We start from the raw sequence: 57342 nt of genomic DNA on the forward strand, positions 1-57342 counted from the left end.
GTTTGAAGCCGTTCAATTCAGTCGTGAGGTCAATAAGCAGCTCTCGGAGCTAAGACCCGACAATATCACGGGAGCGGCGTACATCGCGAAAGATTATGCTGTCATCGCAGCGTGCACGCTCGCGACCGTCTCCGTCTCGTGGTGGCTGTACCCGCTGGCCGTTCTTCTGATCGGCGCCTATCAGCGCGGTTTGACCACCATTGCGCACGATGCAGCTCACCGCACGCTCGCGAAGAACACCACTTGGAATTATATGCTCGGCATTCTGTTCGCCTCCTATCCCTTGTTCCAGCGCCACTGGGCCTATCGGATCTCGCATGTCTACCTGCATCATCCGTATCTCGGCGATCCCGACAAGGACCCTGATCTGAAGTTCTTCCTGGCCAGCGGCGTTTATGACGTGCAGCCTCCGGAGCGATACGCGTTCAACATCATCTGGAAGCCGATCTTTGGCGGCGCGACATTGGCCTATCTGAAGTACCTTTGGACCAATCGTTTTTCTATCGAAGATGCCGGGGATCAGAGCCGGACAGCCATACTTGTCGACAGGTATTGCTTCTATCTCTTCTGGATCAGCATCCTCGTCGGCTCATATCTGCTTGGGCTACTCCATGTCGTCGTTTTGTTCTGGATTGTGCCCTATCTCACCACATTTCAGGTCCTCGGCTGGTTCATCGAACTCGCAGAGCACTCACCGATGTGCGAAACTGAGACGCAGAACGTCTATCTCACCAGAAACCGGAAAGGGAGCTTTCTCGAGCGAGCCATCCTCGGGCAGAATCTGGATGAGTACCACCTGGAGCACCACCTTTCACCGGGTATCCCGTTTTGGCTCTTGCGCAAAGCGCAGAAAATCCGGATGCAGGATCCGAACTACGCGAAGGTCGCTGCGACTTGGGGCGGACTCTTTGTCAAGGGACCTCAAGGTCAACCTAGCGTCATAGCTCAGTTGAAAGAGCGGAATAGACGGTTGTATGAGCAGTCTATTGCCGGCGTTCGCACGGGAGGTCAGCTCGCGTGAGGTTGCAGCAGTCCGAGCGCGCCCGAGCCGTTGTCGCCGTCACATCGAACCGTCTTCTGGTCGAGGATGTGCATCGCGACTGGTTACGTCGCAAGTACGTGCATGCACTCCATCGTCATGCGGGAGTTGCTTGCATCATACTGCCGACCCTCGATCCGGAGGATGCTAGCGAGGAGGTCGCCATGGCCATCATGGGTCGGGTCGACGGCCTGGTGTTGACGGGTGATGAATCAAACATCGACCCGGCCGTCCTTACAGCGCCTGCGTCATTTACAGATGCTGATCGGCAGGACGTCGAGCCTGGAGTCCTGGACCGTCCACGGGATCGGCTTTCTGCCTTGAGCATAAAGAGTGCCATCGCGTTCGGAATGCCGATTCTGGGTATCTGCCGTGGGCTTCAGGAACTCAACGTCTATTTTGGCGGCACGCTCCGCCCATCGCTCGCAGTTTGGAGGCCAGAAAGCGGCGCTATGCACGCCGAGAAGCCAGATCGTCCCAGAGACCGCCAGTACGATGCCGCGCATAGCGTCAGCATATCGTCGGATGGCGTACTCTTTCCTGTCGCGCGGACAATGGAGGCGCAGGTCAACTCGCTGCACAATCAGGGCATCGAGGCGCTTGCCCCAGCGCTGAGGCGGGAGGCGTGGTCGCCTGACGGTCTCGTCGAAGCAGCTTCGGTGATTGGCGCTCCGACGCTGCAGATCGGTGTTCAATGGCACCCAGAATGGCACGTCTCGACCGACCTCCTTAGCAAGCAATTGTTCAAAGCATTTGGGGAGGCGTGTGTTGGGTACTGCAGGAGTAAGAAGGGCTAGAGGCAGAGCGCGATAATGCAAATGAACCGTGGCCCCAGTGAGCCGAAAAGCCAGTCATCGAGAACCGGCCGCGTCTCACGCCACAGGCTCCAAAATGGTGAACGCTCGACGAGCGGCTTCGCGTTAGGAGTGCTCTTTGTGGCCCTTTATGTCGTTCTGAGCGCGGCAGGCGAGGTTTATGCTGCATCCTATTTTCAGCAAGGAGATGCGTTTGTTGCGCTCCTGCTGTCATTCGCGGTGGTTTGTCTGACGTTCAACTTCTTGGCCCGCCACGAGGGAGGCGAAGCAAGAGTAGGAAGTCGATCGGTTTTAGCCTTCATCGTACTCAATGTCGTGACAGCAATCAGTTGGGTGGGCCTATTCATCGGATTGAAATACGTCGAGCCTGCGATCGTTGTTTCGTTCATGGTCGCGCTGGGACCGGCCGCAACAATCTGGCTAAACGCAGTGATCAGGCGCCGGGGTTCTCCTCCAGCATCCGAGATAGTCGTCAGTGCTGCGATCGCAGCGATCGGAAGTTACATGATTTGGATCTCAGCCAGCGGCAACGCGGGTGTGGAGTGGGGAGCTCGCTCATCCTTTGGCATTGTCTTGGCCATCGTGGCCGGCCTATCGATCGCCATCACAAATATACTCGTGAAATTACTGTTCGACCGGGGTTTTTCGGGCCGACAAGTGCTGGCTCATCGGTTCTATGGAACGATTCTCTTGCTGCTGGGACTGGTGGACCATTCATCCGTCGGACCCGAAATTGCACAGCATTGGTTGGCGATTGCTACAATTGGCCTGTCGACGATCGTCTTACCTTTGCTCTTGATCCAGCAGGGCATCCGCCGGGTAGAGCCCTTCACGGTCAACATGGTCCTGTCAACGGCCCCCGTCATCACCTTCCTGTTCCAGTACTTCGATGCTCGCATCGTGCCCTCATCACATACGTTCGTTGGTAACGTCCTCATAACGGCTATCGCTGTCACCAACATCTACTTGCAATATAGGAGATCCGTATGAAAGAACGGAAATGCGTCGTCGTGGACGCATACTCTACCGGCCGATACTTACCGGAAGAATTCAAACGATATGGCATCGGAACATTGCATGCGATGTCGGCGGCCCGGATTCCACCCATATTTGAATCGCACTTCGATGCGAATCTATACGAAGAAGTCGTTCGCCCCAGCGAGCGCATGGGGTTTGACGACATCGTTGAATATCATCTTCAGGCTCTCCATGGTCGGGAATTAGAGTTCGTTATCGCGGGCTGCGAGACCGGGGTTGAACTGGCCGATTCTTTGTCGGAACGGCTTGGATTGCCTTCCAATGGCACCGCACTATCGGCTGCTAGGCGCGACAAAGCGCGATTGTCCTGCGCGTTGACCTATGCTGGTGTGCGATCGATCAGACAAGTTGTCTCCGACAATGCGGCAGAGATCGCAAGCTGGAAGCTAGAAGCGAAGTTCGATGAGATCGTGATCAAGCCCCTGAACAGTACGGGCACGGAGGACGTGTTCTTCTGCTCGACGGATGCTGATATTCAGCGGGCGCTAAGCACAATCATCGGGAAGACAAATCGTGTCGGCGCTTTTAATCATTTTGCCCTCGCGCAAGAAAAAATAAATGGACAGCAATATACCGTAAACGCCATCTCGATTGGCGGTGAAGCCTTCGTTACGGAGGCCTGGACGTATGACACTGTGCCTATCGAGGGAGCGTCGTCGGTTTGCTCACTGGAGAGATTGTTGGAGGGCGGCGAACCAATCGTTCATGAGTTGGCCGAGTACCTGGAGCGTGCGTTGCAGGCGCTTCAAATTGTCGAAGGGCCGGCTCACGCCGAGATCATTGTCGATCATCGAGGGCCGGTTCTGGTGGACTTCGGGGCGAGACTTCAAGGGACTATGTCGGCAAAGGCGCGAACGATGGCGCTGGGGCATAACCATATGACGCTAACGGCCTGGCGCTACGCAGATCCTAAGGGCTTTCGTGAGTACATGAGGCTACGGGGGCCCTACAAGCGGAAGTCGCATGCGCTATGCGTCTCGCTGATCTCGGACAGGAGCGGTGTCGTTACAGGTCATCCGGGCCTCGAAATGATACGCAAGCTCCCGAGCTACGCGGATGCCATTGCATTCGTTCCGATTGGTGGGCAGCTAGTTCCAACCACTGACTTGGCTTCGACGCCGGGCATCGTTTATCTGGTGAATAGCGAATTGATTCAGCTTGAGGATGACTATCGAAAGTTACGAGCAATGCGGATGGATCAGGTATTCGACTTAGTGATGCAGGATCGCGACTAATGCCGACTGATGCCAGGTTGACTAGAGCGAATCCAGCCCGCGCGGCGATGGTCGGCGTGAGCGACTTCGATGGCGTTCTGCGAGGCAAACACCTCTTAGGTGAAGATTTCAAGGGTGGAGATAAAGTTATCAAGTTCTCTGAAGCGGTGCTGGCGTGGGATTGTGAAGACCGGCTCATTTCGGCTAGTTTCACGCAGAATCCGCTATCAGCGTTCGGAGATGCTGACCTGCGTATTCTGTCAGGCACCGGCCGTTCGGTGTCTCATCTCAGCGATCAATATCTCTACCTCGCGGAATTCACGGGCGCGCATGAGAACATCTGCCCGCGCGGAGTTCTGCGTAGGGTCCTGCGCAGGGCTTCTGACCACGGATACGACTGCACTGTCGGGTTCGAGTTTGAGTTTATGCTGTTTAAGGAGAACGCAGACACGATTGAAGAAAAGCCCTTCGGGGAGTGGGCGCCTTTAACGCGCGGCCCGTTCGGCTACTCGATTGCGCGATCTGTCGCGCACCATGAGCTGTTCGATGAGATCTTAGCGCTTTGTGAAAAAGCTAGAATACCTCTCAGCGGACTACACTTTGAGACGGGACCTGGCGTGGTTGAAGCGTCAATTCGTCATTGTGATGCGCTGGAAGCTGCCGATCGGGCAACCATATTCAAGTCGATGATAAAAGGCTGGGCGCAAACCCGAGGGATGATGGCTACATTCATGGCCAAGGTTTCCGAGCAATGGCCCGGCCAGTCCGGCCATATTCACATCTCCATGTCCTCGGATGGCCGAAATGCGTTTTATGACAGTGATGCGTCCGGTAACGTCTCGAAGCTGATGAAGAAATTCATCGCCGGACAACTAGACTACATGAATGAGTTCTGCGTGCTCGCGGCGCCAAACTTCAATAGCTACAAAAGATTGGTTCCTGGCTGCTGGGCGCCAATCTATCCAAGCTGGGGAGTTGACAACCGCTCCTGCGCGGTTCGCTCCATTCCCGGAGAGCCATCAGCCCATCGGCTGGAGTATAGGCTGCCTGGCGCAGACATGAACCCATATCTCGCGCTCGCGGCTGCGATTGGTTCCGGCATATTGGGCGTCGAGACAGGATCGTCACTGCCGGCTTCGATCGTCGGTGAAGCAGGCGTGGAGATGTGCCTTCCGTGCGCGAGACTGCCTCAAAGCCTATCAGAGGCAACTGATCGCTTTGCCCAATCTGCAGCGGCCAGTGATGTGTTCGGAGAAAGGTTTGTTGAAATGTTTTCTTGCTCGCGCCGTTGGGAGTGGGAGGTCGTGCAACATCGGGTCACCGACTTTGAACGTCGGAGATACTTCGAGATCATTTAGCTTGAGCCCTTCGGCGGAAGGTGCATTGCCTACCAAGGCGGCGGCGCAGATCGTGGGCATGAGCGGTGTCACTAATTGCGTCCCGATATTGATAAAGCGCGTCAAGTCATTCGGAGCAAGATGCTTGCGTTACGGCACATTGACGGGAGGCATGGGCGCCCTCTGACGTGGGTCGAAGCCATTCTGGTGCTGGCTGCGTGCGGTCAAGATGATCGTAAACGCCACGAGGAGAATCAGAAGACTGCGCATGCATTATTACTCAAGTTAATCTATCGCAATTATGAAGCGGCTCACATCTGGTGCCTTGGAGAAGGGGAGGCCTTTCGCATCCCATGGATCCCAGCGTATTCGCAGCCAAAAGCTAATAACCGACTGTTCTTGCCGGAGGTTGGCTATCGGGGCGATCATTCCGCCTAAAAAATGCGTTTTTGCAAGGAGGCCGCAGGAATGGTGCAGCGAATTCGAGTAGTAATTTAGGGGGACTTTAACACCGCAAGACAGCCCGCGCTGCTGCCTCCGCGAGCTGTGGAGGACGGTTGATGCGTAATCATGACATTATGTCCGGTAGCCTGTTGGCGCTCACCGCCGCTGGCGTTGCGCTGCTTTGCTCCAGCCTGCTCGCACTTGCTTTCATTTAGATCCCGCGCTCGACAGTCGACGCGCTGGGATTTCTGCGAGGCCTCTCGCAAAGGCGGTGCGCAGCCGGACAGGACGCTGCTATGGCTGTAATGGAGGCCCGGCGATCGACATGATCTGCTCAGGTTTCCATAGGGATCCACGTCTTCGAATCGTTCCGTTACGCATGTTGTGCTCGTGTTTCTGAACGGCCGACCTGATCTCCGGGCCGACGCTCGCCAGGCGTACCGTCTTTATTGGCCATTCGCCGAACGGCCTAAGACAGATGGTCGAGCCGATACGACGAGCAGTGATGTCTATCGTTTGGGCAGACGTCGAACATGTGTGCCCTTCTGAAATCTTGGGTATGCCAACATGGCATGATCAGCCAGCGAAAAGACGCGTGCGGTTTGATTCGCCTCTGGTTCCGCGTGCCCGGGATCGTCGAAAGTAGCTCGCAAAGCAAAAACTCCGATGCGGGAGACAACATTGCTGAGAACGTTGCGGCGGCTGTTACGGCGCGCGGCAGCTCTTGACCATCGTCTTTTGTCGCGGCAACGAGAACCACCAAAGCATATCGAAATGAACAGAGCGGGTAAGGCTGTGACGGATCAATCCCAAGCATCGGAGTTGCCACCGGTCTTGCAGAGACCATCGAAAGGCTTTCGTTGGAGTTTTGCTCTTGTAGCCGTCTTGCTCGTTTTTGGCGCAGGAGGAGCCTACTATTGGACTGATATCGAGACGTTTGCCGAGGCGCCACCGGCGCACGGAATCGTGGCTCCCACTCGCGACTTGTCACCTGAGGATAAGGACGTCCTTTTAGGGATCCAATCGGGGCAGCAGAAGACAGCCGATGAAATTGTCGAGCTCAATCGCAACCTCGATGCTCAGCAAGCCGAGCTAAAGCGGATCTCGGGCCAGATCGAAGCCCTGACCCAAAGAATCCACGAGCTGCAGAAGCCGGCGCCTGTCGTTTCACCTGCTCCTGCTGCTTCTCCGCCGCCCGTGCGCACCACATCCAAGCCGGCCAAGAGAGACGTCCGGCCATCAAAACCGCAAGGTGCAGTCTCTGTCGGAGGCGCGCCGCTGACCGCGGAGCCGAGCACGGAATAGCGCTGATTACCACAAAATGCCTGTCGTATAACGCTGGCCTTCCAACCCCGTCGGAAAGTAACGGTCCACCATCTTGATCGGTAGGCCGAGCCTTTCATTGCTTGGCCTGCTTTCGGAAGTTCTCTGTGAGTCGCAAGAAGTCCATAAGCAGGACGTGGCCCTGTGGGGTAAGGATCGACTCGGGATGGAACTGGACGCCATAGGTGGGATGATAACCGTGCGTGAGGGCCATGATCTCGCCTTCCTCCGAACGCGCGGTCACTATGAGGTTCTGCGCACGTGATTGATCAAACTCGACGACAAGAGAATGGTAGCGACCGACTTCAAGCGGGGTTGGCAGCCCCCTGAATAACCCTCGGCCGTCATGCGCGACGTATGAGCGCCGACCGTGCATGGGCCGATGCGCTCGCGCCACCCGTCCTCCAAAAACGCTCGCAATACACTGATGTCCAAGGCAAACGCCCAGAATTGGTACGCGTCCAGAAAGCTCCCGGACCACTGCTGTGATATTCCCGCCTCGGTTGGGGTGCAGGGGCCGGGCGATATGACCACCGCGCGCGGATCGAGACGAACGAGCTCGCTGATGCTGATAGCGTCGTTTCGGATCACTTCCGTTGCTTCACTGAGCTTGTGGAAATAGCGGGCAATGTTGAAGACGAAGGAGTCGTAACTATCGATGATGGCAATCAAAATCCACCAGATGGTTGAAAATGAAATGCATCAAAGATTCGCTCTGCTTTAGCGAGCGTTTCCTCGTATTCGGCCTGGGGCTCCGACATGGCCGTTATACCGCCGCCCGCATGAAACACAGCCAGGTCGCCGTCGATCGTGACAGTGCGGATCGCAACACTTGTGTCCATGTGCCCGTTGAAGCCGATGAAGCCGATTGCCCCGCAATAGACCTCTCGCGCTATGCGCTCGATTTCTGTAATAATTTCCATCGACCGTAGCTTTGGCGCTCCTGTAATGGACCCGCCGGGAAAGCAAGCCCGGAGCAGGCTAACGGCGTCTTCCTCTCCGGCAAGTTCCCCCGTAACGATCGACACGAGGTGGTGCACCGAGGCATAAGACTCGAGATTGCACAGAGCCGGAACCTGTACCGAATGCGCAGTGCAAACGCGCGACAGATCGTTTCGCAAAAGATCGACAATCATCGTGTTCTCGGCGCGATCCTTCTCGGAAGCGAGGAGAACAGACGCACGGCGGTGGTCTTCCTTCGAATCCGGCGAACGCGCGATCGTGCCCTTGATGGGGCGTGTCTCGACTTGTCGCCCGTCAAGTTTCAGGAATCGTTCCGGCGAACTTGATGCGATGGTCAGCTTTCCCCATCGTAGCAGGGCGGCAAACGGCGCCGGATTCAATACTCGTAGTTGGCAATAGAAGGCGAGCGGATCAAATGGGGTCGACAACCGGGTGCCGAAACCCTGCGCAATATTCGTCTGGAACACGTCACCCGCCAACAAGTCAATCAGGCGTTGTACCGCCGCAATGTAGCCCTCGCGGCTGAAGTTCGAGCGCCACGCGCCCGCTCTCATAGGACTACCATTCTGAGGCGGCTTTCGACCGGCAAGCAGTGCTGCAAACTCGTTGGCTCGACGACGCGCTCGTTCGCTCCGTCCCGCGCGATTTTGCTCCGGCTATCCGGTCGAGACGATCCAACATTTATTAGCCCGGTGGTCGAAGCTGATGACAAGGTCATAGAAATGCAGGATGGATTGGGCAAGCCCAGACCGGCAATTGTCGGCGCAGACAATCGCTCCAATGTCCTGTTCATGTCGTAGGCAAGGTAGCCTGCCGCTCCTCCCTGGAAGGGCGGGAGTTCGGGACGATGCTCTTGCGGGTACTTCGCGAGTAGAACGCGAAGGACCTTCCATGGATCGGCCTTAAGAGATAGTCCGTTCCAACTGGCTTGGCCGTTTGCGACGGTGTAGGTGCTGAACGGATCGCACCTTAGATATGAGTAGCGCCCGAGCAGCTCGCGCCTTGCTGCGCTATCGAGAAACGTGAGTTGCGATCGATGCCCGAGACGTCGCATCGCTGTGACGGGTTCAATCCACTGCAACTCGCGAACGTACATCGGGTTGTCGGTCACCGGTGGCTGACGTCGTGAAAGTGCCGTTCCCTCGGTTGGCCGACCCGATGAGAATGAGGCTTCTCTGCTATGGGCCGAAACTTGAGGTCCACTACCAGGCTAACCTGACAGTGTTTTTTGCTGCGACAGCACCTGGATCATCCTGCCGTGGAGGTGGAAGGGGCATCTGTCGATACATCATAGTCGGCCGCGAACCGCAGCTCGCGGAGCGGTCGGACCCGTTTAATCGACTGTTGGTAGAGGTCGTGCGCTTTGTACGCCGCGAGCTCCATTTCGCTGTCGAACTCACCATAAACCACGATGTCGATATCGTTGCCGACCTGATCGGTCTTGCGGTTGCGGGCAACCTCAAGCCGGCGCGCATGGGGTATCGTGGTGAGAAGCGAAAGACCTTCGATGATCTGGTCGATGCGCGCCTCTTCCTTGGCGCTGAAGAAGACGATGTGGCGAATCATGGCCATCCCTGGAGATGTCGCTAGCTGGACCATAACTATATGGGAATAGAGGCCGTTGCAATGAGGCTAGTCAGTTGCCACATCATCGTCGCTTGCGATCGTCGGCGATCCGTAATGAAATTTGCCAGTGTTGCTCAGGACGCCGGAAGGGCAAGGCGCTCAATGGTTTGAATGTGCCGCGTGAGCAGGTTACAGGCTTGATCTAAGTTGCGCGTTCGCAAGGCTTGCAGGATCAGGCGGTGATCTTGATTGGAGCGCGGTCGCCAGCCCACTGATCGCGCCATCGCGAACACCAATCTCGAATTGGCAAGCTGCAGTCCATCGAGGCTCGCGAGCAGACGCGGCATTCCGCACGGCGCGACCAAGGCTTGGTGAAAGGCGCGGTTGGCCATCTCAAACTCCTCGACCGTCTTTGCATTATCTCCTTCGGTCAGGGCGAGCTCGATCTGAGTCAAATGACCTGTTGTGAGCCTTGGCCCCGAATGGCGCAAAGCCACCACCTCAAGCGCAGCTCGCATTTCGGCGATCTCTTTCACTGAACGGGTATCGAGCGGAGCGACCCGAACACCGCGACGTGGCACAGCGACAACAAGATGTTGTGCCTGCAGCTGCCGAAAGGCTTCGCGCACGGGGACGTGGCTCGAATTGAATTCTCGTGCAACGTGATCCTGGCGAAGTGGCGTCCCTGGCTCTAAGGCGCCGCTGATAATGCGCTCAGCGATTGAATCCGCGATGCGCGCGACTGTCGTCATGTTGTCAGCAGTGATCATAGATTATCTACCGCAATAACCGATGCATTTGCGAGGCAGCTCGATTAGCATCTCTTCGAGAGCAATGACTATAGATAATTGACGCGATTATCTACAATTGAGCAGGATGGTTATGGATGATGCCGCGGAACTCCAGCGCAAAGAAACAGGCATCGATGCGCAGGTTCGTTGTCATTGGAGAGTCGAAGAGACCAAGGCGCTCTACGACCTCCCTTTTGCCGACCTGATGCTTCAGGCGCAGTGCGCCCATCGCAAGAATTTTGATCCAAATCACGTTGAAACTGCGAGCCTGCTCAGCATCAAGACCGGCGGCTGTCCGGAGGACTGCGGCTACTGCTCGCAAAGCGCGCATTACGAGACCGGCCTGAAAGCCACTCGTCTAATGCGTTGCGCGGATGTGGTTGCGACCGCGCAGTGCGCGAAGGATGCAGGCGCCACGCGCTTCTGCATGGCGGCGGCCTGGCGCACGCCAAAAGATAGCGATGTTGATTCCGTCTGCGACATGGTCAAGGCGGTCAAGGAACTAGGCATGGAAACGTGCGTCACGCTCGGCATGCTGACGCCGAAGCAGGCCGCACGTCTCGCGGAGGCCGGCCTTGACTTCTACAATCACAACGTCGACACATCGCCCGAGTTCTACAGCAAGATAATTACCACCCGTAGCCTGCAGGACCGCATCGATACGCTAGCGCGGGTGCGCGATGCCGGCATCAAGATCTGCTCCGGCGGGATTATCGGCATGGGCGAGCGCGTGGAGGACCGCCTAGGTATGCTTGTGCTGTTGGCCAATCTTCCAAACCATCCCGAAAGCGTGCCAATCAACCTGTGGAGCAGGATCGAGGGCGTGCCGGTGGAAGACACCGCGGAGCCTCCCGATCCGATAGCGTTGGTTCGGCTGGTGGCGACCGCGCGGATCATGATGCCGAGGAGTGTGGTTCGCTTATCCGCTGGGCGGCAATATATGACCGATGAATTGCAGGCGCTTTGCTTCTTGGCCGGCGCAAATTCGATCTTCATCGGCGACGTCCTCTTGACCACCAATAATCCGAAAGTTGATCGCGACGCGGATCTGCTGGGTCGGCTCGGCATCACGTCCGGGCTCGCTCGACGGACGCAGTGCGCGCAGTCTGTTGCTCCTATATCCAGCCTAGGTGAGAAATGCAGATAACTTTGATGAAGGGAAAAATCCATCGCGCATCAGTCACCGAAGCTGATCTGCACTATGAAGGCTCGATCTCGATGGATCGTTCGCTGCTGGAGGCTGCCGGAATGGTGATCAATGAGCGCGTCGAAATCTATAATGTTGAAACAGGAGCGCGCTTTGCCACCTACGTGATTGAGGCGCCGCCGAGGTCCGGCACGATAAGCCTGAACGGTGCGGCCGCCCGACTGGCGATGCCTGGAGACAAGATCATTATCGTTGCATATGCCTCATTCGATGAGGCCGAAGCAAAGATATTTATGCCACGCATTGTGCGTGTGGATCAAGACAATCGCATCCTGCCAAGTTGAACCTAACGGCCCCTTCCTTCCTTCTTCCAAAGCATCTTTTGCTTGCTTGAGCGTTCCTCGGGAATGATGAATGCGGTCCATCCAAACAGCTAGACTTAGTCCGTATGTCGCAGCGTTGAATGTCTTGAACGAAGATAAACGGCTGCGATGCCTCAAGCCGCGCGTAGGGATCGATTTCGCATCGAACGACTATCTGGCGCTTGGTAGTGCCCCGCGCATCAAAAACGCGATGGTCGCCGCGCTCGAGGCAGGAACTCCGGTTGGAGCCGGCGGGTCGCGGCTTCTGCGAGGCAATTGCGAGGAGCACGAACAACTCGAAACCGAAGCGGCTCAGTTCTTTGGCGCGGAGGCAGCGCTTTTCTTTGGAGGCGGCTACATCGCAAATTTTGCCCTCCTAACAACCTTGCCGCAACACGGTGATCTGCTCGTTCTCGATTCGCTCGTGCACGCCAGTATTCACGAAGGGGCGCGAGCCGGCCGAGCAGAGTACCGAATTCACGCGCACAATGACCCCCAGTCAGCCGAAGATGCAATTCGCGACTGGCGAAACAAAGGTGGAGCGGGCCGGGTCTGGATTGTAGCCGAAAGTCTCTACAGTATGGATGGCGACTTCGCTCCACTTGAGGAGCTGGTTGCAATCGCTGATCGCCAAGACGCATTTCTGATCGTGGATGAGGCTCATGCCACAGGCGCTTACGGGCATGAGGGACGAGGGCTCACGGCCCCTTATGACGGGCGCGAAAATCTCATCGTCGTTCACACCTGCGGCAAAGCGCTCGGTGCGGCGGGTGCACTTGTTACAGCCCCCCGCATCTTGCGCGATTTCATGGTTAACCGCTGCCGTCCGTTTATTTTTGCCACCGCGCCATCACCATTGATCGCCGTTGCCGTTCGAGAGGCACTGCGCATCCTGCAGAAAGAGCCGGAGAGGCAGCAAAGGCTGGCCAAACTCGTTGCGTTCGCGCATCGGCGCATCACCTCTCTCGGTTTGCGTACACCATCGACCTCTCAGATCGTGCCGTACATCGTAGGTAACAATGATCATGCCATGCGACTTGCCTCCGCTCTCCAGGAGCGCGGCTTCGATATCCGCGCAATTCGGCCGCCAACCGTTCCTGCGGGCACCGCCCGCTTGCGAATTGCGTTGACGCTCAATGTTGGGGAGGCGGACGTGCGCGCAATGCTCGATGCGCTGGTTGATGTGACGAGGGGCTCGGTTTGATGAATAAGCGGATCGTCGTGACTGGTACGGACACCGGCGTCGGCAAAACGGTGTTTTCCGCAGGGCTCGCCGGCCTTCTAGGCGCGAATTACTGGAAGCCAGTCCAGGCTGGGCTCGAACAAGAGACCGACTCCGAGTGCGTCCGCCGCCTCGGTGGCCTCTCGTCCGATCGGATTGTCCCGGAGCTCTACCGACTTCGGACGCCTGCGTCGCCGCATTACTCCGCGGAGATCGACGGCATTCGCATAGATACAGAGAGGCTTCGACTGCCTGACAGCGGCGAGCGGCGACTTGTGATCGAAGGCGCCGGCGGGCTCATGGTACCGCTGACAGCTCGCACCCTTTACATCGACATCTTCGAGCGCTGGCAGCTTCCTGTCGTGATTTGCTCAGGGACGGGACTGGGCACGATCAATCACTCGCTGCTCTCCATAGAGGCTCTGCGTAAGCGTCAGATTCGAATCCTTGGAATTGCCTTTATCGGCGAGAGAAACGCCGAAACTGAAAGTGCGATTTGCGAGATCGGGAGGGTACGTTGGTTGGGACGGCTCCCGTGGCTTGCTCCCCTCACGGACGATAGGCTGCAGGCTGCTTTCAAACACTCTTTCGTTGGCAGTGATTTCGTGAACCTATGAAAATGGCCAAGAGGTCGCCGATCTGGCACCCTTTCACGCAGCATGCTCTACAGTGCGACATGACGAAGGTGCTGCGGGGAGAGGGGGCTTATCTCTATACTGAAGATGGTCGACGCCTTATCGATGCAATCTCCTCCTGGTGGGTCGTGACTCACGGCCATTGCCATCCATGCATTGTGAACGCGATCCGAGAGCAGGCAGACAAGCTCAACCAGGTCATCTTCGCCGGATACACTCACGAACCGGCTGAGCAACTTGCGACAGAACTATTGAAGGTCACCTCCCCGGCGCTCGAGCATGTGTTCTTCTCCGATAGCGGGTCGACCAGCGTCGAGGTCGCACTGAAAATGGCGCTCGGCTACTGGCGCAATACCGGAAAAGAGCGAACCCGAATTGTGGTGATGCAGCACTCGTACCATGGCGACACGATCGGTGCGATGTCAGTAGGTAGCCGAGGCGTGTTCAACGCGGCCTACGGCCCGCTGATGTTCGAGGTGACCTCGATTCCATTTCCGACAAGAGATCTTGAGCAAACAACGCTCGATGCGCTTGAAGCCGCTTGTCTAAACGAACATCCCGCAGCCTTCATCGTGGAGCCGCTGATATTGGGCGCAGGCGGAATGCTGATGTATTCTCCCTCGGTGCTAAGAGAAATGAAGCGGATCTGCGAAGGCTTGGACGTCCTGTTCATTGCGGACGAGGTCATGACCGGCTGGGGCCGGACGGGTACATTGTTTGCGTGTGAGCAGGCCGATGTCACGCCCGATATTGCCTGCTATTCGAAGGGCCTCACGGGCGGGGCGCTCCCGCTCGCCGTCACACTCTGTCGTGCCGATATTTTCGATGCGCATTATTCGCAAGACCGCACGCGTACGTTTTTTCATTCGAGCTCATATACCGCCAATCCAGTGGCCTGTGCCGCCGCCAAGGCTAATCTGGATCTATGGCGGGATCAGGAATATCGCTTGCGGCTAGCATCCCTGGCCAAGATGCAAGAACAGGCACTCGCGCCATTCCGCACCGATTCACGATTCGAAAACGTCCGACGCACAGGAACAGTGACAGCGCTAGAACTCAACACGAGCGATGCCGGCTATCTGGCGGACATCGGTCCGAGACTTCTGGCGTTCTTCCAAGCGCGGAATCTGCTGTTACGCCCACTCGGTAACACGATCTACGTGATGCCGCCTTACTGCGTTACGGCGGCCGACCTCGATGAAATCTATGCTGCCATTCGTGACGCTGCTGACTTGCTGATGTGAGATGCATCTGACCGTGCAATCGTCTGCTGTGACAGCTGCAAGGCGAAAGTGTCCGTATTGCTTCCGTTTGAGTGTCCCACGAGGGTGCACGCACACAAGGTCGCAGGCTCGTGCTCTTTAAGCGGTCCTGATCCGAGCGCCGCAGCAATCCTGCGGGCTGACCGATGAAGGCGCAGCAATTGGTCGAAATGTCGAGCGAATTGCGCTAAGCACGATTAGAGAAATCCATTATCTTGAGCGAATTCTTGGCGAGGCTTTCTGCGGAAAGTACTGCTTCGCGAGGCAATCGCACTTCAGTCACTTGATGGCTGCAAGAACCGGGTGGACAGCCCGCCGGGCGAGCGGACCTTTGCTCCGCGCGGTGCTGTGGTCAGGGGGCTGTGGGGTTTCCCAACTAAATGTCTCACAGGAGATGAGAATGCACATTAGCTTGCGTAATTCTCTCTATCACTCAGCCACATGTTGCGCGATCTGCGGCGGAAAGTTTGGGCTGATCCGCCATTACTGCTGGCGAACGGCCCTTTGCTCCAAGAAATGCGTCAACCGCTTCAAGGCGCGACGGGAGGCCGATCAGAAATGGCTTCGATGGCGGCGAGCGGCTTAGGAATGGACTGAGTTACGGCCCTGGTCAGAGAATTCGAATGGCCGTCTAGAGCGGGTGGAGGTCAAGTGACAGAAACATCGGCAAAAATCATCGACTTCAGGACCTACAGAGCCAACAGGCTGGCCCGATCCAAGCGGCTTCGCGACGACATCTATTCGACCGCGATTCTTGCAGCGCTTGCAGCGGCCTGTCACCTTTGGACATTCCTGGCCTGCCATCCCGTCGCTTTGCTCGGTGCGCCGGCGCCAAAGCAGGAGCCTCACGAGTTCCCCTAAGGGCCAGGCGCGGAGATAGTCCTGAAGACGAAGTTTTTCGCTGCGTGTAGCTCCAACGAGGCCCGGTCGAGCCCCCGTTTCACGGGGGTATCCTCCGGTGCCTGCGGTCGCGACAGCAAGGTCGTTTTTTTTACGCGTGCAAGATCAAGAGCCTCCTTGAGGATCTCAATCTCCATGGTCTTGCGGCCCAGCAAGCGTTCGAGGTCTCGAACCCGTTCCTCCGGCCGCCGGACCTCGGACGCGGCGACCACATTCTCGTCGGCCGGCACCGCTTCCTCGCCCCCTTCACTCATCAGCCGTCTCCATCGGAAGACCAGGCTCGGGGAGAGCCCATGGCGAGCAGCAACATAGCTGATCGACATGCCCGGTTGCAGCGTCTCGTTGACGAGCAAGAGCTTCTGCCCCGTCGTAAATCGCCGCCGCCGGGCAACGCCGGTGATGACTTCCATCGTCGAAAACGTGTCAGACATAGGCGTATGCCTCTAGGACTAGGCCTAGCTCCTCCGGCTAACGCCGGTGTCCGGTCGAAAAGGGGGGCAGTTCACTTCGGCGGCTCGCTCAGATACTCAGGCACATTCCGACTGCTTTGCGCGCTTGTTACGACGTGGCGTAAAACAATTTCAGAAAGTCGTACGACCGGCTGTCTGAGACGCGCAATCTCTTGCTTGCAGCACTCCAGCTCTTGCTGTTCGTCTGTCATCACAGACGTTGTGCGACGACGGCTACTGCCGAGATGATTCATGTAACTCCCGTTCCGTTTCAAAAAATCGTGATACGAGCCGGTCACTTTCTTTGTCTGAGCTCGTGGCCTCGGCGTCGGATCGCAGCAGTTTCAGCAGCAGGCCGCGGCGACCTGGTTTGCTAGCTCACTCGCTGCAGAGGGCTCGCGCCCATCTCGCAGGTTTTGGCGACGCCAGCCCGCTCACAACTCATGCTCAGTTCCAGAATGGCCGACGATCCAACGATCGCGGAGATAACCTGGCCACTAAATATGCCGCGCTCCGGCTGAATGTGATTACTGGGCGCGCGGAGACTGTAACAAAATGGCAATATCGATTAATGCAATGCGCCGTGCTGTCGCGCTCAAATCCTGCACTACGGCAGCGCCTCTGATGAATTTTCACGCGACGTTCGCGTATCCGCGCAGGGTGCTTCTGCTACACCAGCTTAAATGTCCAAAACCCAAAGTCGCAGCGAGGTCATCGATCTGATGTACTTGAGTTGTGGTCCAACAAATGCCCATTATCTTCCTTGATGGGGTGAGGGAGATCTCCCAATGCTGGACGGTGCCACGACCGCGCTTCTGCGCACGATCCTGGATGAGGTTTGCGAGAGCATTTCACCGCATGACGTTGGCGTCCGCGTCTACGTCGCCTCCAAAATCCTGGAGGCCGCCACCAGAGGTGAGACGCGCCCCGATCTGCTTAAACAGATTGGTCAGGAAGCTCTTTCCAAAGCACCAACGATGTGGCGATAGATCTAGTACATGGCTTGTTATTGAGGTGAATTTCAAGGGCTCAGTGGTGAAGATCCTGGCCTGTTATCCAGGTTCGCGCTTCGCGGCGTCCCCTGCGGCATAGCGATCCGGCCAGCTCGCAGAGGTGTATCGTCCTCGCAGATCGATAGCGATTGCACGTCACCCAAATGCGGCGTTATCCGATGGAGCATTGTCATGGCGTATCTTTTTGCGCGCAGCGGACGCGAAAAGCTCCGCGCATCGAAGTTCATTGTGCGTTTCGTTGGCGACATTCACCAGCGCGGGGCGGTGGTCGGTATGCCGATTGAGAAGCGGTACGCGGTGTTCGTCGACTGCGCGTCAAATGGGACGCTTGCGCGATGTCGGCCGTCCAAGTGTCGTATCAATGCGCTGAGGTTCTTGGTGGCACCCCATCGCACGCGCAGGCTCGCCCGATCACACAATGTCCGGCATCTCGATGCTCTGCTCAAAATGACACGTTTTTGTCCTGCGGAGCGGTGACAAGCTTTGTCGATTCGGCCTCTTCAATGGTTAGATTACTCCCAAGCTGGTCACAATCAGCGCTGGTCTCTTACGATCTCGATCATAAACCACCCGACCGTTCCCGCCCTTCCGAACGAAGAATCTGTTTTACGTGGAAGCGCCGTCAGCCAATATCTTGTCCCCCCAGCTGAGAGCGGCCGATCACTGAAACAAGAGAGTAGCTCGCACAAAAGGCTGCGCATCTAGGCCTTGGCCACGCCTTGCGCTGCGATGCCAATCACGTGTCGCGCCAATAAGCTTCGTCCAAAAAAGCGGCCGAACTCAATGTTCGGCGCCGGAACGCCGTCCACTCACGCGAGCCGGTGCGTCGTTCCCGTTTACTCCCGTGCGAGCGCCGCAAGTGCCCTTTCGATGACTGCGATTTCTTGAGTGACCTGAGCGATCGCTTGCTTCGGATCAGTGCCGGTAACGCAGGTCAACTGCTGCAGCAGCTTCCGCCGATGCGCTAGAAGGCTCTCCAGCGCGCTACGGTTGTTTAGTTTCATATAACCGTCGACAATCAATTCGATCGAAAGAGACATCGAAACTCTCAAACAAAGCTATTCTCAACGAGAGCGTATAGCACTGGCAAATGATGTTCAGTTCTTTCAGAGAGAGTACTGAGGGGCGAGCTTGTTAGCAACAAGCGGTCGGCGAGGGGAAGGGTGATCGCGCATTCCCCCCGCATTACCAGCGTTCGGCTCTGTTTGAGGAATTAGTCGGGCAGAAAGACAGCGTATAGCGAGCCAAAAACGCTGCGGATCGTCGCGATGGATTTGCCGGGCTAGCGGAAGGAGGATATTACGAACTGGCATTGTCCTTATCCGCCGCCTAGCGAAGGGCTTCCGAGATGCGATGACAGGCGGCGCGTTGATCGACGACAGAGCAGACCGCGCTCCGGTCTCTTTCGGTCGAGGCCTTTCCGCTCGCGTTTAGACTTCTGAAGTGGACGGTCGAGTCGGAGGCGCGAACGACGCGTGCATTCGGGACCACGCGATTTCTCGTCGGCGGCCTCATCATGACGTCGCGACGCGGCAAACAATCGACGACATCCAGCCCGCTGTTGCCTAGCCCCGAGGACTTGATTCGGCTCGGGTATCAGGTGCTAAAGCTGTATCGGCATTTACCGATAGCGGATTAAATAGCCGCACTGTTCGACCGGTTCTAGCTCGCGGACCTGTTGGTATTCGGCCGTTATCTCGGCAGTTTGTTAGCTTGGCTACACGCCCAGCATCGTTCTCGCGAGCTAACCAGCTGAGACAGTCACAACTTTATCTTTCATCGGTCTTCGACCGCGGCATAAGATTTGCTCTACTTGCGGAGCCGCTGCGGAACCCTGTCCGCCGCGAGAGGCGCAGCAAGGAAGGAAGCGAGTTGCCAAATCTACGACTGGAGAAAGTGTATATCGCCGGCAATATCCCCAGCAGCATTCTCAAAGGTAAGAGGCGGCACCAGGCGAAGGTGGGACATCGAGTAGGCGCGCGCCGACCGGGCTTGGCTGCGAGATACCCTCGCGTCGATATTTGCACTTGTCGCCGTTGGGCAAATGGCAGGCCTCTTGCGTGTCGCCGATCCCGTAGAGCTACTTCGGAGGTTCTCCGCGGCCGACGTCCGGTTCGGGCGCGGGTTGGCGAGGTCGAACACGGCGAAGGCTGAAATCAGGCTGATCCCTGGAGGACGATGCTCGCGTCTAGTCAACAGAGCTTGTGTGCGGGACTTTACAAGAACGGGCATGAAGCCTGCCAAGACGTTTTTCGTCGCGACCAATTTCGCTCGAGCGTGACAGACTTTCGGTCGCTCAATGTAAGCGCGTCTTTATGTCCCATACCAAATTTGGTAGGCGGGCGTTTAGCTCCACGTTGCGTAACCGTCGTTTCCACGGCAAAGCTTGATATTCAAAGCAGCGGCAATTTTGTTTCTGCAGAATCATCAGTCCCCAAAGCCCCTCCGCCGCAGCTTACCGCGATGCTGCAACTAGCAGTTCGACATCGGCACAAAGCCGGTACAGCAATTAACGTCCAAGGCTGAGATCGTCAAAGCGAGTCGAATGACAAAGTTGCCATTGTGTTGACGGTCAGCCCTTCACCCTTGAACCCGCAGTAACTGACGTGTCCTGATGGCGGAACTTCGCGACGATTGGTGAAGACGGCGCCGCGCCCGAGTTGCCGAATTCGAGAAATCTATTGCCGCCGTCAGCTTTTCGTCAGGGGACCGGGCTAGTCAGGCGCTGCCCGAAAGTTCCCTGGGCAGCCCCACGAAGCTCCTTCACCGGGTCATGCGCGACCAGGTGGAAAGGCAACGTCGTAGCGTTTGGTGAATATCGTGCCTCGCGCGCTATACTTCATCGGCAGCGTCGGGCGCGAAGGGCGATACCGGGCGAGATGCCGGAAGGACAATACAACGTCGAGGATGGATACGTACTTCTTAACAAGTTCAAAGATAGTGGCGTTGTGAATCAGGTCGCCTTTGATAACGACGATGATCGCCCCCCTGTCGCGAAACGATACTTGAAAGACGCAGGACGTTTGCAGGATCCTGGAGCCGCCTTAGCGGATTGCTTGAGCCGATATTGGCCGTCACAAATCTGGCATCTGAAAACACAAGCGGGCGCGCTCTACCATCCGCGATACCCCCGCTGTTCCTGAAGGAGTTGTAATGGCCCACTATGCCGTCACGGCAGACGATGCCGATGTATATCTGTCATTTGCCGCCGAGCTCGCGGACTCAGTCAGGCCCATCGTGCTGTCCTATTTTCGCACGTCGCTGGACGTCCTCGCCAAGTCCGATGCTAGCCCGGTGACGATCGCCGATCGAGCCGTCGAGTTGCGTCTCAGGGAAAGGATCGAGGCGCGCTTTCCGGAGCATGGCATCATCGGCGAAGAGATCGGAGCCAAGCCCGGCGTCGCATTCACCTGGATCGTCGACCCGATCGACGGCACCAAGAGCTTTATCAGCGGCTTTCCCTTGTTCGGGACGCTGATCGCGTTGAGTTATCAGCAGCAGCCGTTCTGCGGCGTGATCGACATCCCCTTTACCGGCGAGCGGTGGATGGCGAAGCCCGGCGTGGCGCGGTTTGGCGATGGATTGGTTCGGACCAGCGCATGCGAGCGCGTCGCCGACGCGAGCTTCTACACCACATCGCCTGACATGTTCCGCAAAGACGAGATGGAGGCATTCGAGCGGCTGTCGCGAGTTGCGCGGATGCGCCGGTTCGGCGGTGATTGCTACATCTATGGCCTGCTTGCGTCGGGACACTGCGATATCGTTCTCGAAACGGGGCTTCAGCCATATGACTACATGGCGCTGGTTCCCATCGTGCAGGGCGCCGGCGGCTGCATCACCGATTGGGAGGGATGCCCGCTGTCGATTCACTCGGAAGGGCGCATCTTGGCAACCGCAACGCCGCGGCTTCATTCCGAAGCGCTCGCCTTGATCCAGAGATAACTACCGATCATGCCTCCTACAGGACGCATCGGAGGGACGGTCGTTCGCCCTTGCTGACCTTAGGGATCTGATGGCCAAGGCGACGCCCGAGAGGACGGGCGATCAGCCCGTCGGCATCGCCGCTGACGGCCCGGGAACTGGGACTTGCGGCCTGCAACAGCTTGTAGCGCTTAGTTCGCGCAACGCGCCTCAAGCGCATCGACGAAGGCGCGATCCCAGCGACCCTCGCGGATCGCATCGATGGTGCCTTGCTCTTTGCGCTCCTGCGCCAATGCTTTCTCAATGACCGTTACGGCCAGAGCCGGCGGAAATGCCAGCAGGCCGTCTTGGTCGCCGACGATGATGTCACCCGCGTTCACTGGCATGCCGCCGACGGTGATCGGAACGTTGATCGCTCCCGGACCGTCCTTGTAGGGACCACGATGGGTCACGCCGCGCGCGTACACGGGAAAAGTGCGTGCACGGATTTCCGTAACATCGCGAATGGCGCCGTCGAGCACCATGCCGGCAAGCCCGAGTGAGGCTGCGGCGAGCGTCATGATGCCGCCGACCAGTGCGTTGGAGATGTCGCCGCCGGCGTCAACAACCATCACGTCGCCGGGACGGCAGAAGTCGTAGGCACGAAGGATGGCGAGGTTGTCGCCGCCGCGCGTCTTCACCGTCACCGTGGTGCCCACCATCGGCGCCGGCGAGTGATAGGGGACTAGGCCGGTGCTGCCGCAGTTGCGGTGCAGCTGATCGCTGAGCAGGGCGACCGCGATGGTCCGCAGTTTTGCGATCACCGCGGGATCGGCTTGCGGGGCCGAGGGATTTTTTTCGATGCCGGTGTTTGACATGAGGTGCTTTCGATCGGGATGCTAGCGGAGTTCGGAGACAGCGTGAGCGATGCGGTTGATGCCATCGTCGAGCACATCGAGCGACGCGGCGATCGAGATGCGGAAGTACGGCGATAAGCCATAGGCGCTACCTTGGACCACGGCGACGCCAACGCTTTCGAGCAGGTACATCGCGACGTCGCCGTCGGTTTCGAGGTGCGCACCGGCCGGAGTTTTTCGACCGATCAACCCTGCGCAATTGATGTAGAGATAGAACGCGCCGTCGGGCGGCAGGCAGCTCAAGCCCTCGATCTGGTTGATCCGCGTCAGCATGCGATCGCGGCGGGTACGGTAGATCGCGACGCTTTCGGTGACGAAGCCCTGATCGCCGTTGAGCGCTTCGACCGCGGCAGCCTGACTGACCGAGCAGGCGTTGCCCGCGGCCTGGGACAGTAGCGTGTTCAGCGCACCGATCAGATCGGGGGGGCCGGCAATCCAGCCGATCCGCCAGCCGGTCATCGCGTAGGTCTTCGACACGCCATTGACCGCAAGCACGCGGTCTGCGAGTTCGGAAGCAGCGTTCAGCAGGTGCGGCGTTGTGCGGCCATCGAAGCGGATGTGCTCGTAGATGTCGTCCGTCATGACCAGCACATGAGGATGCCGTACGAGAATATCGGCCAGCTTGCGATATTCCGCCGCCGAGTAGCTTGCGCCCGTCGGATTCGACGGCGAGTTGATGATCAGCCATCGCGTCTTGTTCGTGATGGCAGCCTCGAGTTGCTCCGGCGAGATCTTGAAGCCTTGGCTTTCCGGGCAGGCGACAATCTTCGGAACGCCCTCGCAGGCGATCACCATGTCGGGGTAGGAGACCCAGTAGGGAGCCGGGATGATCACCTCGTCGCCGGCCTCGATCGTCGCCTCCAGCGCGCTATAGATGCCGCTCTTGCAACCGTTGGTGACAATGATGTCGGAAGGTGCGTAGACGAGGTTGTTCTCGCGCTTCAGTTTGGCTGCAATCGCCTCGCGCAGATCGACGGACCCTGGCAACATCGTATAGCGGGTGGCGCCCTTGTCCATCGCCTTTGAGGCCGCGGTGCGAATGTTCGCAGGCGTATCGAAGTCCGGCTCGCCGACGACAAGGCTGACGATGTTCCGGCCCTCTCGCTTCAGCGCCGTTGCCCGATCGGCTGCCGCCGAGCTGGGCGAGGGCTTGATGCGCCTGACCCGTGCGGAAATACGAGGATGGTTCATAGTGATTGACCCTGGCTAAGCGAGGTGCGACGCTAGAGATTGAGCCCGGCCCTGGCCAACACGAGTTCAATCTGGCCTGATAGGCATATCTTATGGATGCTCTGCTCGGGTCTGGAGCAGACGGCAGTCTGAGGAGAGGACGTGAATCTCAGGCGACTGCAGTACTTCGTGAAGATCGTCGACGTCGGCAGCCTGACGCAAGCGGCCGATGTGCTGCATGTGGCGCAGCCAGCGCTCAGTCAGCAGCTCGCGACCCTCGAAGGCGAGGTGCGTCAGCAGCTTCTCGTGCGCACCAAGAGCGGCGTAGTGCCGACCGAGGCCGGAAAAGTGCTGTATCGCCACGCCCAGCTCATCCTGCGGCAATGCGACCAGGCGCGTGCCGACATGAACGCGGCCGCAAAGAATATCTCCGGCGCCGTTGCGGTGGGACTCGCGCCAGGGACTGCCGCGGCAGGACTGGCTCTGCCGCTGCTGCGCACCGTGCGGGCGCGGCACCCCGGTATTTTGCTCTATTTGAACGAGACCTACGGCACCACGCTTTCCGAGCTCGTGATGAATGGCCGCATGGACCTGGCGGTTCTCTACGGCGGCAAGACCGCCGTCCACGGCCTCTCATTCCAGCCACTGCTGCGGGAGCCGCTTTACCTTGTCGGCCGCGGCAGCATGGTGGCGCCACCGGCCGAGGTGCCGCTCGCGATGATCGTTGACACCGAGCTCTACCTCGCGCGTCCCTATAATGTCGTCCGCAAGATGGTGAATGACGCTTTCGCGGCCATCGGCAAGGTGCCGAAGGTCATCGCGGAAATCGAATCCGCCAGCACGCTGACGGCCGTGATCTCCGATGGCCTTGGTGCCACCATCCTGCCCGAATCGATGGCGCGGCAGGTCGCGTCCTCCTGCGATGCCTGGCAATCCTGCATCATCGAACCCGTGATCGAGGCGCCGCTGGCGCTGTGCCAGTCCGATCATTTGCCGCTCTCCGAACCGGCACAGGCGATCAAGGAAATCCTGCTGGAGCTTGTGGCCGGCTTGCCGGGCAATCTGATTGCGCATGATGAGCGGTCTCAGAAGGCGTCATAGCGGTCCCTTATAGGGGCAAAGCCAATCCGTCTTGGTCGGCAGGAATCGATGGCGCTAGCGTCCATCCAGGCGCGACGGCCGCGCCAGGCCACGATCCCCGAACTGGCGGCGCTGCATGGACCTGAACCGTCTAAAGACTCTGATCGATGCGATGGCTGCGTCTGATCTGAACGAGATGGAGTTCAGCGAAGACGGCTGGTCGCTCAGGCTGGTTCGTCGGGCGCAGCCGGACGATATGGCTCGGGTACCGGTCAAGGCCGCCCGATCCACGCGAGCCAGACAGTTGCCAACTCGCGCCGAACCCGAAGCGGCGCCGAACAGAGAAGCGAAGATCGCAGCGCCCTTGTTCGGCATTGTGCATCTGCAACCGGCGCCGGATGCATCCGTCTTCGTTTCGGTCGGTCAGACCGTGACGGCTGGAACCCCACTCTGTGTCATCGAGGCAATGAAGATGTTCCACGAAGTTCGCGCCGAACGGGATGGCACGGTGTCGGCGATTTTGGTTGTCTCCGGTCAGGAAGTCGAGGCCGGCCAAGAACTGATAAGGTTCGCGTGAGCCCATGTTTGGATCGGTTCTCATAGCCAACCGGGGAGAGATTGCCCTACGTATCCAGCGGACCTGCCGGCGTCTCGGATTGCGAACGATCGTGGTCCATTCCGAGACCGATCGAGGGGCGCCGTATGTGTGTCAGGCTGACCTTGCTCTGTGCATCGGACCCGCCGCGGCGGCGCAGAGCTACTTGAACCAGAAAGCGATTCTGTTTGCGGCCGAGGTCAGCGGAGCCGAGGCGATCCACCCGGGCTACGGATTTTTGTCTGAGAATGCCGGCTTTGCCGAGCAAGTCGAGGCCGCGGGCCTGACATTCATCGGTCCGACCGCCGCGAGCATGCGCGTTATGGGTGACAAGATCGCGGCCAAGCGCGCCATGAGAGCGGCGGGCGTTCCGTGCGTCCTCGGTCCCGATGCGGCCCTGACTGACGATCTTGATGTCGTGCGCGCGGTCGCAGGCGAGATCGGCTATCCCGTGATCCTGAAAGCCGCCGGGGGCGGGGGCGGTCGCGGCATGCGGATAGTCGAGAGCGAAAGTGGCTTGCGCGACGCGCTGCTCCTGACACGGGAAGAAGCGCGGCGGGCGTTTGGCAACAGCGCAATCTATGTCGAGAAATTCTTAGGGCATCCGCGCCACGTCGAAATCCAGGTGATCGCCGATACACACGGTAACGCGGTCTGGCTTGGTAGCCGCGATTGCTCACTCCAACGCCGTCATCAGAAGGTGATCGAGGAGGCGCCAGCCCCGCAGATCGAAGATGGGCTGGTCCGCGAAATCGGCGAGCGCTGCGCGGAGGCTTGTCGGCAAATCGGCTATCGCGGCGTCGGCACTTTCGAATTCCTGGTCGAAGATAATTCGTTCTACTTCATCGAGATGAATACGCGCCTCCAGGTCGAACATCCCGTCACCGAGATGACCACCGGGATCGATCTCGTCGAGGCTCAGATCCGCGTGGCGCAGGGTGAAAGGCTGCCGTTCAGGCAGGGCGATATCGCCTGTCGCGGTCATGCCTTCGAGTGCCGCATCAATGCCGAAGACCCGGACAGTTTTGTGCCGTCACCCGGTGTGATTGATACCTGGCAGATGCCGGGCGGACCTGGCGTGCGCATCGACAGTCACGCGAGTGCCGGTTACCGCGTCTCGCCATATTACGACTCGCTGCTCGGCAAGCTTATCGTCCATGGCACGACACGCGATGAGGCGTTGGCCCGTTTGCGGGTGGCGCTCGACGAGGCGCGGATCGAGGGGATTGCAACAAACCTGCCGCTGCACCGGCGCCTTGTCGCCGATCCCGATTTTATCCGCGGTGGCGTCAGTATCCACCATCTCGAGACGAAACTTCGGTTGAGTAGGCAGCCATGACGACGGACCGGCCTCGCACAAGCCTGCTCGGGACGACGGCGCTGCTGTTCGAGGCGCCCGGCGAGACCACGCTCGAAACGCAGCGGCTGATTTGGGCCTTAGCACACGAGGCAGCCGGATTTCCCGGTGTGCGCGAGGCTGTGCCAGGCATGAACAACCTCATGCTGGCCTTTGTCGAGCCACCGCGACGACCGGAAGAGATCGAGCAAGGGCTCGTCGAACTCTGGGACGTCATCGAGCCGCTTCCGATTGCCGGGCGTTGCATCGATCTGCCCGTCACCTATGGCGGAGAAGCCGGGCCGCATATGGCCGATGTCATCGAGCACACCGGCATGAGCATCGATGAGATCGTCGAACGCCACAGTGCGCCTACCTACACCGTATTCGCGCTCGGAAGTCACCCCGGCTATTGCTATCTCGGCGGCATGGATGGGCGCATCGCGACGCCGCGCCGCAAGGTGCCGGTGCTCAGGATTCCGGGAGGAGCCGTGTCGATAGGCGGTAGCCAGACCGGCGTGTCTGCCTCGGACGGACCGAGCGGGTGGAATACGATCGGCAGCACGCAGGTCCCATTCTTCGATGTCGATCGTAGCCCGCCCGCGCTGCTTCAGCCAGGCGACAGCATCCGCTTCAGGGTTGTCAGGGTGCTGCGATGATCAAAATCTTGTCAGCAGGCGCGCTTGCGACGGTCCAGGATCTCGGTCGTACCGGTGGGCTAAATCTCGGCGTCGGGATATCGGGCGCCATGGACGCGCTCGCCCTTGTCGGAGGCAATATCCTGCTGCGCAACGAGGAGAACGCCGCAGCCATCGAGATTCCGGTTCTTCCCTTCAAGGTTCGCTTTGAGCGCTCAACCGTTTTTGCCGTCACCGGCGCCGACTGTGCGGCGAGGATTGGTGAGACGCCGGTATTGCCGTGGTGGGCGCATCGCGCCGAAGCGGGGCAGGTGCTATCGCTGTCGCTTCCCAAGCAGACCACATGGCGCGCGAGCCGCGCCTATCTGTGCGTCGCCGATGGTATTGACGTGCCGGCTGTGCTCGGCTCACGCAGCACGCAGTTGAGAGGCTCATTTGGTGGCCACGAGGGGCGGCCGCTCCGCGATGGCGACAAACTGCCGACCGGACATTCGAGCGGCCGAGCCGTTCCCGGCTTCGGTCTGGTCCCGCCCGGGCTGGCGCTCCCGCTCGAGACCGACGGCGTGCCCGCCGTTCGCGTGCTGCCGGCCGCCGAATACGACTGCTTCACGAAGTCATCGCACGGTGCGTTATGGTCGACCGCCTGGAAGATCACCCCGCAGAGCGACCGCTATGGCTACAGGCTTGCCGGCCCTGAGCTCATCCCACTGCGTCCGCTGGAATTGCGCTCACATGGCATCGTGCCCGGCGTCATTCAGGTGCCTCATGGCGGCCAGCCCATCATCCAGATGCGCGATGCACAGCCCTCCGGCGGCTATCCCAAAATCGGCACGGTGATCGAGGCAGACCTCTGGCGCCTCGGCCAGGCCCCGATCGGGAGCAGCGTCCGCTTCATCCGCTGTAGCTGGGATGAAGCGCTGAGCGCCTCGGCGGAAGTCCGCCGCTGGCTTGCCAACGCCCGTCGTCTCGTCGAGCTTAATTGCGGCGAAGGACGTGGCCGGTGAGCAATCCTCTCGATCACGTCGATCAGTTGAGTGTCTGGCTCCAGGACGCCGACCTCGCGCTGCTCGAGCTGCGCGGTCCGAGCGCCTCGTTGCGCCTGGTCAACGACGGCGCAGTGGTGCGTGTCGTTGAAGGTGAGGCGACCTCGCCCGTCGACGCACCGTCAATGACCCTCCGCGCGCCGTCGCCGGGAATTTTTTTCGATCGGCATCCGCTTCACGAGCGTGCAATCGCCTTGGCCGACCCCAATGTCAGGGCTGGCGAGCCTCTCGGCTTCCTGCAAATCGGTCCTTTGCTTCTAGCCGTGGCTGCCCCGCTGTCGGGAATGGTGACCGATGTGCTGATCGCCCACGGCACCGTCGTCGGCTACGGCGAGCCGCTGTTCCTACTACGTCCGATTGGAGGTGAGACAGCATGAAGATCGATCTCAATGCCGATATGGGCGAAGGTTTTGGTCCGTGGTCCATGGGCAATGACGAGGCGCTGCTCGACCTCGTATCTTCGGCCAACGTCGCGTGCGGTTTTCATGCGGGTGATCCCCTGATCATGCAGCGCACGGCGGAGCGCGCCAGGGCGTGCGGCGTCGATCTTGGGGCTCACGTCGGGTTTCCCGACCGTCAGGGATTTGGCCGACGCGTGATGCAGATCGACCCCACCGAGCTCGCCGCCATGGTCACTTACCAGCTCGGCGCACTCGATGGCATCGCGCGGGCCGTCGGGCATCGCGTCACGCATATGAGCTTTCACGGCGCGCTGGGCAACATTGCAGCGGCCGACGCCGAACTTGCCCTGCCATTGGTTCGCGCGGTCGCCGCATTCGATCCCGATCTCCTGATCGTCTCCTCGAGCAGCCGCGCCATCGAGGGTGCGGCGGCGCAGTGCGGTATCAGGGTCGCCACGACCTTCCTGGCTGACCGGGCCTACGACGACCATGGCTTGCTGGTTTCCAGGGCAAAGCCCGGCGCCGTCATTCATGACGCCGGGGTGGTCGCCGAGCGGGTCAAGCGTCTGCTGCGTGACGGCGTTGTTATTGCCGCCAGCGGAAAAGCGCTAGCCATGCCGGTCAAATCAATCCTGTTGCACGGGGATACCCACGGCGCCGTCGAGCTGGCCCGAGGGATTCGGGCCTCGATCGAGGCTGCCGGCGGCGAGATCGTGCCGGTTTCCCGGCTTGTGGCGGACTCCGGCGGACCGGGTAGGTGATCATAAGGGGACCTTATCTCGCCACATTTAATCCCTCTTGGCAGGAAAGTTGCGCGATCGTTTAACGTGTTGGAAAGGTGAGGACCCCCATGCCATTCTCCGATTACAGGACCGCTCTCGTAACCGGTGCCTCGTCTGGCATCGGCTTGGCTGTGGTCGAGCGCCTGGCGCGCGAGGGCCTGAAGGTTCATGCGCTCGCACGGTCCGCGGGTGCGCTAAGAGCTTTGGCCGCTCGCACCGGCTGCATCTCCCATGCGATCGACGTTAGAGATATTGCGGCTGTCACCATGCTTGCTCAGCGTATTGAGGTCGACGTGCTCGTCAACTGCGCGGGGGTTGACCGGCCGAAGAAGTTTCTGCAGTCCGATCCGGACGACATTGATCTTCTGGTCGACGTCAACCTGCGTGCGATCCTGCATCTCTGCCGTCTTCTCGTGCCGGGCATGGCCCAGCGCGATCGCGGTCATGTGGTGAACATCACGTCGATTGCCGGCGCTTACAACTTTGCGGGCAATTCGAGCTATCACGCGACCAAGGCGGCCGTCAGCATGCTGACCAGTCAGCTCAGGGTCGATTGCTTCGGCAAGCGCGTGCGCGTCACCGAGATCTGCCCCGGCAGGGTGGCAACCGATATCTTCGCCCATGTCCACGGCGACAGCGCCGAAACGCGCGCGAACTTCATCGAAGGCTTTGAACTGCCCGAGGCAAAGGACATTGCCGATGCAATCGCGTTTGCGATTGCGGCTCCGGTCGCGGTGAATGTCGGCTACATCGAGATCACACCGACCTTGCAAGTGCCGGGTGGCTTGTCGACCACGCGCCCCGAGGGTTTTCCAAAACCCATTCTGCCGACCTAGAGGAGGGGCGCGCGATGAAGGGTTTCGACCTCATGGCCGTCCTGCTCAATCCGGAGTTCAGCCGGATGCTGGTCCATGGGGTGAAGATGACCTTCATCGTCTTCATCGGCTCGTGGCTTCTGGCGATGAGTCTTGGAATGATCCTGCTTGCGATCCGAATGCTGCCGGGCCGGATCGCCAGCGGTTTTGTCGCGATCTACGTCTCCTACCATCGCAATGTGCCGACCTTGGTGCAGCTCATGCTCTGGTATTTCGGCATTTCGAGCTTGCTGCCGGACTCGGTCCAAATGTGGCTCGGCGATCACAACGGCGAAGCGTTGTTCGCCATCATTGCCTTGGGGTTGTGCCAGGCGGCGTATTTCAGCGAGGATCAGCGCTCTGGTCTACGCGCTGTGCCGAGGGGGCAGTGGGAAGCGGCGCGTGCGCTGGGGCATAGCTACGTCGGAGCGATGGCCTACATCCTGCTGCCGCAGGCCGTTCGCAACGCGATGCCGGCGCTGGTGAGCCATACCGTCTCCTTGTTCAAGAACTCCAGCCTTGCGATGGCGATCGGCGTCGCCGAGCTGACCCACGCCGTCAAAGAGGTCGAGAACCAAAGCTTTCGTCCGTTCGAGACCTACCTGATTGCCACGATCGTCTATCTCGTCTGCTCGTTGCTGCTGATGTGGCTTGGTCACCATCTGGAGCAACGCAGCCGCATGGCCGGAGTGATGTGATCATGTCGCTGCTCCCGAGCATGATCGACCTTGTCAGGGACAACTGGCTGTTGCTGCTCGTCGGCCAGTATCCGAACGGCCCGCTTGGGGGTATCGCGGCCACCCTCATTCTCTCCGTCCTCGGCATTGCCTTGGCCTTTCCGCTGAGCGTTGTGATGGCGCTGGCCAGCCTATCGCCGTGGCGGGCGCTGCGCTGGCCGGTCATGGGCTTGGTCTACATGACCCGCGGCGTGCCACTGCTTCTGATCATTTTGTGGGTCTATTTCGTGCTGCCGCTGATGATCGGCCATAGCGTGCCGGCGTACGCGACCATGCTGGTCACGCTGGTCGGCTATGAAGCCGCATTCCTGAGCGAGATCGTGCGAGCCGGAATTCAGGCATTGCCAACAGGCCAGATGGACGCCGCCCGCGCGCTCGGGCACAGCCGTCTCGGGGCGATGCGCTACGTGATTCTGCCGCAGGCGCTGTTCAACATGATCCCGAGCATTCTCAGCCAGTTCGTCTCCACCATCAAGGAAACGACGCTCGGCTACATCATCAACGTCCCCGAGCTCACCTTCGCGGCCGGCCAGATCAACAACCGGCTACTGACCAAGCCGTTCGAAGTCTATTTCCTCCTTGCCATCAGCTACTTCATCGTGTGCTGGACCTTGACGCAGGCCATCAGCATGGTCGAGCGGCGGATAACCGCGCGCCGGACCGCAGGCCCGGTTGCCGTGTCTGCACTGCCTGCCTTACCCGCAAGCGCATCAGGGACATGACCATGTCGCATGAACCTCCATCCCGGGATGCCGATCCGATGATCAAATTCGTCGCCGTGCACAAATTTTTTGGGGCACTCGCCGCGCTGACCGACGTTAACGCCGAGGTGAAGAAGGGCGAGGTGGTGGTGGTCTGTGGGCCGTCCGGCTCGGGGAAATCGACGCTCATCCGCACCGTCAACAGGCTCGAGGAAATTCAGTCGGGCTCGGTGCTGTTCGAGGGCAAGGACGTTCACGGCAAGTTGGGTGGCACGGCGCTGAATCACTTGCGGAGCCGGATCGGATTCGTTTTCCAGAGCTTCAATTTGTTTCCACATTTGAGTGCGCTCGACAACGTCATGCTTTCGCCGATCAAGGTGAACGGCGTCAAGCGCAGCGAGGCGCGCGAAACGGCACTTCGCCTGCTGGATCGCGTCGGACTCGCGACCAAAGCCCAGAACTATCCGGGCCAGCTCTCCGGCGGACAGCAGCAGCGCGTCGCGATCGCGCGTGCGCTCGCCATGGAGCCGCCGGCGATGCTGTTCGACGAACCGACCAGCGCGCTCGATCCGGAGATGGTGGGCGAGGTGCTTTCCGTCATGCGCGGGCTTGCACGCGACGGAATGACCATGATGTGCGTGACCCACGAGATGAACTTCGCGCGCGATGTCGCCGATCGCGTCTGGTTCATGGACGCCGGAAGGGTGCTCGAGACGGGAGCTCCGGTCGACTTCTTCCGCTCACCGCGACATCCCCGTGCGCAGCGTTTTCTGTCGGACCTGCACACAAGGTGAGCGCGCTGACTTGATGTGACCAATCTGGAGGAGTGAACACAAATGTCTTTCAAGAATCGTTCGATCGGCTTGGTGGCCGCGATCGTAGGCCTTGCTGGGATCGCGTCAACGGCCTGCGCTGACCAGCTCTCGGACATCATCCAGCGCAAGGAGCTGCGCTGCGGAACCTTCGCGGACGTTCCGCCATTTGCGGCGCCGGATGCCAAGACACGTGAGATGGTGGGCTTTGACGTCGACCTCTGCAAGGTGATCGCCCAACACTGGGGCGTTGTCGCCAAGGTCACGCCGCTCTCGGTCGAGGCACGCGTGCCAGAGGTCAAGCTCGGTCATGTCGACATCACGGTGGCGAACCTCGCCTACACGCTGGGCCGCGCCGAGCAGATCCAGTTTTCCGATCCCTATTACATCGCCAAGGAAATGCTGGCAGTGAAGGCGGGCGACCCCGGGACCGCCAAAGCCGACTTCAAGGGCAAGCGCCTGGCATCGACCAAAGGATCGACGTCGGAACTCGCGATCAAGATGAACGAATCCGACCCGCTGACTTTCGTCGATACCGGTTCGGCCTTCATGGCGGTTCAACAGAACAAGGCAGTCGGAATGGTGGCGAATACCATGACCATTACCAAGCTCGTCAGCCAGTCCAAGGAGGCGGGGCAGCCGCTGAAGATGATCGAGGAGCCCATGGTGCTTCAGCCGATCGGCATCGGCATGAAGAAGGACGAGCCGGCACTGCTCGCGAAGGTCAACGAGACCCTGCTCGAGATGGACAAGGCTGGGGAGATCAACCAGATCTGGGACAAGTGGCTCGGTCCGAGCACCGAATTCAAGATGACACGTACCGACAAGGTCGCGCCACTGAGCCAGCTGAAGTTCACGCCGCTCCCATGAGCGGGGAAGCGAAGTTCGTGGCTAGCTTCCCCGCGGCATCGCCGTCTTCTTGGCCGTGCCGATCATGACTTGCGTGTTCGCTGGTAGCGTTCTGGAAGGAATTGCATGCCTTGGGGAGGCATCTCTCGCATCCCCATACCGCTCGTCATGGACCATTTCTGCAGTCGTAGCTCCGTGCCAAGTACCTATCACCTCCAATATAATGCGGGTAGTTGGGATAGCGGCACATCGGACGGGACGCCTTCAGAGCAAAGGGCGGCGTGGCTTCCTTCACCGTCTGGATCAACGCGTCGGCCGGCGCGATGCCGTCGCTGGCCCAGTGGTCGAGCGGGTCGAGCAAGTCGACCATGGTCGGAATCGCGATGCCGTCCGGCACGGTTGCGCCGTTGCCGGTGTGGGTGGAGCCAGGCGAAAGATAAAGACGCGCCGAGCCATCTACTGTGGCCTGACCCAGTTTGGCCACGACCGACTGGAAATAGTTGATACCAGCGAGTGGGCTCTGCGCAAGGTCGGCCAGGTTCTCTCGCATGATCAGCTTGCCGCCATGGGCGAAGAACGCCGACAGATCGGGATTGGTGGAATCGAGCAACTTCGAGAGCTCCTCGACGCGGGCGTGGAGATTTTCCGGACGATAGCTCCGCACATCGAACTTGTCGTCACGTGCGATCATGAAGCGCACGGCATTCACGCCGTAGATCCAATGTTGCGAAGCCGTAGCCACATCTACTGGGTCGGTTGGCGGGGCCGTGCCGACAACCCAGCGTGCCATGGTGGATCGGTCGGGGTCGGGTGTCGTCTCGTTACCATAGAGCCATTGCGGATAGTCGGCGATGCCATTCGCCATCGCGAACGGGAAGGGATGCGGCGCATGAACCGCCTGGATGGAGGCGATCTGCGGATCCGACAGGCAGTTGTCGCCCGTATCTGTTCCACCAGGGCAGCGCAATGCGGCGAGGTTCACTTTGGGCTGGCAGGCGAATGTATTGCTGACGATACCATCGCGCAGGCCGTCAAGCTCGTCGCAAGCTTCCATCACGAACTTCGCCAGCATCTCCGTCTTTGCTGGATTGAGCCAGCCGCCGTCGAAGTGCGGCAGCACGTTCGGGATGTAGGACTGGAAGAGCATAGACAACTGCACTACCGGAACGACGCTGACGACGCCGTCATAATCGACCGGAAAGCGCTGAGCCATGGTGAGCCCTTCGCGGCCGCCTTCGGAGCCGCCGAAATAGTAGATCCTCGCCGGCCGCCTACGATAGAGCAGTTCGCTCAAAACTACGGCGACGTCGCGCACCTTTTTGTAGGATGCATAAGCATAGTTGGTCAGCATTTCGTCGTTGAGACCGAACTTGCCGATGGAGTCGCGCGGGAAGCTCGCGGCCTGGTGACCGGAATCGGTGCCGAGCGTGGCATAACCACGCACGATCGGCAGCACCTCGTCAGGCGCAGCATCGCGGAGGGGCGCAAGACCCGTGATCAGTGTGCCATTGTAGCCGCCACCCCCATATTGCAACAGCTTGCCGTTCCAGGCGACCGGCAAATTGAGCTCAAAGTTGATCAGCTGCGCCGACGGATCAACCGGGGAGATGCTGCCCAGTACCTTGCAGAAGTCGGGCGTCGCGGGCGTCTTAGCCTGCGCTGCAGCGCGGACGAAGCTTGCAGAAGCGACGACGGTGTTCCCGCTGGGAAGCCCGATCAACGTGGCTGGAATAGTCCTATCGGCCAGTCCCATGCAGGCGCGCTGAAATGCCTCGTCGGCGACTGAGGGGCCGCCGGTCAGCAGCACAACGAGCGCGCCAAGCGCGAGACTGTAAGCAGCGGCCGATCGGTGCCGCCTTGCGCGAGCAGGGCGGCCGTTCTTTCTGCCTATCACCATTCACTTCCTCGTTGTGGTTCTAGCGCGGAGCCCGATGCACGCGTTACTTCTCCCGCTAACCTGCCAACGTGTCAAATGTCTGAGATAGGCTTAGATAGCAGATCTCTTCGGTACGCTTCAGATGACCACCGTAATCTCCGGCATAGTCTCTCCGTCGCGAAGTCATGGGCCCCGCAGTCACCGCGTGTCTGCCAACCCTCGGCAATGTCCTTTACTAAATCCCTTCTTGTCGCGAGACGTCGGTTTTTGGGGATGGTGGGAAGTTAAACGCCGGATAGGGATGTCCGACCGCCTGCGTCGGAACCCCCCCCTCGCTGGCTGCAAGCTCCGCGATCCAAACTGTGACATCAACACGAGATTTTAAAACGCGGAGTGAGGGCTTAGCCAGGGCTTGACTCGCCGGAGAAAATTAGTCTAGTTATGCAAGTAACGGGTGAGCCCGACCTTCGTCGGTTGCCCAAGCCCGTCTCAGCCCAGAGAGGCAACGTGGAGGAAATTCGTATCGAGAGGCGGGACGGCGTTGCGCACGTGGTTCTAAACCGCCCAGCGATAAGGAACGCGGTCACGCTTGATATGTGGCGACAGCTCGCTGACATTTTCTCGGGCTACACCAGCGACCGGAATGTTCGCGGGGTCATTCTGAGTGGGGCGGGCAAGGACTTTTCCGTTGGCGCCGACATCTCCGAATTCGATCGCATCCGAGAAGACCGTCATCAGGCTGTGGCGTACGAAGTCGCAGTCGATGCCTGCTCGGGGGCAATTGCTGCGCTGGGAAAACCCGTCGTCGCGGCGATCGCCGGTTACTGCCTCGGGGGCGGCTGCCATCTCGCGCTCGCCTGCGATTTCCGATTCGCCAGCCGCACCGCAACAATCGGGATCCCGTCAGCCAAGCTTTCTATTGTCTACGGGGTGAACAGCGTTCAGCGGCTCCTGGCACTCACGGGGCTGTCGAATGCAAAGCGGATCCTTTATTCAGCCGACCGCTTCGGAGCAGAAGATGCCCTCCGACTAGGCTTGATCGACGAGCTTCACGAAGACGCCGTCGCAGCTGCAGAGGAGTTCCTGCGGCGCCTGTCCGTCAACGCGCCACTCTCGATCTCCGGTGCCAAGTTCATGTTGAACGGTCTTTCGATGGGTAACGGCGCGCTGGATCTCGCGGCGGCACAGCGGCTCGTCGACGAAGCGTCTGACAGTAGGGACTTCAAGGAGGGCCGCGACGCCTTCGTGCAGAAGAGACCACCACGCTTTCGCGGAAATTAATTCGGGATGGGGAAGGTTGGAGAAGGCCCATGAAGCCTGCCAAGTTTGACTATGTCTCGCCATCAACGGTCGAGGCCGCGATCGAAGCGCTTGTCGCCTCGAACGGAGAAGGGAAACTGCTGGCCGGCGGTCAGAGCCTTCTGCCACTCTTAAACTTCCGGATGGCGCGACCTTCGGTTCTGATCGATCTTAACCGCATCGGCGGGCTTTCCTACATTGAGCATCGGGAGGGGCGGATTGCGGTCGGGTCGCTAACGCGACATCGTGACCTGGAGCACTCGCCACTCATCGCTGCGAAGCTTCCGGTCATGTCGGCGGCGATGCGGCACGTGGCTCATCTGGCCATACGCAATCGGGGTACGATCGGCGGCAGCTTGTCCCATGCGGATCCTGCCGCCGAACTGCCGATGCTAGCAGTATTCTATGATGCAATGATATCCATTCGAGGACCGAATGGGCTTCGGAAGGTCGCTGCGGAGCAGTTCTTTGTCGATGCTCTGACGAATTGCCTGCAGCCGGACGAAATCGTCACCGAAGTCGATTTTCCAGTTCTTGATCAGGACGGGTGGGCATTCGAAGAAGTCGCCCGCCGCTTCGGCGATTTCGCGCTGGCTAGCATCGCTCTATCAGTCCGCCGCGCGGGTACCAGGCTTGAGGATGCGCGCGTCGCTGTGATGGGCGTGGCCGACACTCCGCTGCGCTTGAAGGCAGCCGAGCGGGAGCTCGTTGCATTGCCGCTCGACGACCAGGCTCCGGAACTCTTTTCCGACATCGTCGCGTCGAAGATTTCGCCAAACGACGATCTTCATGCATCGGGGGAGTACCGCGTCCATCTCCTAAAAGAGCTGTCCAGGCGCGCATTGCGCAAAGCACTCCGACAAAAGGAGAAAGCAGCATGACGGAGATCTCGGTCAGAGTGAACGGAGAGTGTTACAACGTCGCGGACGTTGAACCGCGCATGTTGTTGTCCGACTTTTTGCGCGATCGGCTGGGCCTCACCGGTACGCATGTCGGCTGTGAGCACGGTGTCTGCGGCGCCTGCACCATTCTCGTGAATGGCGATAGCGCGCGCTCCTGCCTTATGCTGGCAGTCCAGACGGATGGCGCCGAAATTGTAACCATCGAAGGACTTGGCTCGCCCGACGAGCTCAACGTCTTGCAAGCGCAGTTCCGTGAGCATCACGGACTCCAGTGCGGCTATTGCACGCCGGGCATGCTGATGACCGGCGAGGACATGCTTCGAAAGTATCCGCTGGCGACGGATGAGGACATCAGAGAGGGCCTTTCCGGCAATCTCTGCCGCTGCACAGGCTACCAGAATATCGTGACTGCGATCCGCAGTGCCGCCGCGATGCGCGCGGAGAAAAAATCATGAAGTTGAACTTTCTCACCGCCGGACACCTCCGGATGAAGAAGAGCATCTACGTGGCCGGCGCAGATCGCAACGAGACGATCGACCTTCCGGTCAGCTGTGCGCTTATCCGGCATAAGCAGGGTAGCCTTCTGTTCGACACCGGATGCCATCCGGCCGTAGTCGATGATGCTGAGGGACGGTGGGGACCGCTCGCGAAAGTCATGAGGCCGATGATGCGAGCGGAGGAGACACTCCTGGCGAGCCTGGCTTGCACGGGCCTCGGGCCTGATGACATCGACATCGTGGTCAATTCGCACTTTCACCCGGATCATTGCGGCTGCAATCAGTTCTTCCGAAAAGCGACGATTTTCGCTCACGCCAAGGAGATCGAGGCAGCGAAGGCACCTGGCGCCGATAGTGCGGGATACCTCAAAGCCGACTGGGATTACGGACACCCCATCGAGCCTGTGAACGGCGAGAAAGATCTGTTCGGTGATTCCAGCGTGGTGTTGGTTCCTCTTCCAGGCCACACCCCTGGCACTATGGGCGCACTGGTCAGCATGGACCGGGACGGCGAGTTCCTGCTTGCGTCCGATGCTGTCAGCCTACGCCAGAACCTCGATGCGGACGCAGCCCCTCGTAACACTTGGAACGTCGAGCAGCAGATGAAGACGTTCGCGGAGGTTCGCAGAATCGAGACGTCCGGCGCTACCGTGATCTGCGGACACGACTACGCGCAATGGCAAGGCTTGCGCAAAGGTGGTGAGGGCTATGAATAGAGATCACCGCGCCAACGCTTCCGACGTGCTGCGCCCCAAGAACGTCGGCGCACCGATCAGGCGTACCGAGGATCCCCGCTTGCTGGCGGGCAACGGTGAATACACCGCAGATCGCAGGCCGGATCGGCCGTTACATATCGCCTTCCTGCGCAGCGCACAGGCGCATGCCAGAATTGTGCGCGTCGGCATCGCCGCCGCTCTGAAGGCGCCTGGTGTCATCACGGTGCTGACCGCGGAGGAAATTTCCGGCGACTTCAAACCGGTCGTCCCGTTCTCTCGGACGCCGAACTACTACGCAACTCCGATTCTACCGCTTGCCTCGGGAAAAGTCCGCTATGTCGGAGAGGCGGTCGCTGCCGTCGTCGCGACCTCACGCTACCTGGCCGAGGACGCGGTCGAATTGATCGAGGTCGACTACGAACCGCTGACCCCGCTCGCGCGCGCAGAGGTGGCGGTCGCCGAGGGGGCGGCTCTGCTGCATGAGGAGGCTGGGACGAATGTCCTGATTGCTCGAGAGTTCAAGAAGGGGGATGTTGCGGCCGACCTGGCAGCTGCTGCCGTGAGGGTAGGTGGGCGCTTCGAAATGACCCGCAAGGCGGCGCTCGCGATGGAGCCGCGGAGCTATTCTGCGGAGTACGACAAGCGAAGAGACGCGCTCACGCTCTACACGTCATCGAACATTCCGGGAATTGTACGTGATGCCATTTCGGGGTCGCTGTCACTTCCAGGCCATCGCTTGAGGGTGGTCGCCCCCGACGTCGGTGGTAGCTTCGGTTCGAAGGGATCCCTTTATCCAGAAGAACTCTTGATGTGCATCGCCGCGCGCAAGCTGCGCCGGTCGATTAAATGGACGGCAGACCGGCTTGAGGACGTCAGCAGTAGCAGCCAGGCCTTTGCAGAGATCGTCGATGCCGAGATGGGCTTCGACGCTAACGGTCTGGCCATCGCGCTGAAAGCAGACGTGATCGGCGACGTGGGCGCCTTCTCGATCTATCCATGGACCTGCGGCCTGGAGCCGGTGCAGGTCGTCAGCTTTCTGCCCGGGCCCTACAAGATACGATCCTACCGCGGCGCGGTTCGCGGCGTCGCAACGTGCAAGCCCCCGACCGGTCCCTACCGGGGCGTTGGTCGGCCCGTTTCGACCTTTGTCTGCGAGCGCTTGATGGACATGGGCGCCAAGGCGCTCGGGATTGATCCGCTTGAGATCAGGCGCCGCAACCTGGTACGGAGTGAGGAATTTCCATACCGCATCGCGTCCGGCATCATTTGGGACAAGACCGGCTTCATCGAGTGCTTGGAAGCCGCCGCTGAGGCAGCGGGTTACGATCAGCTGCGAAAGCAGCAGTCGGAGGCCCGCAAACGCGGGCGACTTTTCGGCATCGGCATCGCTTCCTATGCAGAACTGACGGGGATCGGCTCTCGCATTGCGGTGGCGCCTGGTATGCCGATCAATACGGGCTCCGAAACCGCAAAGATTACAATCGATTCGACTGGAGGCATCACCGCAGCGTTCGGGGTCGCCTCCCACGGCCAAGGGCTCGAGACAACTCTGGCGCAGATCGTCGCCGACGACCTCGGTGCTCGTTTCGAAGACATTCGTGTCATTCAGGGTGATACCGACGAGGTCCCGATGTCGACGGGGACCTACGCAAGCCGTAGCGCTGTGCTCGGCGGTGGTGCCGCGAAGCACGCTTCTGAGATCCTTAAGGGAAAGGTCAAGCGAGTTGCATCGCATCTTCTGGAGACCAGCGCCGACGACCTGGAGATTTCCGAAGGCAAGGTGACCGTGCTCGGGACCGATCGCGCGGTGTCTTTCAAGCAGATCGCAAAGGCCGTCTATTCCGATATGAAGACCTTGCCGGTCGAGGCACGGGAGGAACTGACGGCGAGCTACACCTATGACCCAGTCAACGGCACAACCGCAGCAGCAACTCACATAGCTGCCGTCGAAATCGATCCGGCGACGTGCTTTGTGAAGATACACAAGTTTGTTGTCGCCGAAGATTGCGGCCAGATCATCAATCCGATGATTGTCGATGGTCAGGTTCACGGCGGCGTAGCACAAGGGATCGGCGCGGCGCTGTTCGAAGAGCTGATCTACGATGACGATGGTCAATTGCTCACCGCAAGCCTCGTCGATTACGTGATTCCGTCCGCGCCGGAAGTGCCGACCATGGATGTCGTCCACGTCCAAAGCGAGTCTGCAGTGTCCGGCGGATTCCGCGGCATGGGCGAAGGCGGAACAATCGGCGCGCCGGCGGCGATCGCTAACGCCATAGCCGATGCGCTATCGCCGCTCGATATCGACATCTCGATTCTTCCGATGACGCCGGAACGCATCTTCAGGCTTATTCAGGACGCCAAGCTCACAGCAAAGGGAAAACCATGACCGACCTAAAGGGACGTATAGCGCTTGTAACGGGAGGTGGCCGCGACGTCGGCGCCGCAATCTGCAGGATGCTGGCTGACGGTGGCGCATCGGTCGCCGTGAATTACCACAGCTCGCAAGCTGACGCAGAAGCTGTCGTTACCGAGATCAAAAATGCAGGCGGAAAAGCGAAAGCCTATCAAGCCGACATAGCCAATGCGAACGTCGTGAAGAAGATGGTCGATGACGTCAAGAGTGACTTCGGCGGCCTCGACATTCTCGTCAACAACGCTGGACTGGTGTTCCGAAAGAAGTTCAATGAGAGCACGCCGGAGGATTGGAAGAAGCAGATTGACACCTGCCTTTACGGCGCATTGAACTGCTCGCATAGTGCCGGACCACTGCTTGAGGCGTCAGGCTGCGGGCGCATCATATCGATCATGGGCGACTCATCGCGGGTCGGCGAATCGGGCCTCGCGCTTGGCGCGGCCGCGCGTGCCGGCACCATCGCGCTCATGAAATCGCTCGCTCGTGAATGGGGCCGTTCTGGAGTTACCGCGAACTCGATCTCGCTAGGCCTGATCGAGACCGCACACGACAAGGTCTGGGTGGAAGCCAATCGCGACAAGCTCGTCAAAGCTTACGCCATTCGCCGTCTGGGCCTGCCTTCGGACGTGGCCCCACTGGTCAGTTTGCTCGCGTCCGACGCCGGCGCCTGGATCACCGGCCAGGTGATCAGCGTGAACGGCGGATATTCGATGGTCTAAAAGGGGGACGGCGATGCTGCAAGTTGATCTGATCGCGCCGATCGCGACGCTCCTCAATCGTCACGCAAAGAGCCGACCGGAGCAGGTGGCATATTGGGATTCGACGCGGTCCATCACTTACGAGCAGCTCGCCGACCGCACAGCCTCCATCGCGGCGGGTCTGACAAGAGCCGGCTTGAAGGAAGGCGACAGGCTGGCGATCTACTTGCCGAATGGAGTGGACTGGATCGAAGCCTGCTTCGCCGCCTTGCGCGCCGGCGCAGTCGTGGTGCCGATCAGCTTTGAGGCAGCTGAGGGCGAGGTCAGCTATCGCCTGACCGATGCCGATTGCGGTGTTATCGTCACGACGGGGTCGCGCAAGCATCTGCTGGATAAGGTCTTTAGGGACGCGAGTATCTCACCGACCGTGATCTTCGCTCAGAACGATGCCGACAGCGCCGGAGTATCGATGGCGAACCTCGCCAAGGACCAAGGTGCGGCGTCGCTGGATCCGGCTGACATCGATCGGTGCTCGTTCATCATCTACACGTCGGGCACCACGGGGCGGGCCAAGGGTGTTCTGCTGTCGATCCGTGGCATGCTTTGGGTCTCAGCAGCTTGCTGGGGGCCGATTGCGGAATTGACAAGCGACGACGTGATCCTATCGCCTCTGCCGCTCTTCCATTCCTACGGTCTCAATCTCTCGGTTCTCGGCGTTCTCGCGCTTGGCGCCAGTGAGCACATCATGGAGCGCTTCTCCCCACAGCAGGCGCTCGAGCTGCTAGGGACTGGCAAATATTCGATCATGCCGGGCGTGCCGACGATGTTCCACTACCTTTTGCTCCGCGCGCAGGAAGCCGGCATCGAGCGGCTCGGATCCGTGCGTCTGTGCATCTCGGCGGGAGCGATCATGCTTGCGACCCTGAACAAAGCCTTCGAGAAACGGTTCAAGACGCGGCTCCTCGACGGATACGGCATCACCGAGACATCCACGATGGTGACAATGAATTGGCTGCACGGCGGCAGACCGATGGGATCCTGCGGCCTTCCCGTGCCTGGCCTCGCGGTCCGCATCGTGGATCCTTCCTCGCTGGAGGACGTTCCGATCGGGGAGGAAGGCGAACTCATCGTCCGCGGACCGAACCTCATGCTGGGCTATCACAACAAGCCGACGGAAACCGCATCGGCGCTGCGCAAGGGTTGGTACCATACGGGCGACCTCGCAAAATCGGACCCTTCGGGCTATCTGACGATCACCGGCCGGATCAAGGAGCTGATCATCCGTGGCGGCCAGAACATCGCGCCGGCGGAGATCGAGGAAGTGGTGGTGAAACACCCCCAGGTCAGGGATTGCGCAGTCGTCGGAATGCGGCACGCGACCCTTGGCGAGGTACCGTGCCTCTTCGTGGTCGCCAATGACGAGGCTCTCGACGTGCCCGCGCTGCTGGAGCATTGCAGGGCCCATCTCTCGTCATACAAGATCCCGGAATCCACGCATCTCGTTGGAGAAATTCCGCGCACCGGGTCCGGCAAAATCATGCGTTTCAAGCTCGTCGAGGCTTTGAGCAAGCAGGCTTGAGCGGCTTGAGCCTTCAGTCGACGGAGCGTGGACCCAGCGCGCCATAGGATTTCGGGTCGTAGGCAAGGCGATATCGCATGTCGGCAGCTACGATGGGAGTCTTGCATCGGTCGCAGTTGACGACAGGATCAAAGTCGTGACCGCACTTGATGTGCGTGAGGACAAGAGGCGGCTTTCCTTTCGACAGCCATCGATCCCCCCATCGCAGCATGGCGATGAACGGACCGTAAAGCTCCAGACCCATCTCGGTCAGGAGGTATTCATAGCGGTCGGGAGAGCTCTGATACTGCCGGCGCCGGAGCACTCCGTTGGCAACTAAGCGATTCAACCGATCGGTCAGGATATTGGGGGCGATTGCGAGCTCATTGAGGATCTTATCGTAACGGCGATTACCGAAGAATCCTTCGCGGACAACCATGAAACTCCATTTGTCGCCAATTATTTCGAGCGCGCGGGATACCGAGCTCGGACGGCCGAGCACGAAGCGGCTTCCCTCAGAGGGGCGCCGTGTGTTGCGGCCAGGCTTGGCCGGACAACGCCCGGCACCAGGCCCATCGCGATATTTGACTTCTCGAGCTGGCACCTTTTCCCCGCAATGGGAGCACGTGACGACCGGGTGACTCTCGCAGCCGCAGGTCGCATGGACAAGCGTCAGCGGCGGCGGCTTACCCTTGGATAGCCAGCGATCACCGAACTGCATGAGCGCAATAAAGCTCGGATAAAGGTCGAAGCCCATTTTCGTCAGCCTGTACTCCTTCCTCTGTGAAGAGCCGGGCGCAACCTGACGGAAGATCGCGAGCTGCGTCAGTTTTCTGAGCCGATCTGTCAGCGTCGCGCGAGGAATGCCGAGCGCCGATCGAAAGGCTTCAAACGTCTGTGTTCCGAAAAATGCCTCGCGAATGATCAGGAAAGCCCAGGCGTCGGAGACAATGTCCAACGTACGGGCGACAGAGCAGTTGCGCTCGGTTCGGCCGGCTGCGGTGCGGGGCGAGGCCGCTGTCGCCTTCGATTTGGTCGCGGTTCTTTGGATTTTGGCGGCAACAGGCATCCGGATCGGTCCGTTCAAACAGCTGCCACGGCCGGACAGCCCTGAAAAGTCGCGCAGCTGTAGCACACCGGCGCGATTGACTCGTCGAAAAGTTCAGTCTAGTTATGCATGTAACATTAGTCTAGTTATGATAGTAATTAGGGAATGGAAAGATAACCCTGGGGAGGAACGTCATGAAGCGGAGCGTGGAAATTGGCCTGATTGCAACGGCGGCAATCCTGACGATGAGCGTCAGCGCCAATGCTCAGACAGGGGCTGTCTCGGACGACGTGGTGAAGATCGGTGTTCTAACCGACATGTCGGGGCAGTTCTCGCACGAGTCTGGTGAAGGCGCGGTGACTGCGATCAAGATGGCGGTCGAAGACTTCGGTGGCAAGGTGCTGGGGAAGCCGATCGAGGTCATCGTCGCGGATCATCAGAACAAGCCTGACACGGCCTCCGCATTGGCGCGCAAATGGTTCGATGTCGAGAAGGTTGACATGATCGGCAACCTCATCAATTCCTCGATCGCACTTACTGTTTCCGGGCTTGCGAAGGACAAGAACCGGATCGCCATTATCAATGGCTCCGGATCGTCCCGTCTGACGGGGGATGCATGTACGCCGAACAGCATCCACTACTCCTATGACACCTATGCGCTCGCCCGCGGGACCGGAACTGCGCTAGCTAAAGAAGGCAAGAAGTCCTGGTACTTCCTGACCGCGGACTATGCCTTCGGCCACGCTTTGGAAGCCGACACCTCAGCCGTAGTGAAGGCGATGGGTGGTGAAGTCCTGGGATCGACCCGATACCCGCCCGAATCCTTCGATCAGTCCTCGTTCCTGCTCCAGGCGCAGGCGTCGAAAGCCCAGGTCGTCGCGTTGGCAGGCTCCGGCAACGTTCTAGTCAATTCGATCAAGTCTGCGCAGGAATTTGGGATTCAACAGCAGCAAACGTTGGCTGGCCTGCTCGTCTGGGAAACCGACATCAAGGCCCTCGGCCTTTCCGTCGCGAAAGGGCTGGTATTGACGAATGCTTTCTACTGGGATCGTGACGACGAGACCCCCGCGTGGTCGAAACGGTTCTTCGATAGGATGAAGGTGATGCCGCACATGGGCGATGCTGGCGACTATTCGTCCACCATGCACTATCTGCGTGCAGTCGAAGCGGCGGGCACCGACGAAGCGCAGGCGGTCATGAAAAAGATGCGCGAGATGCCCATCAATGATTTCTTTGCCAAAAACGGGCGCATCCGAGAGGACGGCCGCATGGTGCACGATATGTACGTATACGAGGTCAAGAAGCCGTCGGAATCGAAGGGAGCCTGGGATTTCTACAAGCTTCGCGAAGTGATCCCGGGCGATCAGGCGTTCCGTCCGCTCAAGGACAGCACCTGCCCGTTGGTACGGAAAGGTTGACACGTAGAGCCGGGGCTCGGGTCCGCAATCCGACCGGTCCAGCATTTAAGGAGCCATTTCGATGGATCAGAAAGTTGTCGCAGCGACCTCGGCTGGAATGCCCAATCGGATTCGTACCGGGGCTGAATACATCGAGAGCCTCCGCGGACGCAGATTGGCCGTCTACTTAATGGGCGAGCTGGTCGACGAGCCTGTCGACCATCCTGTGATTCGACCTTCCATCAATGCGGTCGCAAGAACCTATGACCTCGCGAACGAGGATCCTGCCCTCGCGTCGGCAATCTCGCCGTTCACCGGCAGCGACGTAAATCGGTTTCTCCATATTTCGCAAAGCCCAGCCGATCTTGTGATGCAGAACAAGATGCAGCGTCGTCTGGGTCAACTAACAGGAACGTGCTTCCAGCGTTGCGTGGGTATGGATGCACTCAACTCGCTGCACTCTGTGACCTACGATGTGGATGCCAAACACGGCACACCATATCATGCACGTTTCACGCAGTTCCTCGCACGTATGCAGGCGCTGAACCTCGTCATCGGCGGAGCGATGACCGATGTCAAGGGAGATCGTGGCCAGTCCCCCTCTCAGCAGGCGGATCCTGATCTGTTCCTGCACGTGGTCCGTCGCACGCCTGAGGGCGTTTACGTCCGAGGAGCGAAGGCGCACCAAACAGGGTGCTTAAACTCGCATTGGTTGATCGTAATGCCGACCATGAGACTAGAGGCGGCAGACAAGGACTATGCGATTGTCGGCGCCATTCCGGTCGATGCTGCGGGTGTTACCTACGTTTACGGCCGGCAGTCTTGTGATACGCGAAGCAGCGAAAGCGGAGACATCGACGCCGGCAACGCGCAATTTGCAGGTCAAGAAGCGATGATCATCTTCGAGGATGTCTTCATTTCAAACCAACACGTTTTCCTCGACGGTGAGTTCGAATTTGCGTCGACGCTGGTTGAGAGATTCACCTGCTACCACCGCCGCAGCTACGTCTGCAAAACGGGCGTGGGCGACGTCCTGATCGGAGCCGCGGCGACAATCGCTGACTACAACGGGGTCGAACGCGCCTCGCATATCCGGGATAAACTCGTCGAGATGACCCACCTCAACGAGACGATCTACGGGGCAGGCATCGCGGCGAGCCATCAAGGAACCGCGATGAAGTCCGGTGCCTACTTGCCGGACGAAATGCTGGCAAATGTCTGCAAGCATCACGTCACGCGGCTACCCTACGAAATTGGCCGGCTGGCGCAGGATCTCGCCGGCGGCCTAATGGTGACGCTGCCGTCCGAGCGCGAACTCAGGCATGAGAAGATCGGTCCGATGATCGAGAAGTACCTGAAGGGACGGCCCGAGATCGCAACGGAGGACCGAATTCGCATCCTTCGCCTCGTGGAGAACATGACTCTCGGCAGGAACGCGGTGGGCTATCTGACGGAGTCCATGCATGGCGCCGGCTCGCCGCAGGCCCAGCGTATCCAGATCGCGCGATCCATGCAGATCGAATTTAAGAAGGATTTGGCCAAAGCGCTTGCAGGCATTTCGTCTGCATTGCGCGCGGAGATCGAGACCGATCTATCGACTTACATGGCCCGGGTCTTTGCGCCTGTTCCCAACTGATCCGCAGATGATGACATACCTCGTCCATTTTGGAGACGCCAATGGCAATGACAATGAGCGGAGAGATCCAGCTCGCCGCCTCCCGCGAAGTCGTTTGGACCAAATTGAACGACCCCGCCGTCTTGAAGATTTGTATTCCCGGATGCGAGGAGTTGGAGAGTATCGACGGTGAGGGATTTCGTGCGGTCGCAAAGATGAAGGTGGGACCCGTTTCCGCGCGATTCAGAGGTAGGGTCACTCTGACCGACCTCGATCCACCAAAAAGTTACAATATCGTTGGAGAGGGGGAGGGCGGCGTCGCAGGCTTTGCGAAAGGTGGCGCAAAGGTCAATCTGATCGAACTGGATAATGGCACGCTCCTGACCTATCAGGTCGACGCGCAAATCGGCGGGAAGCTCGCACAGCTCGGGCAGCGGCTCATCAACGGCACGGCAAAGAAGCTCGCGGACGAGTTTTTCGCCAATTTTGCGCGAGCACTTGAGCCGAATAACCACAGCCCATGCAGCTAATCCCTGCGCTCGGCGCGGTTTTTCCCGCTTTGATCAAGCCGCGACATTCGTTGGTCACCGCCTTATCCGGCTCGAATCTAGGACCGAAGGCCACCGAAGGTGGCTGACGCGATCAGCGCAGAAGGAAGGTCACTGCGATGGGAACCAGAAGCGACGTGACAAGCGCGTTCAGCCCCATGGCAATCCCGGAGAAAACGCCAGCCAGCTCGTCGACTTGAAACGCTCGTGCTGTGCCGATGCCATGTGCGGCGATGCCGACTGCGAACCCGCGTGCGCGAAAATCGGTAATTGCGGCCCGATTCATGAGCGGCGTGACGATGATCGCACCCAAGATTCCAGTGAGAACAACCGAGATAGCGGTGAGAGACGGGTCAGCGTGTAGGGATTCACTGATACCCATCGCCACGCCGGCTGTAACTGATTTCGGCGAAAGAGATAGGATGATCGCTCGAGGTAGACCAAAGGCCTCGGCGAACAATACGACAGTAACGATCGCTGTGACTGATCCAACGACAAGCGAAATCACCATTGGCAGGAGCGCGGCGGCGACGCGTGCGCGGTTATCGTAGAGGGGAATCGCAAGCGCTACCGTCGCTGGCCCAAGAAGAAAGTGCACGAACTGGGCGCCGGCGAAGTATGTGGTGTACGGAGTGTCCGTAATGATCAAGACTGCTCCGATGATCCAGATCGAGTGCAAAACAGGATTTGCCAGCGGGTGCCGGTTTGTCGCAAGCGAGAAAGCATCTGCGATCCCATAGACCGAGAGCGTCCCAGTGAGCCAAACCAAAGGTGACTGCGACAGATAAACCCACAGCGAGAATGAGTTTTCACTCATGGCTCTGTCTGGCTTTTCGAGAGAAGACGGCTGACCGCCAGAAAGGTGGCGACCGTCGCGAGCAGAGTGATCACCACTGATGCCGACAACGTCACTAAAATTGCGGCGCCGTGCTCGACAATCAAGTCAAGCTTCTTCACGATGCCTACGCCCGCAGGAATGAACATGAGAGATAGATGGGCGAGCAGGCCGCGCCCGGTTCTCTCAACTGCCTCGTTTCGCAATGGGCCACGGTTGAGGGCGGTGAAATGATCGCGAGCCAAGAGAAGCAAGAGCAGGATTGCCATGCCGAGCACCGGTCCGGGCATCGGCAGTCCAAGGCTGCGCACGAGTACTTCGCCTGCCAACTGGCAAAGTAGAATCAGGCTCAGACCTGCGATCATGTCAGGCGTCCACCGCAGGACGAATTAGCCTCAAAAAGGCTCGCATGAGCGCTTTGCCAGCAACGCGAATCGGAGGCCGGTGTGCGGCGAAGCCGTCTCCTAGAGATATTGGGCCGGAACTTTGCCTGAATCGACCTTGTCACAAGCGCTACGCCGCGGGAATCTTTAGGGAAGACATGAAGTGCTCCATGTTCGCCTCCACGCTTTCCCGACTAAGCATGCCGGTCTTCTGATCGCGGATCATTGCATACATCTTTTCATGTAGGCCCACCGCGCGGTAGCGTCCGCTGACCTCCAGCGATTTGCGGATCCAGGGCGCCACCATGTTCAAAACGAAATCGGCGATCACAACGATGAGTTTATTGCCCGCTGCCGTATAGACTGCGCGGTGGAAATCGAGATCGGCTTCCAGCAATTTGTCAATCGGCGAATTTGGATCGTCTGACAGAGCCTTCAATCTATCGATGCTTTCTCGCATGACGGCGAGATCGCGTTCGGTGCGTCTTATCGAAGCCAGCTCTGCGCAATTGCGGTCGAAAATGTACCGGAGCTCCATCAGCATTTCGGGGGTCGAATCCTGAAGATAGAGCTGAAACATCATCAACGGCATCACAGCGGTGCCTTCATCCTTACGGATGTAGTTGCCATGCCCATGCCGGGTCTCAATGAGTCCTGAGACTGCAAGCGTCTTCATCGCCTCGCGAATGGGGGTACGGCTGATGCCAAGCTTCTCTGCCAGTTCCTTTTCATTGGGCAACTTGTCCCCGGGACTTAGGTTACCGTTGGCGATCTCACCCGTGATGTAGTTCAACGCGACTTCGACACGCGTGGGTAGTTTTTTGGTTTCCATCCGCTCCATCGGTCGCTCGCACTCTATTTTTTCGCCGTCGCCGCGGGGAAAGCCAACACATAAGCCGCCCCGCGACCAGGCGAAACAAACGAACATCCACAAGGTAGGAGGTATGATCTCTGTTGACAACAGGTATAAGGTATGACCTCATATCTCTACGCAGGCGCGATGAAGACGCCGCGGGAGGAAACCGATGCTTTTGTCGACCGGGTCAAAACCGGAAGGCCGTGAAAGGGACGTCGTCCTTGGGCCGCTAGACGAGCCGCTGTTGGTGGCGGAGGGAATCGCGAAGTCTTTCAATGGTGTTCCTGCCCTTCGCGATGGGCGGCTCGTCGTCAAGCGCGGAACCGTTCACGCGCTCTGCGGCGGTAACGGCGCCGGCAAGTCCACTTTCCTGAACATCGTAATGGGTTTGCTGCACCGCGACGAAGGCAGCATCCGTATTGACGGGGTGGCCGTCGATTTCAGGAGTGCCGCGGATGCTTTGCGACATGGCGTGACCATCATCACCCAGGAATTGTCTCCGGTTCCCGAGATGACGGTGGCCGAGAACATCTACTTGGGGAGAGAGCCGAAGATCGGGGGTCTTGTGGTGGACTTCCCGAAGATGAGGCAGGCCGCCAAGAGGCTTCTGGATGACCTCGAGTTCGATGTGCCGGTTGGCGCGCGCATGCGAGACTTGAGCTTGGCACAGATCCAGCTCGTCGAGATTGCGAAGGCCCTTAGCCACCGCGCGGACATCGTCATTATGGACGAGCCGACCTCGGCCATCGGCGAGCACGAGGTACACATCCTCTTCAATGCTCTGAAACGGATAAAAGCGCGTGGATCCGCGATCATCTACGTCTCGCACAAGCTGACCGAGATTTTCGAGATCGCCGACGAATACACGGTTTTCCGCGATGGACGATTCATCGAGAGCGGGGCAATTTCCGCGATCGATCGCAATCACCTCGTGACTCAGATCGTCGGCCACGAGATCAAGACGGTCGAAAAGGGCAAGCCCAACGAAGGCGCGCCAATCCTGCTCGAGGTGCGCTCCTTGTCGCGCGGACCTCACTTCAAGAACATCTCTGTGACCGTCGCTGCAGGAGAAGTCCTGGGCATCTACGGCTTGCTTGGCTCAGGTCGGACTGAATTCTTGGAGACGATCTTTGGCATCTACGCGCCGACCGCCGGCGACGTCTTCCTTGATGGGAGAAGGGTCGATCCGGGTAATCCGAAGAAGTGCATCCAACAAGGCATGGCTATGATTCCCGAGGATCGGAAGGATACCGGCCTCGTTCTTTGCGCGTCCATCGCACACAATATTGCCTTGTCATCGCTAACACTCCGTGCCGTCGCCGGATTTGTCCGCCGCAAGGCGGAGGCAGTCGCAACTGATCGGATGATGCGGCTACATCGGATCAAGGCGGCATCTCCAAATGTCGCTGTCGAGACGCTTAGCGGCGGAAACCAGCAGAAAGTGGTTTTCGCACGCTGTCTGCTAACCAATCCGCGCCTTTTGATATGCGACGAGCCAACACGTGGAATCGACGAGGGCTCAAAGCAGGAGATCTATGCCTTTCTCCGCGCGTTCGCGGCCAAGGGAAACGGTGTGCTCGTCGTGTCATCTGAGGCACCGGAGATTCTCCAAGTCAGCGATCGAATTGCCGTGTTTCGGCAAGGACGACTTGATCACGTTGTCGACGGGCATGCGACGACACAACAAATGCTGACAGATCTCGCCAGTTAGACGGATCGGCTGTTCAAGAATTGGCGTGCGCATGCGATCCAAGCAAGGAGTGGATATGGTGGCCAACGTAGTAAGCAACGCCGCGACGGGTCCCCGATCCAAAAGCATCGCTGCAATAGGACCGTACCTGAAATCGTTCAGTATCGTCATTGTGTTCCTGGTCATTTCGGCGTTCTTCGCGGTGGCCAACGAGTACTTCATGACATGGTTGAATTGGGTAAACCTGCTGCGGCAATCATCGATCAACGGCATATTGGCGATCGGAGTGACCTTCGTCATCCTCACAAAGGGCATTGATCTTTCCGTCGGCTCAGTGATGGCCCTCGCCGGCATGATTGCTGCCAGCCTTGTGACCTCGACCAACCAGCACTTCGTTCTCTGGGCGATTATAGCCGGCTTGGGAACGGGAGCGGCGTTGGGTCTCCTGAACGGCGTCATTGTAACGGCCTTCAATGTCCCGCCTTTCGTTGCCACCCTCGGAATGCTGAGCATGGCGCGCGGCCTGACACTGATCTTCTCCGAGGGGCGTCCTATCCCCAACCTCTCCGAGTCGTATCGCTGGATCGGCGGCGGCAGCGTTGCTGGCGTTCCTGTGCCGGTCTTGATTCTGTTTCTTGTGTTCGCCATCGGATGGATCGTTCTCTCATACACGACGTTCGGGCGCTACGTGTACGCCGTGGGAGGAAACGACAAAGCCGCTAGGACGAGCGGCATCTCCACGCGCGGCGTCATTGCCTCCACCTACGTTATCTCGGGACTTCTCGCTGGACTCGCTGGTCTCGTGCTTACTTCCCGTACGACTGCCGCACTTCCACAGGCGGGCATCGGTTACGAACTCGATGCGATTGCGGCCGTGGTGATCGGCGGGACTAGCCTTGCAGGAGGACGCGGCTCGCTAGTCGGGACGTTGTTCGGCGCACTCATCATCGGGACGATCAACAACGGCATGGATCTGATGGGCGTGTCTTCCTACTACCAGCAGCTTCTCAAGGGCGCGATCATTGTCGTCGCCGTGATGCTTGACCAATTTCGCAAGTGACACCTGCGAAGACCATTACAGACGAAGACAACGGCTGTAACGCCCCGCATGGGCGGACTAGGTGACTGACCACATCAATCGGAGGAGACGATGAAGGTTACGCGTAGATCAACGATGGCGAGTTTCGCCGCCGCTGCAATCATCCTATCGACCGGGACGGCCTTTGCTCAAAGCAAGACACGGATTGCCGCCTTATCGTTCGGAGAATCCGGCGAGTACATGAAGGCCTGGTCCAGCGAAATTCAGAGCCACCCGGCAGTCAAGGACGGTTCTGTCGCAGTCACGATCTTTGACGGCAAGTACGATCCTCTTGTCCAAGCGAACCAGATCGATACGGCCATTACTCAAAAGTTCGATGCAATCATCATGTCGCCGTTCGATCTCCAGGCCTCCGCGCCCGCAATCGATAAGGCCGTCGCTGCCGGCATTCCGGTGATCGTATCGGCCCTGAAAACCGCATCAAAGAACTACACCGCATCGATCATCGTCAACGACACGGAAGGAGGGCGTATCATCGGGGACCAGTTGGGCAAGCTACTCCCGAATGGTGGAAACGTGGTGCTGATGGAAGGCCCCATTGGTCAATCGGCGCAGATCGAGCGCAAGGCTGGCATCGATGCCGGTTTGGCTAAGTTCCCGAAGCTTAAGTTGATTGCCAGCAAGTCGGGCAACTGGAGCCGCGCCGAGGGGCAGTCGCTCATGGAGAATTGGTTGCTCGCCCATCCTGGCCAGATCAATGCCGTACTCGCCGAAAATGACGAGATGGCACTGGGCGCGATCGAGGCGATGAAGAGTGCAAAAGTCGACTTCAAGTCCGTTCCGGTGCTTGCAATCGATGGCATCCCGGACGGAAAGCGCGCAGTCCAGAAAGGCGAAATGACAGTGACGCTCTACAAGTACGCCCGTGCTGAGGGTCAGGGCGCCGTCGATCTCGCCCTGCATGCCGTCAAGGGGGACAGCTACAAGCCCCGCTCCGAGGTCTGGGATTCCTTGATGGAGTGGAAAGGCGGCACTCAGAAGGACTACGTCGTTCCCTGGCTGATCTTGGATTCCTCGAACGTCGCAAAATACATGTGATGCACATCGTGCGCACGCGGTGAACGACCGCGTGCGCACTGATCTTTAGGCGGGATAGTTGAATATGACGACTCTGCAAAAGAGAGCGCTTCCAAACGGACGCGTGAATTTGACTTCGCTTGGGCTCGGCACATCGCCATTGGGCGGGTGTGGTGTTCCAGTAAGCTTCGAGACTTTTGAGGCTGTCATCCTTAAGGCTTACGAGCAGGGCGTACGTTATTTCGATGTTGCGCCGCTCTATGGTCTCGGGAAATCGGAGCATTTCCTCGGCCACGTCCTTCGTGTTCACGGTCTTCGCCCGGAGGTCATGGTAAGCACCAAGGCGGGTCGGCTGTTGAAGCCGGCAAGCCGTTCAAAGCGAGCGGAAAGTCTCTACGGGATCAATTGGGTGGATCCGCTGCCCTTCGTCGACGAATACGACTACACTTACGACGGCATCATGCGGTCGTTCGAGGATAGTCAGCAGCGCCTCGGTCTCGACCACATCGACATTCTTTTCCTGCACGACGTCAGCGGAGTCTGGCACCAGGAGAAGTATCCCCTTTATCTGCGACAACTGCGCGAGAGCGGGTACCGCGCCTGCGACGAACTCCGTCGCTCGGGAGCGGTCAAGGCGATCGGCCTCGGTGTAAACGAGACGGCTTCGGTGCTCGAAGTAGCCGCCGAATTCAATCTCGACTGTTCGCTCGTCGCTGGACGTTACACGCTTCTCAATCATGCGCCACTGACTGACTTCTTTCCCGAGGCCCAACGTCGCTGCATAGGTATTATCGCAGGCGGTGTCTACAATTCGGGGATCCTCGCGGAGGGCAGTCGGGGTAACGCGTTAACGCGGACCTATGACTATCAGACGGCTCCCGAATCCATCGTACAGCGCGTGACGGCGCTGGAAGCTGTTTGTGAACGTCATAACGTCGCGCTCGCCAATGCGGCTTCCCAGTTCGTCTATGCGCATCCGGCCGTGACATCGGTGGTTCAGGGCGCGCTCACGCCAGCACATGTGGAGCAAAACGTCGCCTCTATAGCGGCGCCAATTCCTCAGGCCTTCTGGATGGAGCTCAGGAGCGAAGGTCTGATCCCCAAAGAAGCCCCGCTGCCGGATCAGGGCTCCGTGGCTCTGTCCAGCTAAATTATCCAAGACAAGCAAGGAGAAGAGCGATGCTTCCGCTCAATAAGCGAACTCTCGGCCGCACCAAAGTATCCGTCACATCCGCAGGGCTCGGGACGGTGCCTCTTTCGGGATTCAATGTCGGAGTGCCCTATTCCGAATTCGAAGCCGTTGTTAGGGCAGCCTTCGATCTCGGGGTTCGCTATTTCGATTGCGCGCCGATGTACGGTCTCGGAAAGGCCGAGCATTTCCTTGGCCGTGCTCTCCGCGATCTGCGCATTCGCGATCAGGTTGTCGTGAGCACCAAGTGCGGCCGCGTGCTCAAGCCCGCAAGCCGAACACCGAAACTCGACACGGTGTACGGCATCGAATGGGTTGATCCATACCCGTTTCGCGATACCTATGACTACACATATGACGGTGTGATGCGCTCGTTCGAGGACAGTCAGCAGCGTTTGGGTCTTGATTATATCGATGTGCTTCTGGTCCATGACGTCGGGCGCGCATGGCATGGCGATCAAGCAGAATTTTACTGGAACCAACTCCGCGAGAGCGGATACCGTGCTCTCGATGAGCTGAAGAGTTCGGGGGCTATCGGTGCGGTGGGGTTGGGGGTCAATGAGACCGACTCGGTCATCGAAGTCGCCCGCGAATTCCCAATTGACTGCGCGTTGATCGCCGGTCGATATACGCTTCTCAACCATGCGCCACTCGATGGGCACTTCGAGGAACTGCGAACTCGCAATGTCTCGGTGATCGCAGGCGGCATCTACAATTCGGGCATCCTGGCCGCTGGCTCGAAGGCGCCCTCGACTTATGACTATCAGAAGGTCCCGAGCGCTATACTGGAGCGCGTCCGGTCAATCGAGAAAGTTTGCGAACGACACAATGTTGATTTGCCGACCGTTGCGACGCAGTTCGTGCAAGCGCATCCGGCCGTGGCCACCGTTGTTCAGGGCGCGAAGTCGATAGGCGAGATCACCCAGAACGTCGACGCTGTGTCGGCGCGGATACCGGCTGCTCTCTGGCAGGACTTGAGGAATTTCAGCCTGATCCCATCAAATGCTCCGGTTCCCGAAGACGGGCATTCCTCGTGAGCGGGTTTGTGGGCGTACAGTTCCGTGCCGACGATCCCTTCGAAGGCATTGCGCCTGGTTCAGCGGTCGCTGAATACGATACCGTCATCGGGCCTGTCATTCGCTATCTGCGCGATATCGTGGCTGACCGCTCTGTTCGTCTTCTCGCAAACTTTATCGGGATGTCGCATCTGGAGGACGTAAACAGGCCAGACGCCGGCGATTCGGATCATGTGCACGATGTTCTTGCGGCGGTTCGGGTACCGCTGCAGCGGCGGCACGAGCATCATCATGTCAAGCAGGCGGCGCATCTGTTGCTGCCGCGGGCGGCCCCCTTGGCTCCGCATCGACGCACGAGCGAAACGCGTTTGCTGTCAAAGGCCTGGGGCCATCTGCGTCGGGCGAGCCCGATGGTGAGCAGCGGCTTGATCGACCTGCGGCAGTGCTGTGGCCAACTCAAGCTTGGTGCTGACCTTCTGATTGGAGCCTCCGAATGACGCGATATGCGATCACTGTGCTCGAATACGCCGCAAGCCCCAAACATCCGATAAGTGGAGTCATATACGGCCGGCACAACAGCGGAAGCATGAATCTGCCGTTTGCCTATGTGCTGCTGCGCAGCAGCGACACGGTCGCGTTGGTTGACACTGGTTACGATCAGTCGGATCTCGGAGGCGAGATCGCCAATTCGATCGGCGTCACCGGCTGGACCCCCCCTTCTGAGGTCCTGGGGGCCGTTGGCCTTCGTCCCGAGGATGTGCAGCACGTGTTCCTTACACACGCTCATTTCGACCACATGGGCGGATTGGATTACTTCCCGAACGCCAAGTTCTACATCCAGAAGCGTGAGATCGAGAGCTGGGTCTGGGCCATGTCCAAGGGACGTCGTTTTCGATCCCTACTCGGCGGCATCAATCCAGCCGATATCTTGAAACTCGTGGATCTCGGACTGAAGAACCGGCTGGTCGTGCTGGACGGTGCGTCGCACGACGTCCTGCCAAATATCGATCTTCTTCCCGCCTTCGACACGCACACGGCTGGTTCGCAATACGTTGTGGTCCGCAACGGCGGAAGCGTCGAGGACCGATGGATCCTGACCGGAGACGTTGTCTACACGTACGAAAACCTGCACGGAGGCAACCAGGATGATCCATGCTTCGTGCCGCCGGGACTTGCGACGGGAAGTCAGACCAATCTAATTCTCACGGCGGAAGAAATGCTCGCCAGCGTCGGCGGCGACATGCTGAGGCTCGTACCCGTCCACGAGGAAAAGCTCAAAGACCACTTCCCGTCCCGGGTGAGCGATCGCGGACTTCGAATTACCGATATCGCGACACTTTGAAACGGCTCAG

At 59.1% G+C, this 57342-nt stretch carries 53 protein-coding genes and 3 pseudogenes (1 of these 56 running past the window's edge); 43 read left to right on the top strand and 13 right to left on the bottom strand.

Going from position 1 to position 57342, the window contains the following annotated elements; all coding sequences use genetic code 11:
- The 6 genes from rtxC to ACVIIW_RS16965 form a co-directional block, all read left to right on the top strand.
- Positions 1-1021, top strand: partial view of a dhydrorhizobitoxine desaturase gene (rtxC, locus tag ACVIIW_RS16940; RefSeq protein WP_456701754.1) — the 3' portion only. Its footprint begins 38 nt before the window's first position; 1021 of the gene's 1059 nt are visible here — the last part of the coding sequence; its start codon lies off the left edge, out of view; its stop codon occupies positions 1019-1021.
- Positions 1018-1836: a gamma-glutamyl-gamma-aminobutyrate hydrolase family protein gene (locus tag ACVIIW_RS16945; RefSeq protein WP_456701755.1), complete on the top strand. Its 819-nt coding sequence runs from the start codon at positions 1018-1020 to the stop codon at positions 1834-1836. The genes rtxC and ACVIIW_RS16945 overlap by 4 nt, the downstream gene beginning before the upstream one ends.
- Before the next feature lie 138 nt (positions 1837-1974).
- Entirely contained in the window at positions 1975-2844 is an 870-nt protein-coding gene (locus ACVIIW_RS16950; RefSeq protein WP_456701756.1) for an EamA family transporter, read from the top strand.
- A complete protein-coding gene (locus ACVIIW_RS16955) occupies positions 2841-4127 on the top strand; it encodes an ATP-grasp domain-containing protein (RefSeq protein ID WP_456701757.1) in 1287 nt (428 codons plus the stop codon). The genes ACVIIW_RS16950 and ACVIIW_RS16955 overlap by 4 nt, the downstream gene beginning before the upstream one ends.
- Positions 4127-5464: a glutamine synthetase family protein gene (locus ACVIIW_RS16960; RefSeq protein ID WP_456701758.1), complete on the top strand. Its 1338-nt coding sequence runs from the start codon at positions 4127-4129 to the stop codon at positions 5462-5464. Before ACVIIW_RS16955 ends, ACVIIW_RS16960 begins: the two co-directional genes overlap by 1 nt.
- 1104 nt (positions 5465-6568) lie before the next feature.
- Positions 6569-7192 (top strand): hypothetical protein, encoded by a 624-nt coding sequence (locus ACVIIW_RS16965; protein ID WP_456701759.1) that lies wholly within the window; start codon positions 6569-6571, stop codon positions 7190-7192.
- A gap of 94 nt (positions 7193-7286) precedes the next feature.
- Here ACVIIW_RS16965 and ACVIIW_RS16970 read toward each other — a convergent pair.
- The 4 genes and pseudogenes from ACVIIW_RS16970 to ACVIIW_RS16985 form a co-directional block, all read right to left on the bottom strand.
- A pseudogene (locus ACVIIW_RS16970) lies at positions 7287-7882 on the bottom strand (anthranilate synthase component II).
- Positions 7879-9284: pseudogene (pabB, locus tag ACVIIW_RS16975) on the bottom strand (aminodeoxychorismate synthase component I). The pseudogenes ACVIIW_RS16970 and pabB overlap by 4 nt, the downstream one beginning before the upstream one ends.
- Before the next feature lie 137 nt (positions 9285-9421).
- Entirely contained in the window at positions 9422-9739 is a 318-nt protein-coding gene (locus ACVIIW_RS16980; protein ID WP_456701760.1) for a Dabb family protein, read from the bottom strand.
- Positions 9740-9873: 134 nt separating this feature from the next.
- The gene (locus tag ACVIIW_RS16985) at positions 9874-10509 is read right to left on the bottom strand and encodes a GntR family transcriptional regulator (RefSeq protein ID WP_456701761.1); all 636 of its coding nucleotides are present in this window, start codon (positions 10507-10509) and stop codon (positions 9874-9876) included.
- 112 nt (positions 10510-10621) lie between these two features.
- On the opposite strand from ACVIIW_RS16985, the gene bioB reads away from it, so the two are divergent.
- From bioB to ACVIIW_RS17010, 5 genes are all read left to right on the top strand, one after another.
- Positions 10622-11677: a biotin synthase BioB gene (gene bioB, locus ACVIIW_RS16990; protein WP_456701762.1), complete on the top strand. Its 1056-nt coding sequence runs from the start codon at positions 10622-10624 to the stop codon at positions 11675-11677.
- Positions 11668-12021, top strand: coding sequence for an aspartate 1-decarboxylase (gene panD, locus ACVIIW_RS16995; protein ID WP_456701763.1), 354 nt, complete (start codon positions 11668-11670; stop codon positions 12019-12021). Before bioB ends, panD begins: the two co-directional genes overlap by 10 nt.
- 70 nt (positions 12022-12091) lie before the next feature.
- Entirely contained in the window at positions 12092-13243 is a 1152-nt protein-coding gene (locus ACVIIW_RS17000; protein ID WP_456701764.1) for an 8-amino-7-oxononanoate synthase, read from the top strand.
- On the top strand, positions 13243-13878 hold the full coding sequence (gene bioD, locus ACVIIW_RS17005) for a dethiobiotin synthase (RefSeq protein WP_456701765.1): 636 nt from the start codon (positions 13243-13245) through the stop codon (positions 13876-13878). The genes ACVIIW_RS17000 and bioD overlap by 1 nt, the downstream gene beginning before the upstream one ends.
- Positions 13875-15140, top strand: coding sequence for an adenosylmethionine--8-amino-7-oxononanoate transaminase (locus ACVIIW_RS17010; RefSeq protein ID WP_456701766.1), 1266 nt, complete (start codon positions 13875-13877; stop codon positions 15138-15140). The genes bioD and ACVIIW_RS17010 overlap by 4 nt, the downstream gene beginning before the upstream one ends.
- Before the next feature lie 986 nt (positions 15141-16126).
- On the opposite strand, the pseudogene ACVIIW_RS17015 reads toward ACVIIW_RS17010, so the two are convergent.
- Positions 16127-16489: pseudogene (locus ACVIIW_RS17015) on the bottom strand (transposase); the annotation flags it as partial.
- A gap of 806 nt (positions 16490-17295) precedes the next feature.
- Between ACVIIW_RS17015 and ACVIIW_RS17020 the strand changes: the two are divergent.
- Positions 17296-17496: a hypothetical protein gene (locus ACVIIW_RS17020; RefSeq protein WP_456701767.1), complete on the top strand. Its 201-nt coding sequence runs from the start codon at positions 17296-17298 to the stop codon at positions 17494-17496.
- A 195-nt stretch (positions 17497-17691) separates the two neighbouring features.
- Complete coding sequence (locus ACVIIW_RS17025; protein ID WP_456701768.1) at positions 17692-17997, top strand: hypothetical protein; 306 nt, start codon at positions 17692-17694, stop codon at positions 17995-17997.
- Positions 17998-18356: 359 nt separating this feature from the next.
- Here ACVIIW_RS17025 and ACVIIW_RS17030 read toward each other — a convergent pair whose 3' ends face one another.
- Positions 18357-18560, bottom strand: coding sequence for a hypothetical protein (locus ACVIIW_RS17030; protein ID WP_456701769.1), 204 nt, complete (start codon positions 18558-18560; stop codon positions 18357-18359).
- 2113 nt (positions 18561-20673) lie between these two features.
- Between ACVIIW_RS17030 and hisN the strand changes: the two genes are divergently transcribed.
- Positions 20674-21462 (top strand): histidinol-phosphatase, encoded by a 789-nt coding sequence (hisN, locus tag ACVIIW_RS17035; RefSeq protein ID WP_456701770.1) that lies wholly within the window; start codon positions 20674-20676, stop codon positions 21460-21462.
- 170 nt (positions 21463-21632) lie between these two features.
- Here hisN and ACVIIW_RS17040 read toward each other — a convergent pair whose 3' ends face one another.
- Together ACVIIW_RS17040 and ACVIIW_RS17045 are read right to left on the bottom strand one after the other, a co-directional pair.
- On the bottom strand, positions 21633-22298 hold the full coding sequence (locus ACVIIW_RS17040) for an RraA family protein (protein ID WP_456701771.1): 666 nt from the start codon (positions 22296-22298) through the stop codon (positions 21633-21635).
- A gap of 21 nt (positions 22299-22319) precedes the next feature.
- On the bottom strand, positions 22320-23528 hold the full coding sequence (locus ACVIIW_RS17045; RefSeq protein WP_456701772.1) for an aspartate transaminase: 1209 nt from the start codon (positions 23526-23528) through the stop codon (positions 22320-22322).
- Between the two features lie 141 nt (positions 23529-23669).
- Here ACVIIW_RS17045 and nac point away from each other — a divergent pair, with 141 nt between their 5' ends.
- The 12 genes from nac to ACVIIW_RS17105 all read left to right on the top strand — a co-directional run bounded on the left by nac (position 23670) and on the right by ACVIIW_RS17105 (position 33356).
- Complete coding sequence (nac, locus tag ACVIIW_RS17050) at positions 23670-24608, top strand: nitrogen assimilation transcriptional regulator NAC (RefSeq protein WP_456701773.1); 939 nt, start codon at positions 23670-23672, stop codon at positions 24606-24608.
- 115 nt (positions 24609-24723) lie between these two features.
- The gene (locus ACVIIW_RS17055) at positions 24724-25164 is read left to right on the top strand and encodes an acetyl-CoA carboxylase biotin carboxyl carrier protein (protein WP_456701774.1); all 441 of its coding nucleotides are present in this window, start codon (positions 24724-24726) and stop codon (positions 25162-25164) included.
- A 4-nt stretch (positions 25165-25168) separates the two neighbouring features.
- Positions 25169-26521, top strand: coding sequence for an acetyl-CoA carboxylase biotin carboxylase subunit (gene accC / locus ACVIIW_RS17060; RefSeq protein ID WP_456701775.1), 1353 nt, complete (start codon positions 25169-25171; stop codon positions 26519-26521).
- Positions 26518-27177: a 5-oxoprolinase subunit PxpB gene (gene pxpB / locus ACVIIW_RS17065; protein WP_456701776.1), complete on the top strand. Its 660-nt coding sequence runs from the start codon at positions 26518-26520 to the stop codon at positions 27175-27177. Before accC ends, pxpB begins: the two co-directional genes overlap by 4 nt.
- On the top strand, positions 27174-28160 hold the full coding sequence (locus tag ACVIIW_RS17070) for a 5-oxoprolinase subunit C family protein (protein ID WP_456701777.1): 987 nt from the start codon (positions 27174-27176) through the stop codon (positions 28158-28160). Before pxpB ends, ACVIIW_RS17070 begins: the two co-directional genes overlap by 4 nt.
- Positions 28157-28576 (top strand): hypothetical protein, encoded by a 420-nt coding sequence (locus ACVIIW_RS17075; RefSeq protein ID WP_456701778.1) that lies wholly within the window; start codon positions 28157-28159, stop codon positions 28574-28576. The genes ACVIIW_RS17070 and ACVIIW_RS17075 overlap by 4 nt, the downstream gene beginning before the upstream one ends.
- Complete coding sequence (locus ACVIIW_RS17080) at positions 28573-29361, top strand: LamB/YcsF family protein (protein WP_456701779.1); 789 nt, start codon at positions 28573-28575, stop codon at positions 29359-29361. The genes ACVIIW_RS17075 and ACVIIW_RS17080 overlap by 4 nt, the downstream gene beginning before the upstream one ends.
- A gap of 89 nt (positions 29362-29450) precedes the next feature.
- Positions 29451-30218: an SDR family oxidoreductase gene (locus ACVIIW_RS17085; protein ID WP_456701780.1), complete on the top strand. Its 768-nt coding sequence runs from the start codon at positions 29451-29453 to the stop codon at positions 30216-30218.
- 14 nt (positions 30219-30232) lie between these two features.
- Complete coding sequence (locus tag ACVIIW_RS17090; RefSeq protein ID WP_456701781.1) at positions 30233-30934, top strand: amino acid ABC transporter permease; 702 nt, start codon at positions 30233-30235, stop codon at positions 30932-30934.
- Positions 30935-30936: 2 nt separating this feature from the next.
- Complete coding sequence (locus ACVIIW_RS17095) at positions 30937-31695, top strand: amino acid ABC transporter permease (RefSeq protein ID WP_456701782.1); 759 nt, start codon at positions 30937-30939, stop codon at positions 31693-31695.
- Positions 31692-32468 carry an amino acid ABC transporter ATP-binding protein gene (locus tag ACVIIW_RS17100; RefSeq protein WP_456701783.1) on the top strand — a complete coding sequence of 259 codons (777 nt, stop codon included), beginning with the start codon at positions 31692-31694 and terminating at the stop codon, positions 32466-32468. Before ACVIIW_RS17095 ends, ACVIIW_RS17100 begins: the two co-directional genes overlap by 4 nt.
- 42 nt (positions 32469-32510) lie before the next feature.
- Positions 32511-33356 (top strand): ABC transporter substrate-binding protein, encoded by an 846-nt coding sequence (locus ACVIIW_RS17105; protein WP_456701784.1) that lies wholly within the window; start codon positions 32511-32513, stop codon positions 33354-33356.
- A 145-nt stretch (positions 33357-33501) separates the two neighbouring features.
- On the opposite strand, the gene ACVIIW_RS17110 is transcribed toward ACVIIW_RS17105, so the two are convergent.
- A complete protein-coding gene (locus ACVIIW_RS17110) occupies positions 33502-35142 on the bottom strand; it encodes a tannase/feruloyl esterase family alpha/beta hydrolase (protein WP_456701785.1) in 1641 nt (546 codons plus the stop codon).
- A gap of 576 nt (positions 35143-35718) precedes the next feature.
- Between ACVIIW_RS17110 and ACVIIW_RS17115 the strand changes: the two genes are divergently transcribed.
- The 7 genes from ACVIIW_RS17115 to ACVIIW_RS17145 are packed head-to-tail and all read left to right on the top strand — an operon-like array spanning position 35719 to position 43318.
- On the top strand, positions 35719-36492 hold the full coding sequence (locus tag ACVIIW_RS17115) for an enoyl-CoA hydratase-related protein (RefSeq protein ID WP_456701786.1): 774 nt from the start codon (positions 35719-35721) through the stop codon (positions 36490-36492).
- Positions 36493-36521: 29 nt separating this feature from the next.
- On the top strand, positions 36522-37391 hold the full coding sequence (locus ACVIIW_RS17120) for an FAD binding domain-containing protein (protein WP_456701787.1): 870 nt from the start codon (positions 36522-36524) through the stop codon (positions 37389-37391).
- On the top strand, positions 37388-37867 hold the full coding sequence (locus tag ACVIIW_RS17125; RefSeq protein WP_456701788.1) for a (2Fe-2S)-binding protein: 480 nt from the start codon (positions 37388-37390) through the stop codon (positions 37865-37867). The genes ACVIIW_RS17120 and ACVIIW_RS17125 overlap by 4 nt, the downstream gene beginning before the upstream one ends.
- On the top strand, positions 37864-38625 hold the full coding sequence (locus tag ACVIIW_RS17130; protein WP_456701789.1) for an N-acyl homoserine lactonase family protein: 762 nt from the start codon (positions 37864-37866) through the stop codon (positions 38623-38625). The genes ACVIIW_RS17125 and ACVIIW_RS17130 overlap by 4 nt, the downstream gene beginning before the upstream one ends.
- Positions 38618-41014, top strand: a complete 2397-nt coding sequence (locus tag ACVIIW_RS17135) for a xanthine dehydrogenase family protein molybdopterin-binding subunit (protein WP_456701790.1) — start codon at positions 38618-38620, stop codon at positions 41012-41014. The genes ACVIIW_RS17130 and ACVIIW_RS17135 overlap by 8 nt, the downstream gene beginning before the upstream one ends.
- Positions 41011-41760 carry an SDR family NAD(P)-dependent oxidoreductase gene (locus ACVIIW_RS17140; protein ID WP_456701791.1) on the top strand — a complete coding sequence of 250 codons (750 nt, stop codon included), beginning with the start codon at positions 41011-41013 and terminating at the stop codon, positions 41758-41760. The genes ACVIIW_RS17135 and ACVIIW_RS17140 overlap by 4 nt, the downstream gene beginning before the upstream one ends.
- A gap of 13 nt (positions 41761-41773) precedes the next feature.
- On the top strand, positions 41774-43318 hold the full coding sequence (locus ACVIIW_RS17145) for a class I adenylate-forming enzyme family protein (protein ID WP_456701792.1): 1545 nt from the start codon (positions 41774-41776) through the stop codon (positions 43316-43318).
- 13 nt (positions 43319-43331) lie between these two features.
- Here the strand turns inward: ACVIIW_RS17145 and ACVIIW_RS17150 are convergent, their stop codons facing one another.
- Positions 43332-44366 carry a winged helix-turn-helix transcriptional regulator gene (locus ACVIIW_RS17150; protein ID WP_456701793.1) on the bottom strand — a complete coding sequence of 345 codons (1035 nt, stop codon included), beginning with the start codon at positions 44364-44366 and terminating at the stop codon, positions 43332-43334.
- A 173-nt stretch (positions 44367-44539) separates the two neighbouring features.
- On the opposite strand from ACVIIW_RS17150, the gene ACVIIW_RS17155 reads away from it, so the two are divergent.
- From ACVIIW_RS17155 to ACVIIW_RS17165, 3 genes are all read left to right on the top strand, one after another.
- Complete coding sequence (locus ACVIIW_RS17155) at positions 44540-45763, top strand: ABC transporter substrate-binding protein (protein ID WP_456701794.1); 1224 nt, start codon at positions 44540-44542, stop codon at positions 45761-45763.
- Between the two features lie 61 nt (positions 45764-45824).
- Complete coding sequence (locus ACVIIW_RS17160; protein WP_456701795.1) at positions 45825-47378, top strand: 4-hydroxyphenylacetate 3-hydroxylase family protein; 1554 nt, start codon at positions 45825-45827, stop codon at positions 47376-47378.
- 41 nt (positions 47379-47419) lie between these two features.
- A complete protein-coding gene (locus tag ACVIIW_RS17165; RefSeq protein WP_456701796.1) occupies positions 47420-47887 on the top strand; it encodes an SRPBCC family protein in 468 nt (155 codons plus the stop codon).
- Positions 47888-47999: 112 nt separating this feature from the next.
- On the opposite strand, the gene ACVIIW_RS17170 is transcribed toward ACVIIW_RS17165, so the two are convergent.
- From ACVIIW_RS17170 to ACVIIW_RS17180, 3 genes are all read right to left on the bottom strand, one after another.
- Positions 48000-48722 (bottom strand): LrgB family protein, encoded by a 723-nt coding sequence (locus ACVIIW_RS17170; RefSeq protein WP_456701797.1) that lies wholly within the window; start codon positions 48720-48722, stop codon positions 48000-48002.
- Positions 48719-49105, bottom strand: a complete 387-nt coding sequence (locus ACVIIW_RS17175; protein WP_456701798.1) for a CidA/LrgA family protein — start codon at positions 49103-49105, stop codon at positions 48719-48721. Before ACVIIW_RS17175 ends, ACVIIW_RS17170 begins: the two co-directional genes overlap by 4 nt.
- 148 nt (positions 49106-49253) lie before the next feature.
- On the bottom strand, positions 49254-49964 hold the full coding sequence (locus ACVIIW_RS17180) for a FadR/GntR family transcriptional regulator (protein ID WP_456701799.1): 711 nt from the start codon (positions 49962-49964) through the stop codon (positions 49254-49256).
- A gap of 184 nt (positions 49965-50148) precedes the next feature.
- On the opposite strand from ACVIIW_RS17180, the gene ACVIIW_RS17185 reads away from it, so the two are divergent.
- The 7 genes from ACVIIW_RS17185 (at position 50149) to ACVIIW_RS17215 (ending at position 57332) form a co-directional block, all read left to right on the top strand.
- Positions 50149-51690, top strand: coding sequence for a sugar ABC transporter ATP-binding protein (locus ACVIIW_RS17185; protein WP_456701800.1), 1542 nt, complete (start codon positions 50149-50151; stop codon positions 51688-51690).
- Positions 51691-51745: 55 nt separating this feature from the next.
- A complete protein-coding gene (locus ACVIIW_RS17190) occupies positions 51746-52729 on the top strand; it encodes an ABC transporter permease (protein WP_456701801.1) in 984 nt (327 codons plus the stop codon).
- Between the two features lie 90 nt (positions 52730-52819).
- Entirely contained in the window at positions 52820-53806 is a 987-nt protein-coding gene (locus ACVIIW_RS17195; RefSeq protein ID WP_456701802.1) for a substrate-binding domain-containing protein, read from the top strand.
- Between the two features lie 64 nt (positions 53807-53870).
- Positions 53871-54935, top strand: coding sequence for an aldo/keto reductase (locus ACVIIW_RS17200; RefSeq protein ID WP_456701803.1), 1065 nt, complete (start codon positions 53871-53873; stop codon positions 54933-54935).
- 29 nt (positions 54936-54964) lie between these two features.
- The gene (locus ACVIIW_RS17205) at positions 54965-56011 is read left to right on the top strand and encodes an aldo/keto reductase (protein ID WP_456701804.1); all 1047 of its coding nucleotides are present in this window, start codon (positions 54965-54967) and stop codon (positions 56009-56011) included.
- Positions 56008-56487, top strand: coding sequence for a hypothetical protein (locus ACVIIW_RS17210; protein WP_456701805.1), 480 nt, complete (start codon positions 56008-56010; stop codon positions 56485-56487). Before ACVIIW_RS17205 ends, ACVIIW_RS17210 begins: the two co-directional genes overlap by 4 nt.
- On the top strand, positions 56484-57332 hold the full coding sequence (locus tag ACVIIW_RS17215) for an N-acyl homoserine lactonase family protein (protein ID WP_456701806.1): 849 nt from the start codon (positions 56484-56486) through the stop codon (positions 57330-57332). Before ACVIIW_RS17210 ends, ACVIIW_RS17215 begins: the two co-directional genes overlap by 4 nt.
- Positions 57333-57342 lie beyond the last annotated feature (10 nt).

This window comes from Bradyrhizobium sp. USDA 4449, assembly GCF_054056275.1.

Bases quoted from the DNA above. Each gene is read 5' to 3' on its own strand.
- ACVIIW_RS17080 (WP_456701779.1), top strand. From the start codon at position 28,573: ATGAAGATCGATCTCAATGCCGATATGGGCGAAGGTTTTGGTCCGTGG.
- hisN (WP_456701770.1), top strand. From the start codon at position 20,674: ATGGCCCACTATGCCGTCACGGCAGACGATGCCGATGTATATCTGTCA.
- ACVIIW_RS17030 (WP_456701769.1), bottom strand. From the start codon at position 18,560: ATGTCTCTTTCGATCGAATTGATTGTCGACGGTTATATGAAACTAAAC.
- ACVIIW_RS17070 (WP_456701777.1), top strand. From the start codon at position 27,174: ATGATCAAAATCTTGTCAGCAGGCGCGCTTGCGACGGTCCAGGATCTC.
- ACVIIW_RS17185 (WP_456701800.1), top strand. From the start codon at position 50,149: ATGCTTTTGTCGACCGGGTCAAAACCGGAAGGCCGTGAAAGGGACGTC.
- ACVIIW_RS17180 (WP_456701799.1), bottom strand. From the start codon at position 49,964: ATGGAGCGGATGGAAACCAAAAAACTACCCACGCGTGTCGAAGTCGCG.
- ACVIIW_RS17190 (WP_456701801.1), top strand. From the start codon at position 51,746: ATGGTGGCCAACGTAGTAAGCAACGCCGCGACGGGTCCCCGATCCAAA.
- ACVIIW_RS17095 (WP_456701782.1), top strand. From the start codon at position 30,937: ATGTCGCTGCTCCCGAGCATGATCGACCTTGTCAGGGACAACTGGCTG.
- ACVIIW_RS16955 (WP_456701757.1), top strand. From the start codon at position 2,841: ATGAAAGAACGGAAATGCGTCGTCGTGGACGCATACTCTACCGGCCGA.
- bioD (WP_456701765.1), top strand. From the start codon at position 13,243: ATGAATAAGCGGATCGTCGTGACTGGTACGGACACCGGCGTCGGCAAA.
- ACVIIW_RS17195 (WP_456701802.1), top strand. From the start codon at position 52,820: ATGAAGGTTACGCGTAGATCAACGATGGCGAGTTTCGCCGCCGCTGCA.
- ACVIIW_RS17045 (WP_456701772.1), bottom strand. From the start codon at position 23,528: ATGAACCATCCTCGTATTTCCGCACGGGTCAGGCGCATCAAGCCCTCG.
- ACVIIW_RS16985 (WP_456701761.1), bottom strand. From the start codon at position 10,509: ATGATCACTGCTGACAACATGACGACAGTCGCGCGCATCGCGGATTCA.
- ACVIIW_RS17100 (WP_456701783.1), top strand. From the start codon at position 31,692: ATGACCATGTCGCATGAACCTCCATCCCGGGATGCCGATCCGATGATC.
- ACVIIW_RS17125 (WP_456701788.1), top strand. From the start codon at position 37,388: ATGACGGAGATCTCGGTCAGAGTGAACGGAGAGTGTTACAACGTCGCG.
- ACVIIW_RS17105 (WP_456701784.1), top strand. From the start codon at position 32,511: ATGTCTTTCAAGAATCGTTCGATCGGCTTGGTGGCCGCGATCGTAGGC.
- ACVIIW_RS17000 (WP_456701764.1), top strand. From the start codon at position 12,092: ATGCGGTCCATCCAAACAGCTAGACTTAGTCCGTATGTCGCAGCGTTG.
- bioB (WP_456701762.1), top strand. From the start codon at position 10,622: ATGGATGATGCCGCGGAACTCCAGCGCAAAGAAACAGGCATCGATGCG.
- ACVIIW_RS17140 (WP_456701791.1), top strand. From the start codon at position 41,011: ATGACCGACCTAAAGGGACGTATAGCGCTTGTAACGGGAGGTGGCCGC.
- ACVIIW_RS17215 (WP_456701806.1), top strand. From the start codon at position 56,484: ATGACGCGATATGCGATCACTGTGCTCGAATACGCCGCAAGCCCCAAA.
- ACVIIW_RS16980 (WP_456701760.1), bottom strand. From the start codon at position 9,739: ATGATTCGCCACATCGTCTTCTTCAGCGCCAAGGAAGAGGCGCGCATC.
- pxpB (WP_456701776.1), top strand. From the start codon at position 26,518: ATGACGACGGACCGGCCTCGCACAAGCCTGCTCGGGACGACGGCGCTG.
- ACVIIW_RS17145 (WP_456701792.1), top strand. From the start codon at position 41,774: ATGCTGCAAGTTGATCTGATCGCGCCGATCGCGACGCTCCTCAATCGT.
- ACVIIW_RS17175 (WP_456701798.1), bottom strand. From the start codon at position 49,105: ATGATCGCAGGTCTGAGCCTGATTCTACTTTGCCAGTTGGCAGGCGAA.
- ACVIIW_RS17120 (WP_456701787.1), top strand. From the start codon at position 36,522: ATGAAGCCTGCCAAGTTTGACTATGTCTCGCCATCAACGGTCGAGGCC.
- ACVIIW_RS17020 (WP_456701767.1), top strand. From the start codon at position 17,296: ATGCTGGACGGTGCCACGACCGCGCTTCTGCGCACGATCCTGGATGAG.
- ACVIIW_RS17170 (WP_456701797.1), bottom strand. From the start codon at position 48,722: ATGAGTGAAAACTCATTCTCGCTGTGGGTTTATCTGTCGCAGTCACCT.
- ACVIIW_RS17135 (WP_456701790.1), top strand. From the start codon at position 38,618: ATGAATAGAGATCACCGCGCCAACGCTTCCGACGTGCTGCGCCCCAAG.
- ACVIIW_RS17200 (WP_456701803.1), top strand. From the start codon at position 53,871: ATGACGACTCTGCAAAAGAGAGCGCTTCCAAACGGACGCGTGAATTTG.
- ACVIIW_RS17025 (WP_456701768.1), top strand. From the start codon at position 17,692: ATGGCGTATCTTTTTGCGCGCAGCGGACGCGAAAAGCTCCGCGCATCG.
- ACVIIW_RS17155 (WP_456701794.1), top strand. From the start codon at position 44,540: ATGAAGCGGAGCGTGGAAATTGGCCTGATTGCAACGGCGGCAATCCTG.
- accC (WP_456701775.1), top strand. From the start codon at position 25,169: ATGTTTGGATCGGTTCTCATAGCCAACCGGGGAGAGATTGCCCTACGT.
- ACVIIW_RS17085 (WP_456701780.1), top strand. From the start codon at position 29,451: ATGCCATTCTCCGATTACAGGACCGCTCTCGTAACCGGTGCCTCGTCT.
- panD (WP_456701763.1), top strand. From the start codon at position 11,668: ATGCAGATAACTTTGATGAAGGGAAAAATCCATCGCGCATCAGTCACC.
- ACVIIW_RS17205 (WP_456701804.1), top strand. From the start codon at position 54,965: ATGCTTCCGCTCAATAAGCGAACTCTCGGCCGCACCAAAGTATCCGTC.
- ACVIIW_RS17160 (WP_456701795.1), top strand. From the start codon at position 45,825: ATGGATCAGAAAGTTGTCGCAGCGACCTCGGCTGGAATGCCCAATCGG.
- ACVIIW_RS17055 (WP_456701774.1), top strand. From the start codon at position 24,724: ATGGACCTGAACCGTCTAAAGACTCTGATCGATGCGATGGCTGCGTCT.
- ACVIIW_RS17090 (WP_456701781.1), top strand. From the start codon at position 30,233: ATGAAGGGTTTCGACCTCATGGCCGTCCTGCTCAATCCGGAGTTCAGC.
- ACVIIW_RS17130 (WP_456701789.1), top strand. From the start codon at position 37,864: ATGAAGTTGAACTTTCTCACCGCCGGACACCTCCGGATGAAGAAGAGC.
- ACVIIW_RS17010 (WP_456701766.1), top strand. From the start codon at position 13,875: ATGAAAATGGCCAAGAGGTCGCCGATCTGGCACCCTTTCACGCAGCAT.
- ACVIIW_RS17150 (WP_456701793.1), bottom strand. From the start codon at position 44,366: ATGCCTGTTGCCGCCAAAATCCAAAGAACCGCGACCAAATCGAAGGCG.
- ACVIIW_RS17040 (WP_456701771.1), bottom strand. From the start codon at position 22,298: ATGTCAAACACCGGCATCGAAAAAAATCCCTCGGCCCCGCAAGCCGAT.
- ACVIIW_RS17165 (WP_456701796.1), top strand. From the start codon at position 47,420: ATGGCAATGACAATGAGCGGAGAGATCCAGCTCGCCGCCTCCCGCGAA.
- ACVIIW_RS16960 (WP_456701758.1), top strand. From the start codon at position 4,127: ATGCCGACTGATGCCAGGTTGACTAGAGCGAATCCAGCCCGCGCGGCG.